Source organism: Capnocytophaga ochracea DSM 7271 (assembly GCF_000023285.1).
GTDB classification, from domain to species: Bacteria; Bacteroidota; Bacteroidia; order Flavobacteriales; family Flavobacteriaceae; genus Capnocytophaga; species Capnocytophaga ochracea.
Genome location: NC_013162.1, coordinates 2,163,871 through 2,221,541, shown reverse-complemented (window position 1 = coordinate 2,221,541; position 57,671 = coordinate 2,163,871). Strand labels below are relative to the sequence as shown.

Sequence of the window (57,671 nt, the reverse complement as noted above, 5' to 3'; positions counted from 1 at the left end):
CTACTGCCGCTGCATTGGCTTATGGTTTGGATAAAGACCATAGCGACCATAAGATTGTTGTATTCGACTTTGGTGGTGGTACTCACGATGTGTCTATCTTGGAACTTGGCGACGGCGTGTTTGAAGTACTCGCTACTGATGGTGATACCCACTTAGGAGGTGATGATGTAGATGAAAAAATTATCAACTGGCTTGCTGAAGAGTTTGAAAAAGAAGAACAAATCGACCTTCGTAAAGACCCTATGGCGTTGCAACGTCTTAAAGAAGCTGCTGAAAAGGCTAAGATTGAACTTTCTTCAACTACTGAAACCGAAATCAACTTGCCTTATATCACTGCTACAGCTTCAGGTCCTAAACACTTGGTGCGCAAGCTCAGCCGTGCTAAATTTGAACAACTCATCGACGACCTAGTAAAACGCACAATTGAACCTTGCAAAAAAGCGTTAGAAAATGCAGGTCTCAGCGTAAGTGATATCAACGAAGTAATCTTAGTAGGTGGTTCTACTCGTATTCCTGCCGTACAAGAAGCCGTTGAAAAATTCTTTGGCAAAAAACCTAATAAGAGCGTAAACCCTGATGAGGTAGTAGCCATTGGAGCCGCTATTCAAGGGGGCGTACTTACTGGTGATGTGAAAGATGTATTGCTTCTGGACGTTACTCCTCTTTCTTTGGGTATCGAAACTATGGGAGGTGTGATGACTAAACTGATAGAAGCCAATACCACTATCCCTACTAAGAAATCGCAAGTGTTCTCAACTGCTGCCGACAATCAGCCGAGTGTGGAAATTCACGTATTGCAAGGTGAAAGACCTATGGCAAACGACAACAAGACTATCGGTCGTTTCCACTTAGATGACATTCCACCTGCCCCACGTGGCGTACCACAAATTGAGGTTACCTTCGATATCGATGCTAACGGTATCATTAACGTATCGGCAACTGATAAAGGTACAGGCAAGTCTCACAATATCCGTATAGAAGCGTCTTCTGGACTTTCAAAAGAAGATATCGAGAAGATGAAACGCGAAGCCGAAGCCAATGCCGAAGCTGATAAGAAAGCCAAAGAAAAAGTAGATAAGCTCAACGAAGCTGACGCGATGATATTTCAAACTGAAAAACAACTCAAAGAGTTTGGCGATAAAATCCCATCCGACAAGAAAGGCGCTATTGAGACTGCTCTTAGCGAACTTAAAACAGCTTACGACGGCAAAGACCTCAGCTCTATTGAGACTGCTTTGGGCAAAATCAATACTGCTTGGCAACAAGCCTCTGAGGACATCTACAAAGCCCAACAGGGAGGCGGTAGCTCTACCGCACAAGAGCAACCTAACACTGGTGGGGCACAAGACGTCAATACAGACAACGTTCAAGACGTAGATTTCGAAGAAGTAAAATAGCGGAGAGCCTCCGCAAGCAAATAATAACAGCCCCATCTAATAAATAATTAGGTGGGGCTCTTTATATAGCTTTTGCAGAAAGAATACTATACAATAGTTTTATTCGTGTAATATTCTTGTAATTCTACAATAATCCTATCCACTACTCTGTTTTCTCTTTATCATCAATTGATAATTATCTGTTACACCAGCGGAACTAGTTGTTATCAATTGATAATTACTTATTATCGCTAAGAGTTCATTATCAACGAATATTCATTAAAAAACAAAATTATTTTTTTGTCATTAAAAATTAATTACTACCTTTGTCCTGCAAATTAATCATTTCTTTTTCAATTTTAGAATTTTTCAGATATGAAAACATTAAGAACAAATTAATGTCGTACTTTCGCACCCTATGAATATATATGATATAGAAAACGTTAAGCTACTACTTAAAAAACAGTTGAAAATAAGTATTATTCCTCACAAAAGCCCTGATGGAGATGCCATAGGGAGTTGCTTGGGACTATACTTGTATTTAAAGCAATTGCACCAAGATGTAACGGTGGTGTCGCCCAATGATTTTCCTGATTATTTAAAATGGTTACCCTCAGCCGATGAGATTCTCATCTATGACAATGCTCCTGAAAAGGCAAAAAAACAAATAGAAAACTCTACGCTCATCTTTACGCTTGATTTCAATTCGCTTAAACGCGCTGATGGGCTCACACCTTTATTAGAAAACTCGGCAGCTACATTTGTGATGATTGACCATCATCAAGCACCTGAGGCTTATGCCAAAGTAACTTTCTCTAACCCCAATGCCAGCTCTACCTGCGCAATGGTATATTCGTTTATTGATGCAATGGGCGATAAAAACCAAATAGATAGAGAAATAGCTACTTGTTTGTACACAGGAATAATGACCGATACGGGAAATTTTAAATACCCCACCACTACTAGCAATACGCTAAAAATAGCTGCTTTTCTTATCGAAAAAGGAGCTAAAAACAGTCAGATTAACAGTAATGTGTTTGATAATAATTCATTTAACAAATTGCAATTACTGAGTGTAGTTCTGAAAAATATGACGTATTTAAAAGAGTACGACACGGCTTACACAACGCTTAGTTCCGAAGAACTACAACAATATGACTGCCAAAAAGGAGATACTGACGGTTTCGTAAATTATGGGCTTACCATTAAGAACACCAAGCTGGCAGTAATCTTCATTCAAGAAGGCGATTTTATAAAAATGTCATTGCGTTCCAAAGGTAATAACGATGTAAATCTGTTTGCACGCAAATATTTCAATGGCGGAGGGCACATCAATGCTGCAGGAGGTAGATTTAACGGTACAATGGAAGAAGCAGTAACTTATTTTAAACAAGTTTTGCCAGATTTTATTCACAAGAATATTTAAAATACAATGAATATACTCAAAAAAATAGCAATAATAATGGTTGCTGGCATAGTTTTCATAAGCTGTGCCGACCGACAAGCACGCCACCCTGTAACCAAGAAAACAAGTACCTTTTTAAAGGAATCGGCTAAGAAAAACAAAGCGCTATTAGCTTCAGAAGAAGCTCTTATTGATTCTATTATCAAAAAAGATACGCTCCACACCTTTATAGATTCACAACACGGTTTTAAATTCTATTACCTAAACCAAAATCCTAATGCTGACTACACAGCACAGTTTGGCGATATCGTGACCTATGATTACAGTCTTTCGGATTTGCAAGGTAATGAACTCTACCAAGAGAAACCTGATGGTGATTATAAGTATAATGTAGATAAAGAAGAGGTATTCCAAGGGTTACGTTCAGCACTAAAATTGCTAAAAGAGAAAGAAAGTGGTGTTTTCTTTTTCCCCTCGAGCGTAGCCTATGGTTATCGTGGTGATAAAGATAAAATAACTTTCAACCAGCCTATTATTGCCAAGATAGAGGTTTTTAAAATTGAAAAGAACAAAGAGAAAATAGAACCACGACCTGAATAAGTAGAAATTTTAATTAATTTTATATATGAGACGACTCAATTTTATCGCATTGCTTTCTGCAATGTTTGTATTTTTCAGTTGCAATTCGCAAAAGAAAGCCTATAAAGATTTAGGCGATGGCTTATTTGCGGATATTGAAACTACTCAAGGAAATATTATTGTAAAACTAAACTACAAAGAAACTCCTGTAACAGTAGCCAACTTTGTTACTTTGGCAGAAGGTAAAAACACTTTTGTAAAAGCTGAATACAAAGGTAAACCATTTTACAACGGAACAATTTTCCACCGAGTAATCAAGGATTTTATGATACAAGGAGGTGACCCTACCGGCACCGGAATGGGAGAACCCGGTTATCGATTTGAAGATGAGATAGTGCCTACTTTAAGACACGATAAAAAAGGAACCTTGTCAATGGCAAACGCAGGACCAGCTACCAATGGCAGTCAGTTTTTTATTACCCAAGTGCCTACTCCTCATTTAGATGGTCGCCACACAGTATTCGGCGAAACGGTGAAAGGTTTAGAAGTAATAGATGCTATTGCTAATACTAAAACAGTAATGAACGACAAGCCTGAAAAGGATATCAAAATCAATAAGATTACTATTATTGCTAATGGTAAAGATGCTAAAAGTTTCAATGCTGTAAAAGTTTTTGAAGATTACTTCAAAGAAATTAACAAGAGAGAGCGAGAAAAAGAAGCTAAGACGAAAGCCGCTGCAGCTAAGTTCTTAGAAGAAGTAAAAGTACAGGAACCACAAGCTAAAGCACTTCCTTCAGGAGTAAAAATCTTTAAGTTAGTTGATGGCAAAGGCAAACAACCTAATCACACACATCAAGTAATGGTAAACTACGCAGGTTATTTGAAAAACGGAACCCTTTTCGATTCTAACGTAAAAGAAATTGAAGAGGCTTACGGTAAGTACAACTCATTACGTGAACAACAAGGAGGATACCAAGCCTTCCCTATGCCTTATAACACTTCTGCGCAACTTATACCAGGTTTCAGAGATGCTTTGCTTACAATGAAAGTAGGTGATAAAATACGCGTATTTATTCCTGCTGCTTTAGGATATGGCGAAAGAGGTGCTGGCGATGTGATTCCACCTAATAGCGACCTTATTTTCGATATTGAAATTACAGATATAGCTAAATAAGTATAGAAAATAAGGATATATAAACTTTGTCAAAGTCTCTAACAGCCTGTCGTGCTACGACCTTTGACAAAGTTTTTTACTAACAACTAAAATAACTAAAAACTAAAAATGGTATACAAATTCAGAGTGATACTCGACGTTAAAGAAGACGTTTTTAGAGATATTATCATTCAGGGAGAAGCTACTTTGGAAGATTTACACAATGTAATCAACCAATCATTTGGCTTTGCTGGTGACGAAATGGCTTCTTTCTATCTTACCGATGAGGATTGGAATCAAGGAGAAGAAATCACCCTTTTTGATGTATCAGAAAGTGGAGAAATGCGCTTGATGGAAGAGACAACCATCGAATCGGTAGTAAGTGAAGAAGAGCCTAAACTATTGTACGTATACGACTTTATGTCGATGTGGACATTCTTCGTAGAATTAGTAGAGATTGATGAAGAAGAAACAGGCGTTTCTTATCCTGCTTTGATATACGCTCACGGTTCTATTCCTGCTGAAGCTCCCGAGAAATCATTTGTAGCTGATGATTTTGATGAGTTTGAAGATGAATTTAACGATTTTGACCTCGACGAAGACGATTATGGAAGTTTCAGTGGAGAAGAATACTACTAATTACGTAATAGTAACAGATAACAAGTAACTATGCTAAATTTATATACAACAAACATTGAAACACTTTCTATTCACAGGGTAGGTAATCTAAGCAAAGGAGAACCTCTATTCCTTTCAGAAAAACCATATGCACTAAACGATGAGATTATAGGGCTACTGAAAGAATACTTCTTTAAACCTTTCCGTGAAAAAGAAGAAAACTACTTTCACTTAGTACACGATACCGATGTTGAGTTCAATGAGCTTTACCAGCTGGTAACTCCTATTTTTGAGGACGAGAGCTCTATTCACGAGCAATCTAAGAAGATTGCGCAACACTTGTACAATCAGTCTAATCACCCACATATCAAAAGCGGAGAGGTGTATGTAGCGCTTCTTCACGATAGTTATTTAGATAATGAAAAGGTAAAAGCAGTAGGTATCTTCAAATCGGAGATGAGGAACAGCTTTTTGCAGTTTGAAGAACAGGCTAACCAGTTGGAGATGATTATCCAAGAGGGAGTGAACATTCACCGATTGGATAAAGGTTGTATTATCTTTAATGTGAATAAAGAGGACGGATACAAAATACTTTCCATCGATAGTAATCGTTACGACACTAAGTATTGGTTGGAGAACTTTCTAAATGTCGATGCGTTAATAGACGATAATTTCTATACTAAAAAGTACTTAAAATTCAGCCAAGACTTTGCCAAAGATGTAATCTTGCCTGCTGAAGATAAAAAAGAAGAGGTTTTGTTTATGAACCGTGCTATTAATTACTTCGCTAAGAATGATGATTTTGAAGAAACCTCGTTTATGAATGAAGTGTTTGAAAATCCTGAATTGATACCAGAGTTTAAGCACTACAAAGTAGAGAAAGGACCTAAGTACCAAATAGAAGATGTATCAACCTTTCCGATTGTTAATAAGGCTGTATCGGATGTGCGCAAAAAAATTAAAAATGTGATTGATTTAGACACTAATATCCAAATACGTATGGACTTTATCAATCCAGAATCAGTTGATAAGTTTATTGAGAAAGGTTGGGACGAAGAAAAACAAATGTATTACTATTTGGTGTACTTCAATAAAGAACAAAAAAGCTAATTTTTAAATGGTAATAGCATAAAAAAGAGTCTGTATATCAGACTCTTTTTTTATGCTTCTATGTATCTTATACCTTCTACGAAAGGTGCATAAACTTAAATTCAGTAAAGAAATTGTATTCTTCTTTAGGTCTTAACACTACATTATCGAACTGTGGATGTTTAGTAGCATCGGCATAACCTTGTGCTTCAAAACAAATCCCTCTGCTTTGCCCTATAGTTTTGCGATGAGGTGGTTGCAACTCAGGTAAATAATATCCTGCATAGATATGCAACACAGGGTGATTAGTACGCACTTCCATTGCCAATGAACCTTCTCCGTTAGTAAGTGTAGCCATTACTTCCTCAGGGGTAATCTCACGTACAAAAGAGTTATCAGTATGAGCATATACCTTTTGCCCTTTTCGGTAATCCAAACGTGTGCCAGCCACAGGAGGGCGTTCACCTGTAGGGGTAAAGAACCCTTCTTCTAACGGTACGTACTTATCGGCTTTTATTTGTAAGGTATTGTTAAGCACATCGGTATTGCTTTCATTGAGGTTAAAATACGTATGCTGAGTGAGATTTAAAATAGTAGGTGCATCGGTGGTGCCGTGATAATCAATGCGCAAACAGTTATCGGAAGTAAGCGTATAGGTTACACGCACCGTTACCTCACCTGGGTAACCCTCTTCGCCATCTTTAGAAACATATTGTAAGGTTACTGAAGAATTATCATCTCCCCTATTTACTGCCACTACGTCCCAAAAGACACTATCAAAGCCTACTGAGCCTCCGTGTATTTGATTTTCTCCTAAATTGCAGTTCAATTGTACTTCCTTGCCATCGATAATAACTTTTCCGTACTTTATACGACCTGCGTTACGCCCTATAATCGCACCAAGATACGGATACTCTTTGCGGTAAGCCTCACTTACGTACTCTTCAAACGTGTCGAATCCCAATACACACTCTACTTTTTTCCCCTTTATAGGCACTTTAATAGAGCTAATCACACCACCAAAATTAAGTACAGTTACTTCCATACCTCCCTTATTAGAAAGTACAATAGTTTGTAATTTTTCTTTATGATATTCTTTTTTCATCAATAATTATTTTTTAGATAAAGATATTGAAATAATGCGAATCAAGAGTTGGATTGAGTTGTATGTAAATGAAGTACGTTCATTAAAATATATTCACTTCAAACTCTAAGGCAATACCAAACTTTTCTCGCACTTGAGTTTTTACGTAATTAGCCACCGCTAAAATTTCCTCACCCGTAGCTTCACCATAATTCACCAATACCAATGCTTGATGCTTGTGCACTCCTGCATCTCCTTTCCGATAACCTTTGAGTCCTGAGCGATCTATAAGCCAACCTGCTGGCACTTTCACTTCGGTTTCATTCACTGGATAACAAGGAATTTCAGGATATTGCTGTTGTAGCTTTTCGTAATCAGTTTTTAGAACAATTGGGTTTTTAAAGAAACTGCCACAATTACCCAAAACATTAGGGTTAGGCAATTTACTTTCGCGAATGGTTATAATCGCATCGGACAACTCTTCGGGGGTAGGTTTAGTAATTCCTCGCTCTGAAAGGACTTGCTGAATAGCTCCGTATTGCGTATGCAATTGGTGGTTCTTTTTAGTAAGTTTAAAAGTAACCGAAGTAATGATGTAATTGCCCTTCTCTTTCCCCTTAAAAATAGATTCTCGATAAGCAAAAGCACATTCTGCATTTGTAAATATGCGTTTTTGCAGTGTATGAATCTCAATAGTCTCACAACTCTCCATCACATCTTTTATTTCCACCCCATAAGCCCCTATGTTCTGTACAGGAGTAGTACCTACATTGCCGTAGATCAGCGAAAGATTTTCAAGTCCACCATAGCCCTGTTGTAAAGTATAACGCACAAATTGGTGCCAATTCTCTCCTGCTTGTGCTTTAAGCCATATGTATTCATCAGTTTCTTTTACAGTGCTAATGCCTTTAAGCAAAATGTGAAACACAGGTTGCGTAATATTTTTAGTGAGAAGCATATTGCTTCCACCCCCTAAAACAAATGGATTGTGATACTCTTGTAACGCACTGATGAGTTCCTTTTCACTATGGATAGGAATATATTTTTCAGCTTGAACTTTAAGGTTAAAAGTGTTAGGTATTTGCATAACTTACGGTCTACTTACAAGTGCAAAGGTATGCAAAAAAAATGAATTAGCAAATGTGAAAAATTAGTAAATTAGCAAATGGAGATTGATGGCTTAGTGATAGGGTCACGAAGAAACGGAAGATAACGGAGAGGTTCGGAAGATGGTTGAAGGGGATTTTGGTGAAAAAAGGTTATTAGGAGGGTATGTTTAGCTTATAGGAAGCTTATAGGAAGCTTATACGAATCTTGGAAGATTGGTATACAATAGCTATGTAAATGATTAAAAATGAGGAGTTAAGAGTTAATGAAAAACCGTAGTTTTGAGGGAAATAAAGCGACGTAAAACGAAAGGAAAGACCGTTGTTTGCTCTTAGTCTGTAAGTTTCATAAGGTTATTAACAAACCCTTTTATTGCACTAAAAATAAATTTGTTACCTAATAAATTTTGGGTTTTCAACTTTTTTTTCTACCTTTGTGCCTTGAAAATGCCAACTACCTATCGAATAAGTAAAACACTACTAACAGCTTAAAACTAATAACAAATGGCTAAAATAGATTCTTTTAAAGAAACAATGCTCGCTGGATACTCGTTTAAAGGTGATTACATTACCTTAGGAGGGGCTATCTACGAAGGGCAACCTATTGAAAACGTATTGGTAAATTTACCTTTAAAAACACTTAACCGCCACGGGCTTATCGCAGGAGCTACGGGTACAGGTAAAACTAAAACTCTGCAAGTTATCGCCGAAAACCTTTCTAAAAAAGGTGTTCCTGTATTGCTAATGGACTTAAAAGGCGACCTCAGTGGTATTGCTGAATCTGGTGAAGTAAAGCCTTTTATCTTAGAACGTTTAGGTAAGATAGGCTTAGACTTTCAACCACAGGCATTCCCCACCGAACTACTGACCATTTCGGAGCAAAAAGGTGTGCGTATGCGTGCTACTGTATCAGAATTTGGCTCTGTGCTACTTTCACGCATTTTAGACCTAAGCGATGTGCAAGAAGGTGTTTTGGCAGTGGTTTTCAAATACTGCGATGACCACGCACTACCCTTGTTAGACCTAAAAGATTTAAAGAAAATACTTCAATATGCCACTGATGAAGGAAAGACCGACTTCGAGAAAGAGTACGGAGCGGTTTCTAAGTCCTCAACAAGTGCTATCTTGCGTAAAATTGTGGAATTAGAGCATCAAGGTGCTGAACTTTTTTTCGGCGAGCGCAGTTTTGAACCAGCTGACTTAATGAGAACCAATGCACAGGGCGAAGGTTATGTAAACATCATTCGCCTTACAGACATTCAAGACCGTCCTAAGATGTTCTCGACCTTTATGTTGAGTCTTTTGGCTGAAATTTACACTACTTTCCCCGAAGAAGGCGATATGTCGAAACCTAAGTTGGTTATCTTTATCGACGAAGCGCACCTTATTTTCAATGAGGCTTCCAAAACGCTTCTCAACCAATTAGAGAACATTGTAAAGCTCATACGTTCAAAAGGTGTGGGACTTATTTTCTGTACTCAAAACCCTACCGATATCCCCGATGCGATACTTTCTCAGTTGGGTATGAAGGTACAACACGCTCTGCGTGCTTTTACTGCTAAAGACCGTAAAGCCATTAAGCTGATTGCAGAGAACTATCCTTCATCAGAATTTTACGACACTACCGATACGCTTACTTCCTTAGGAACAGGAGAAGCACTGGTAACAGTACTGAACGAAAAAGGAATACCTACTCCATTGGTAGACACAATGATGCGCGCACCGATGAGTAGAATGGATATCCTTAGTGATAGTGAAATTGAAGCGTTGGTAGGGCGTTCGGAGTTAGTGCGCAAATACAACGAAGTTATCGACCGTGAAAGCGCTTATGAAATCTTGAATAAGAAAATAGAGGACGTGCGAAAAGAGGAAGAGAAGCAAAAAGAAGCTAAGGAAGCCGAAAAAGCTTCTGCTCCTAAGCCCAGTACACAAAAAACCACTACTAAGCGTTCGGGTACTAATCCTTTGATAAAAATGGTTACAAGTGCGTCGTTCGTGAGAGGTGTTTTAGGAATATTAAATAAAATCATCAAGAAATAATGAAAAAATACTTTATTATCATTACTGTTCTTTTAACTATTGTGGCGTGTAACAATAAAAAGAATGAGTTCCTCATCACTAGTAACAGTGTAGGAGTCCTCCAAAAAGACACTCCCATACAAAAGTTGGATTCTATCTTTGCTAAGGACTCCATAGTAAACTCGACTATGGAAGGAGAGTTGCGTTATGCAAGTGCAGAGCGCATTACTATTTTAGACAAAGAAGGTAAAGAGCTTCTTGAAATCACTCCCACCACCAATGATAAGGGGGATAAAATAGTGGAAAGCGTATTGATATTGTGCGATAAATACGCTACCGAAAAAGGGATTTCGTTACAGAGTACTTTTAAAGACGTAAAGAGCAAATACCCCGATTTAGAAATTGAGCCCTCTATCAGTAGCGTAATGGTTACTCCAAAAGGAAAGAATTACTACTTTACTTTTGACAAATCGGCTCTTAAAACAGCTTTTGACCTTACCGATAATATCTCAGAAGGAGATATTGAGGAAAGTGCCAAAATTGCTCGTATTACAGTTAATTTTTAAGTTGAACGAAGATTAATAACTATTTATAATTTTAACACGAGTGTATCACTCGTGTTCATTTTGTATAAATCAATTGATAAAGATGAATAATATTAAACTAAACAGCATTGAAGAAGCTGTTGAAGATATAAAAAAAGGAAAGGTCGTTATTGTAGTAGATGATGAAAATCGCGAAAATGAAGGCGATTTTATTGCTGCTGCTGAAAAGGTAACTCCTGAGATGATTAATTTTATGATTACCAACGGTCGAGGGTTAGTCTGTACTCCTCTTACTGAAAAACGCTGTGCTGAGCTTGATCTTCCGATGATGGTGCAAAACAACACCGTACTACACGAGACTCAGTTTACTGTTTCAGTAGATTTAAAAGGTCAGGGTTGTACTACCGGTATTTCAGCTTTCGACCGAGCTAAAACTATTCAAGCATTAGTAGACCCAAAGACCACTCCTTTCGACTTAGGGCGTCCTGGACATATATTCCCTTTACGCGCTAAAGAAGGCGGAGTACTTCGCCGTACAGGACACACAGAAGCAACTATTGACCTCACTCGTATTGCGGGACTAAAACCTGCCGGTATTTTAGTAGAAATCTTAAATGAAGATGGTACGATGGCACGATTACCTCAGTTGGTGGAAGTAGCTAAGAAATTCGACCTTAAAATCATTTCTATTGAAGACCTTATTGCTTATCGTATGCGCAAAGACACACTTGTGATAAAGAAAGAAGATTTCTTGTTGCAAACCCCTTATGGAGAATTCCGCTTGCGCGCCTATGAACAAACTACTAACAAGCAAATACACTTAGCCTTTACACAAGGCACTTGGAAAGCAGATGAACCTGTGCTTACGCGCGTTCATTCATCATTTATCAGTAATGATATTCTGGAAGTTATAGCAGGAGATAAGGACAACCCTCTTGAACGCATTTTCAGAAAAATTAATGAGGAAGGCAAAGGAGCTGTGATAGTAATTAATAAAGAAGGTTATTCGAAAACGTTATTACAGCACATTACCGAAATCAAAGAACACCAAACAGGGCACCCTCTTCCTCAAGTAGGTAAAGATACCAAAGATATTGGGATGGGAGCTCAAATACTCAACGATTTAGGTATTAGGAAACTTCGATTACTTACCAACTCTAAAAATGCGTCTAATTACGTAGGAATGTCAGGCTACGGTCTTGAAATTACGGAAGAGATACCGTATTAATTAGAATGGGAAGATAGGAAATAATTATATGACACATATTATTATGAGAAAAATAACACTCTTTTTAGCCCTAATTGCCAGCTCATTTTCTTTCTCACAAGAGTTGAATGCCGTGGTAACGGTCAATACACAACAGGTAAATTTAAGTAATCGCTCAGTCTTTAAGACCTTAGAAAAATCTTTGCAAGAATTTATCAATCAAACCCGTTGGACAGATTTAAAAGTGCGCGAAAACGAACGTATCCGTTGTAGTTTTACTCTGGTGATTAATAAGTTTGAAAATTCGCATTATGAAGCAAGTCTTTTGGTGCAATCTTCTCGTCCTGTATACAATTCAGCTTATCAATCTCCTGTATTTAACTTGCAAGATAAAGAAGTAGCTTTTGACTATCAAGAGTTTGCTCCTCTTACCTTCAATGAAAATGCCTTTGAGTCGAACCTCACTTCGGTAATAGCTTACTATGCCTATTTGCTATTAGGGTTCGATGCTGATACGTTTGCTGAAAATGCAGGGAGACCTTATTTCTTAAAGGCACAACAAATTGCTAATATAGCACAAAACAGTAGTTATACAGGTTGGGCAGATAATGGTAAAAACAACCGATTCTTGTTAATAAATGAGCTCATTTCAGAAAATTACACTGATTATCACAAAGCTTTATACCAATACCATCGTTTGGGCTTAGATATAATGAGCACCGATGAGAAAGGCGGAAAAGAAGCTATCCAGAATGCTATTATTTTACTTGAAAAAATACCGAGCCTACGGTTGAGCTCCTATGCAATGATATTGTTTTTTAATGCAAAAACTGATGAAATTGCCTCTATTTACTCAGGTGGAATGATTTTTAATACCAAAATGCTAAAAGAAGCCTTAATGAAATTAGCTCCCACCCAAGTAACTAAGTGGAATGAAATAAAATAAGGAATATGCTCAACACTCTATCTATAAAAAATTATGCATTAATTGATGACCTAAAAGTTGACTTCCCTAAAGGCTTTATTATTATCACAGGCGAAACAGGTTCAGGAAAATCTATAATGCTTGACGCTCTTTCCTTAGTATTGGGGAAACGTGCCGATATGTCTGCTTTGAGGAATAAAGATGAAAAATGTGTAATTGAAGCCGAATTTTCTTTACAAAATTATGAATTTCAATCTCTCTTCAATGAGCTGGAAATAGATTATGACCCTCAAACTATTATACGTCGTGAAATTCTTCCTTCGGGAAAATCTCGAGCTTTCGTGAATGATTCTCCTGTAACATTAGACGTGCTTTCACGTTTAGGTGAAGTACTCGTAGATATTCATTCTCAGCATCAAACTCTTTCTCTAAGCGAATCAGCTTTTCAGTTTGAGATTATAGATGCAATGGCTGAAAATAAATCTTTGTTAGAGGAATACCAACGCCTTTTAGTACTACTTAAAAACGAACAAAAGAAACTACAAGAGCTCATAGATTTCCAACAGACAGCTAATAAAGAATACGATTACAATCTGCACCAACTCAAAGAACTGAAATCGGTTACTTTAGGAGAAGGCATTTTGGAGGAATTAGAAGAAAGCTATGAAGAAGCCTCCAACATCGAAGAGATAAAAGAAAATGTAGCTGAAAGTTTATATTTGCTCAACGATGAGAACATAGGTATTTTAAATAATTTGCGTGAACTGCGTCGCGCTTTTTCAAATCTTACAGAATACAAACAGCAATACCGTGAATTGTACGAACGCATTGACTCGGCTTTCTTAGATTTAGAAGATTTGAGTAGAGATGTAGCAGACATTGATGAAAACATAGAAACAGACCCAGAAAATTTAGAGGAAATATCTAAGCAACTCAATAAAATCTACTCACTTCAGCAAAAGCACAAAGTAACAACTGTTGAAGAGTTGATGAGTATTCAAGAGCGTTTAGAGAAGGCTGTTTCTAAAACTGAAAGCGCAGATTTCGACCTTAAAGAACAACAAGAGTTAGTTGCAAAACAACAAGCAGAAACCTCTAAAAAAGCAACTGAGTTACACAAAACTCGTGAAAAAGTAATTCCTACTCTCACTAAACAATTAGAGAGCTTTATGCACGAATTAGGAATGCCCAATGGGCGTTTTGATATCAAGCTAACACCTACCTCACATTTCTTTAACAACGGAAATGATGAGCTCTCATTTTTATTTTCTGCCAATAAAGGAGGAGATTTTGGACCATTAAAGAAAGTAGCTTCAGGAGGAGAATTATCACGTATAATGTTAGCTGTAAAAGCAATAATGGCAGCACATACAGCACTCCCTACTATTATGTTCGACGAAATTGATACAGGAGTATCAGGTGAAATCTCTCAAAAAATGGGTGATATAATGAAACAAATGAGCAAAAACAGACAGGTATTTGCTATTACCCATTTACCACAGATAGCTGCTAAAGGTGCTTATCATTTTAAAGTATTTAAAGAAGATATAACAGGTAAGACAACTACCCATCTTAAAATGCTCACCGAACAGGAACGCATTTCAGAACTTTCAGAAATGCTTGAAGGAAAAAATAGTGGCGAATCAGCTCGTAATCACGCAATAGAACTTTTAAGAAAAGGATAAAAAACAGACAAATATTAACTTTCTAAACTTATAATAATTTATTATGCTTTCGATTGAAGAGTATAAAACAGCTTTTTTACAGCATATAGAAAAAATTTTTACTCCCAAAGAGCCTATTCACCTCTATGAACCTATTCAGTACATTCTTAACTTAGGAGGAAAGCGTATTCGTCCTTTACTTACTCTTATTGCAACCGATATTTTTGGTAAAGACTATTGCAAAGCACTTAATGCAGCTACTGCCATAGAGGTTTTTCACAACTTTTCACTTATTCACGACGATATTATGGATAATGCTTCTCTAAGACGTGGCAAACCTACTGTTCATCAAAAATGGGATACAAATGTAGGTATACTTTCGGGAGATGCTATGCTTATCATTGCCTATAAATTATTAGAGGATTATCCTTCAGAAATATTTCAAGAATTAGTAAAAACATTAAGTGAAACAGCTCTTAAAGTATGTGAAGGACAGCAAATGGATATGGATTTTGAAAAACTACAAGAGGTAAGTATTGAGGCATATATGCAAATGATTTCATACAAAACTTCAGTTCTTATAGGAGCTGCCTTACAAATGGGTAGTATTATCTCTGAAACTACTAAGGAAAACCAAATGAATATGTACAATTTTGGTTTAAATTTAGGAATAGCTTTTCAGTTACAAGATGATTATTTGGATACTTTTGGAGATGCTTCATTTGGTAAAAAAATAGGAGGTGATATTATAGAGAATAAGAAAACTATACTCTATTTAAAATCTTTAGCACTAAGCAATGAAAAACAACGTGAAGAACTATTGAGAGCATATGCTTTAAATGAAGTTGATAATAAAATAGCAAGAGTAAGAGAGATTTTTCAGATAACAAATGCGGACAAAGCAGTTCGCCAACTGATAGAAAATTATACTCAAAAAGCTCTTATGATATTAGAGAAAATAACTATAGGAGATGATAAACGAGAATACCTCAGAACTTTTGCCCTACAATTAATGGATAGAAAAATATAAAACGGTATAGATTTTGTATTTATAAAACAAGATTTCAAAACCTTTTAAATAACTTATGATATGAAAAAAACAACTGTTTTTATACTCCTAATTATGGCTGTTGTTCTTAGTTCTTGTGCTAGTGTATATGTAGCTACAGATTATGACCAACAGGCCGATTTTTCTGCATACAAATCATTTGCTTTCTTTAAAGAAGGTATTGATAAAGTTCCTATCTCAGATTTAGATAAGAAACGTATTCTACGAGCTATTGAGCGTAATTTAACGTCTAAAGGGATGACACTTTCTGAAAAACCAGACGTTTTAGTAAATATCTTTACACGTGAACAAGAAAATGTAGATGTATATAACAATTCTCCATACTATTGGGGCTGGGGAATGGGTTGGGGACCTTTTTGGGGAGGAGCAACCTATAATGTAGCTCGAAGTACAGAAGGTTCTCTTTATATTGAAATTATAGACGCTCATAAACGTGAACTCATTTGGCAAGGTAAAGGTGTAGGTAACCTACCTCAAACAACGGAGCGCAAAGAAGACGCTATTAATAACTTCGTAAATAAAATATTAGAAAAATATCCCCCAAAACAGTAAGTCTCACAAATTATTCAATTACTTACTCATAATAAAAGTTTCCTAAAATATGGAAACTTTTTTTGTTTATTAAGTTTTTTATCGTACCTTTGCCCCGGATTTAGAACAAACAAAAGATGGATTTAATTAAACTTTCTATTAAGCGTCCCAGTGTACTTATTGTGATGCTCTTGTTGTTGCTACTTGGTGGCTTCTATTCGTATAAGTTATTGAACTACGAGCTCATTCCTAAGTTTGAAGTGAATGTAGTTACGATCTCTACTGTGTATGCGGGAGCCTCTCCTTCGGAGATTGAGAGCACCGTGACAAAGAAAATTGAGGATGCCGTTTCGGCTTTGGAAAATATCAAAAAGATATATTCATACTCGTACGAAAGTCTTTCGGTGGTAGTAGTACAACTTACTAACGATGCGAATGTAGATAACACCCTTAATGAGGCACAGCGCAAAATTAATGCAATAAGAGCTGATTTGCCCGATGATGCTAAAGAGCCATCATTGAGTAAATTCTCTCTTTCCGATTTGCCTATTGTGTCTATTGGGGTAACTTCTAAGTTATCGGCACAAGAATTGTACGACTTGGTAGATAAAAAAATACAGCCAGAGTTATCACGTGTTCCAGGAGTAGCACAAGTGAATATAATAGGTGGTCGCAAACGCGAAATACGCGTGAGCATTGATGCTAAGAAGTTAGAAGGTTATGGTCTTTCTATTGCTCAAGTACAACAGCTAATCGCGGCTTCGAATATGGAAATTCCTGCGGGTAAAATTAAAACTCGTGAGAATAGTACCTCTATACGTTTGCTTGGTAAATTACAAGATGTAGAACAATTGCGCAACCTTATACTTGCTTCACAGAATGGAGTAGAGATACGACTTTCGGATGTAGCTGATGTGCAAGACACCGAAGAAGAAGCTACCAAAATAGCGCGTATAGACCAAGAAAATACTCTCTTGCTACAAGTATTGAAACAAACCGATGCTAATGCTGTATCGGTGAGTGAGTTGGTACGCAAGAAGATGGAACAAGTGGAGCAGACTTATAAAAATGAAGGTGTAAAGATGCTATTGGCTGAAGATACCAGTGAGTTTACCTTGGAAGCAGCCAACTCTGTAATGTCCGATTTGATATTGGCAATTGTATTAGTAGCAGTAGTGATGTTCTTCTTCCTTCACAGCCTGCGTAATGCTCTTATCGTAATGGTATCTATACCTACTTCTCTCATTGCTACTTTTATAGGTATGTATTTCTTTGGTTTTACACTGAACTTGATGAGCCTTGTTGCCCTCTCGATGGTGGTAGGTATCTTGGTGGACGATGCTATTGTAGTATTAGAAAACATTCACCGTCATATGGAGATGGGTAAGAATAAAGTGCGTGCTGCTTTTGATGGCTCTAAGGAAATTGTGCTTACTGTAATGGCAATTACCTTAGTAATTGTGGTAGTGTTCGTTCCTATTTCATTAGGTAATGCTATTGTAGTAAAAGTATTGCGTGAGTTTTGTTTGACTGTAGCTATTGCTACAATGCTTTCATTATTGATGTCTTTTACAGTAGTCCCTTGGTTGTACTCTAGGTTTGGAAAATTAGAGCACGCAAATCCCAATTCATTTTTAGGAAAGATGACCATAGGATTTGAAGGATACCTCAAACGCTTTACACAGTTCTTCTCTGACTTATTGGTATGGGTATTTGCCAATAAATGGAAAACTATTATTTTGGTATTTTTCCTTTTTGTAGGTTCTTGTTCATTCATTCCTACTGGATTTATCGGATCTGAGTTTATGCCTAATATGGATAGAGGAAAGTTTTTAGTACAGTTTGAATTGAATAAAGATGCTTCCTTAGAGCAGACTAACTTTATGACCCAAAAAGCTGAAAATTATCTTCGTAGCTTAAAAGTAGAGGGTACCAATAAACCTTTGGTAGAGAGTATGATTACTACTGTAGGACAGTCTACCAGTGGTATGGGAGCTTCACAAGCAACCCCTTACAAATCGGAAATACAGCTTACTATTATCGATAAAAAAGAACGTAATGAATCGACTAACGTAATTGCGGCAAAGCTGAAACGTGAACTGAGTCAGTATTTAGTAGAAGCTAAAGTGAAGACTGTACCGGTAGGAATGATGGGAGCCGAACAAGCACCAATTGCTTTGGTTGTTACTTCTGACAATGTGGAAGTAGCCCAACAGTACGCTGAGAAAACGGCTGAGCTTCTTAAAACTGTTGAAGGTGCTACTGAAATTAAGCTTTCCTCAGAATCTGGTAATCCTGAAATAAATGTGCAGATAGACCGCGATAAGATGGCAATGTTAGGACTTAATATTGCTACTGTAGGGGGAACGATGCGAACCGCTTTTAATGGTAATGACGACAGTAAATTCCGTACAGGAGATTCAGAATACAATATTAATATAGTGTTTGAAGAAGGTAGCCGTCAGTCTATAGACGATATAGAAAATATGATGTTTATCAACTCGGTGGGACAACAGGTAAAACTATCACAATTTGCGACTATAGCTTACGCTTCAGGACCTACACAGCTGGAACGTTATGACAAATCTCCTTCGGTAACAGTACAAGCACAATCGGTAGGTCGTCCTACAGGTACTATAGTTTCAGAATGGAAAACTAAGATAGACCAATTAGAAAAACCTGCTAACGTACACTTTGTGTTTACGGGTGACCAAGAGATGCAAGATGAAGGTTTCGGTACCTTGTTTATATCGCTCTTTGCAGCTATTCTCTTAGTTTATATGGTAATGGTAGTATTATACGACAGTTTTTCACGACCTTTTGTGGTATTGTTCTCTATACCGCTTTCGTTCATTGGAGCTTTAGTAGCTTTGGCATTAGCCAATATGTCACTCAATATCTTTACTCTTTTAGGTATCATTATGCTTATCGGGTTGGTTGCTAAGAACGCGATTATGTTAGTAGACTTTGCCAACCACCGCAAGCAAGAAGGAGAAGATACTGTAACTGCATTAATACAAGCAAACCACGCGCGTTTACGCCCTATCTTGATGACGACTATCGCAATGGTAGCAGGTATGATTCCGCTTGCTATTGCCAATGGAGCAGGTGCCGAAGTGAACAATGGTTTGGCGATTGTAATTATAGGTGGACTTATTTCCTCATTGTTCTTAACACTTATTGTAGTGCCTTTGGTATACCTTATTTTTGACAATATTGGCAGACGTTTCGGTAAAGGTACTAAGACTGATTACGAAAAACTGATGATTGCTGATTACGAGCACAGAGACATCAAAGGCGAACACGAAGTATAACTATAATTCATCTTATTTTTTACTTATCTCTTAGACGGTGCGAGGTCGTAGCACGACAGGCAGATAGGAAAAAGACGAACGAACGAATGACGAACGAATGACGAACGAATGACGAACGAATGACGAACAAAAGACGAACAAAAGACGAACAAAAGACGAACAAAAGACGAACAAAAGACGAAGGAATGACGAACAAAAGACGAAGGAATGACAGACCTAAGATGATATTAAGTTGAACTAATGTTAGTCCGTTCATTTATTACCGCAACGGTATGACAGGCTACTATGGCTGCTGTTTCGGTGCGTAAGCGAGTATCTCCTAATGAGATAGGCACAAATGCTTGTTGCAAAGCGGTGTTTATCTCATTAGTAGAGAAATCGCCTTCAGGACCTATAAGCACGATAATACGCTCAGGAAAGGACTTGAGTGCGCGAGAGAGCAAGCGTTTTTCATTTTCTTGACAGTGAGCTATATATTTAGCTGAACTATCTGTCAGCATCGTTTTGAAAAACTGAGCTGATGCAATAGGTGCATTCAGTTTAGGCAAATAGCATTGCAACGATTGTTTCATTGCTGAAAGGAGTATCTTTTCAAAACGTTCTACTTTGATAGTGGTACGCTCAGAATGTTCACAGATAATAGGAGTAATTTCATCAACGCCTATTTCGGTGGCTTTCTCCAAAAACCACTCATAACGTTCATTCATCTTGGTAGGTGCTACCACCAAATGTAAGTAGTAAGGACGGGGAAGCTGGAGAGTACATTTCAGTATAGACACCTCACATTGTTTAGGTGTAGCGAAGTCTAATTTTGCTTCAAAAAGAAGTCCTTTACCATTGGTAATATGGAGTATATCGCCTGCTTTTTTGCGCAGTACCTTTACTATATGTTGGCTTTCTTCCTTATCAAAAAAGCAATTTGTGCTACTTGAATGAAGGCTGGAGTGGAAAAATAATTGCATACTCATAATTTTATTTTCTTAGAAAAAATGGGCTTTATTGCGGGACAAAGATACAACAAAATAAAAAAAAGTAGATTTTTTATTTTGTAATTATAAAAATTGACTTACTTTCGCCCCGTGAAAAGTAATATTAATATGAAACGTGTAATAGTAGACTACAACAAACTAACTAATGAGATTCTCTCAATGTTGGTAGAGAAATACCCCGAAGGGTATACAGATGCAGATGTGATTCGTTTTAAGAATGCTAAAAATGAAACAGTTGATGCCTTGGAAGTCCGTACTGATGACACTATATATTTAGTGAAAGTAAGTACCCGCTTAGCTGACACTATGGAAAACTTCGACGAAGATGATGACTTTATGAATAACGAAGAAGATGATATGAGTGTAAGCAATTTAGATATACCTGATGACTCTTCATTAGACGACGAATAATAAAACACTAAAAAGCGTATGATTACCGCTTATATTCCTTATCAAAATATTCGTTTTTTCTCTAAACTCATCACTGATTATGTAGGTGAGAATAAAAAATTACGTCCTTTTTATCATAATTTTCCTTCATTGTTAGAATTTAAAAAGCAAATAGAAGAAAAAGCTCTTGATTTTACTGAAGAGAAACGCCATATTTTGGTCAGTAGTTTAAAAGAACAATACGCTGAGGTAAAAACTACTCCGAAAGTACTTAAAAACATCGAACTTTTATCCAAAAGTAATACTTTTACCATCACTACGGGACATCAATTAAGTCTTTTTACAGGACATCTTTACTTCATTTTCAAGATTATTTCGGTAATTAATACTGCTAAACAGCTCGCCGAAAAGTACCCTGATAAGCACTTTGTACCTGTATATTGGATGGCTACAGAAGACCACGATTTTGAGGAGATTAACCACTTTCACTTCAACAATCGCACAATTTGCTGGAATAGCGACCAAACAGGAGCCACAGGCAACTTTGCTACTGACACACTTGAAGCAGTGTTTCAGACTTTTGACAAAGCCATAGGTCTAGGCAAAAATGCTAATACTTTGCGCACACTCTTCCACGATAGTTATCTGAAAAATAAAGATTTAGCCTCTGCCACTCGTTACTTAGTAAATGCTCTCTTTGAAGCATACGGAGTTGTAGTAATAGATGGCAACGATAAAGCCCTAAAAAGACAATTTATCCCTTACATAAGCGATGATTTACTGCACAGTGTGGCACATACTGAGGTTACTAAAAGTATTAAGGCTTTACAGACTGTAAATAGCTCTTATCCCGTGCAAGTGAACCCTCGTGAGGTGAATATGTTTTATCTTACAGAAGGAGGACGACATCGCCTTGTGCGCACTGCGGACGGCTTTGAGGTACACGGTACGGATATTCGTTTTTCTGAGGAGGGGATTTTAGAGGAACTACGCACCTATCCAGAACGATTTTCGCCCAATGTAATCTTACGACCTTTATATCAAGAAGTAATATTACCCAATTTGGCATATATTGGTGGAGGCGGTGAAATAGCCTATTGGCTGGAATTAAAAAGCTTTTTCAATAAGGAGAAAGTACCCTTCCCAATACTAATGTTGCGCAATTCAGCAATGCTTATTTCGCAAAGACAAGCTGAAAAACTACAAAAACTACAACTTTCAGTAGAAGACTTATTTCTAAAAACAGAAGATTTAAAAAACAAGAAAGTAAGACAGTTAAGCGAATTTCCTATAGATTTTACTCCTGAAAAAGAGTTACTACACAGACAGTTCGAGCATTTATATGAGTTAGCTAAACACACTGATGTTACTTTTGAGAACGCTGTAAAAGCACAAGAAGTAAGACAGCTGAAAGGGTTAGACAAACTGGAAAAACGCCTTTTAAAGGCCCAGAAAAGGAAGTTTGCAGAGGAATTGGAACAGACTATTTTTTTACAAAATGAACTCTTTCCTAACGGAGCCTTACAGGAGCGTTTTGCTAACTTCACAGATTTCTATTTGATGAAAGGAGAAGAACTCATTCCTGAGTTAATAAAAGACTTTAATCCGTTTGATTTTAGGTTTGTGGTAATACAATAAAAATGTTGTATCTTTGCACCCAAAATAACGAACAATGAAAAGTATTCTTGAAATAAGAACAGACTTCCCTATACTCTCACGCACTATTCATAACAAACCTCTTATCTATTTTGATAATGGAGCAACTTCGCAAACACCTACACAAGTGATAGAGGCAATAGTGCATTATTACAGTTACCAAAATGCTAATATACACCGTGGAGTACACACTCTCAGCCAAGAAGCTACTGATGCTTATGAAGAAGCGAGGAAGAAACTACAGCGCCACTTCAATGCCCGTAAAAGCTCTGAAATTCTTTTTACTGCGGGAACTACACACGGTATTAATTTAGTGGCTAACGGTTATAGCGCACTGATGCAAGAGAGAGACGAAGTAATTATTTCGGCTTCAGAACACCACAGCAATATAGTGCCTTGGCAATTAGCTTGCCAACGGAGTGGAGCTACCTTAAAAGTAATCCCGATGAATGAGAAAGGAATTTTGGACTTAGAGGTGTATAACCAACTGCTAAATAAACGTACGAAGATAGTGTGTGTACAGCACGTATCGAACGCCTTAGGAAATATTCACCCTATAGAAGAAATTATAGAAAAAGCACACCGTGTAGGAGCTGTTGTATTAGTAGATGGAGCACAAGCAGCCCCACATTTGCAACCCGATATGCAAACTCTCGATGTTGATTTCTATGCTGTTTCAGCTCATAAAATGTACGGACCTACGGGGATAGGAGCGTTGTATGGTAAAGAAGAATTACTATTACAATTACCTCCTTATCAAGGAGGGGGAGAAATGATAAAAGAAGTGCATTTTGAAGAGAGTACTTATGCCGACCTCCCTTATAAGTTTGAAGCAGGTACTCCTAATATTTGTGGAGGTATTGCGTTTGGAACTACAATTGACTATATACAGCAATTGGGAATGGAAGCTATTGCTACACACGAACACAAACTATTAGAATATGCTATCGCTAAATTACAAAATATAGAAGGCATTACTCTTTACGGTAATGATGATTTGAGTAAGCGTACCGCTGTTATATCATTTAACTTACAAAACATTCACCCTTACGATGTAGGTGTAATTCTCGACCAATTTGGAATTGCTGTACGTACGGGGCATCATTGTGCCCAACCTATTATGGACTTCTACTGCATACCAGGTACAGTTCGTGCCAGCTTTGCTGTTTACAATACCTTTGAAGAAATAGATACCTTTGTAGAAGCTGTAAAAAAAGCTCAGAAAATGTTAAGCTGATAAACACACAAAAGGAATATAAGATATAAATACTATAGTTTCTCGTAAAAAGGTCTCTCTATATCAAAGATTTCTTGCAATAGTTGCTCGGTATACTGACTGTACAAAGCGAGAGTTTGAGCGGTTACATCACAGTCTTTTACCTTGTCGATATAGGTGTGGAAACGCAAGAATCCTTTTTGCAAACGCTTGAATGATAGGTTGGCAACTATCATCGGTTCATCAATCTTGAAATGCTGGGTAATCATATAAGCATAAGTGAGGAGTTGGAAGGCTTTGCCATACTTAATATCGGTAATGAGGTTATTCCAATCTTTGATGCGCACATCGGTTTCTTCTACAATACCTGTTTTGTAGTCGATAATGTGCAACACTCCGTTACGTCTATCCACCCGGTCGATAATCCCTTTGAAATTAACAAGAAAAGGCAAGTGAGAAGCTTGGAAAGGTATTTTTATTTTCTGTTCTAAATACAGAGGAATGATTTCGATACCACTCTTTATTTCGTTGAGTTCTAAAGTTAAAAAACTACGCACATACTTCTCTATTACATTGAAAATAAGCCAGTTTTTACCCGTCCTAAAATCAGTACTTCTGTACTCTTCTTCAAAGCGTTTTTCGATAGTGGGAAGTACCAAAAGTTGCATTTTTTTAATGTGCTCTTCAGTGAGTATTTCGTTTAAGAAAGGTGTGTACAAATCTTCTAAAATGCCGTGTACGATATTTCCAAAAGTACGGGCTTCAACAGTTTCTTCTACTTCTTTTTCTTCGTATACCTGTAGTACTTGTTGCTCATAGAACGTGAGTGGATTGCGGATATAAGTAGTTAGTGCTGAAGGTGAAATGCCTTTCTCGGCAAGTGCCTTTAGTGCATCGATTACAGAGGTCGTTTTTTTGATGTTAATCGGTCGTAACACAGCAGGGTATACCTCAGGTGCCTTAATTTGGTGCACTACCTTGTGAGTGGGAATTTTCTCTGCCAACAATTGGAGAATAAACCTACTTTTCTCCTTGCTTTTCAGACTATTCATCTCGGTATCGTAGAATAGGTGTACTTGTTTGGCGCGCTGTAAAATACGGTAGAAGTTGTAACTGTACACCGCATCACGCTCTTTGTAGGTAGGCAATTCCAGTTCGTACTTCACATCGTAAGGAATCAGAGAGTTGTCGCTTTTGCCTAAAGGTAATACGCCTTCATTTACCGAAGTGATAATCACGCGCTCAAAATCCAAACTACGGCTTTCCAACACACCCATAACTTGCAAGCCTTCCAAAGGCTCACCGCGGAAATTGAGCGAACTCTTCTGTAATACATCTAAATAAAAATGATAAAGCGTTTTCACCGAATCGATATAGCCGTACTGCTCTTGTAACTGTTTCAACTGATTGAATAACTGGAAGAAGCGATAAGCATACTCTTGAGTGAGTAGATGAGTATTGCTCTCAGGGTCGATTTGTGCTTTTAGGCGATAGATAAGCGTAATAGCATTGTCGATAAGGGTAATGATGAGTGCTTTGCCTTTGGCATCAGGGAATAGCAAGGAGAGCATCTCGTGTTCGGTTTCATCTACCGACTCGAATAGCTTTTTACGGGTGATATAAGTGAGGTTGTGCGTTTTGATATACTGCGAAATATGGCGCACCACTTCTTCTTTTAGCAAGGTGTGCAAGAAAGGTTGAGAGAGCAGGTTCAGTATATCTTTATGGTAAAAACTCTTGGAGAGATGCAAGCGGAAATAGGCGACAAAAAGGTCGTTGAGAGGCGTTTGTTGCAAAGGGTACCCCATCGTGATGTTCACACTTGTTTTGGGTTGCACGGCTTGTAATACAGGTATGAGCAAATTCTCATCAGCGATGATGAGGGCGGTTTTTTCCAATGCTTTGGCAGGGGTATTTTTGAGTAGTTCGGCTACACTATGTGCCTGATTGATGCTTTTGGGCACTCCCGTAAGATAAAGTTCTTTCTCTTTTTCGTAATTGCTTTGTATGAACTTAGGTTTATGGGTTTGGTAATAACGCCAACTGTTTATATATTTTCGCAAGAAGAACCCTGCATCGTGAGTAGGGTTGTTTAAAAAATAAGTATCGCCGTCCCAATAAATTTCACCGCCTAAATCCATTAGTATTGATTGTATAACGTGTTGTTCGGCTTTGGAAAGGGCGTTGAAACCGACGAATATATGAATGCTATTGCTGTGTGTTTGCAGGTATTTGGGGAGTTCTTCTACAGCTTTTTTGGCGATGAAACCACCATAACCTTTACCCATTTTGGTGAGTTTACTGTTGAGGGCAAAATAGTAATCGCCGAGGCTGTTCCAAAATGCTAAGTGCTTTTTCTGCATCTCGCTAAGTTCGTCCATACCCGACCAATGTTCTACTTCTTTGAGGGCGTGAATATAAGGAAATATCTTATCGGGATTTACTAAATATTGGTCGATTTCACTAAAATCTTTGAGAGCCGTTTGTCCCCAGCTGAGGAACTCTTCAAAGCTATCGGGGGTATCTTTGCAAGTTTTTACATAACAATCGTAAAACTCAAAGAGCAAAGGCAAATTGCTGATAGGTTGCACGTCCGAAATACGCGTAAATAGGTCGGCTATGCCGATGAACTCAGGGGCAATGGTAGCGTGCTTTATCTGCTCGGCAAAGTGTTTTTTGAGGAAGAGTGCAGGGCGTTTACCCGTAGTAACAAACACAAGACGCTCTATCTTATCAGAATAGTTTTCCAAAACATCAGTAATAACTTCTTGTAGATAACTCATAATGATTTGCTAATTTTCTAATTTCCTCATTTCTTCAGCAACCGCACTCCCATATAGCCCAAAGGCAATGCCATTACTCCCAAATAGAAAGCGTGGCGTATCACTACCTCAGGAGCGTAGATTATTACTACTGCCAAGCCAAAGAGTGCCCCACCTAAATGAGCTGCGTGCCCTAAATTGTCTCCTTGTTGTGGGTTGAACATCATAAATACCGAATACCCAAAGTATAATGCTCCAAAGAGCCAACCCGGTAAGAAGTTTACACTTAACGCTGTAGGATATAGAGCAATAGCTGCAAAGATAATCCCCGATACAGCTCCCGAAGCCCCTATGGCGGAGTAATAGGGCTGTTTTTTGTAAATGTACAAACTGAACACACTCCCCAGTAGCATTGAACCAAAATAGATAAGCAAGAACATTAGGTTCCCCATAGAACCGATAATCACATCTTGAAAGAAGTAGAGTGAAATCATATTAAAAATGAGGTGTTCCCAGTTGGCGTGCAAGAAGCCTGAGGATACCAATCGCACATAATCGCCCTTTTGCACTGCTCCTACATTGAACTTATAACGGTTGAAAAAAGTAGGATTCTTAAATCCATAATAACTCATTGCTATAGTCGCAAGAAGAATGATAATAAAAGTGATATTCATAAGTTTTATATTTTAAATCCACAATAAGATAGTAAGTACTACTGCAAAGATAATCACCAATGGCATACAAAACTGCAACCATTGTTTGTAGTTAATATTCACCATTGCTAGTGAAGGTAAGATAAGTCCCGTAGGGGTGATAAGCCCCATAATACCCATTCCAAAAAGATAAGCATTCACCACACTGTGCCCTTCTACTCCCACAACCGAAGCCAGTGACCCTATGATAGGCATCGTGAGTACCGCCATTCCTGAGGAAGAAGCTATAAATAAACTCAGTACACCAAATACTAACATCAGCATTGGCAAAAAGACCATTGGCGACATTCCTTGTACAAGGTCGGTGGCGTAATGCAAAATCGTACCCGATATTTGTCCGTCGTTCAGTATAAACGATACCCCTCTGGCTATCCCTATGATAAAGGCTACGCTCAGCAAATCGCGTGCTCCTGCCATAAACTGACTGATAAACTGTTGTTCACTACTGCGTTGTAAGATAGCAATCACAACAGCAGCTACCAAGAAGAGAGCTGTCATCTCTTGAAACCACCATTCCCATTGCGATACACCTACAATCATCACTATAAACGAGAGCGCAAATACTAAGAGCTCTATTTTAGTAGAAAGCTCTAAGGAAGTAGTCTTTTCAGGGGCATTGGCATTGTAAATTTCAGGGAGGACTACTCCATACACAATTGACTTCTCGGGGTGTTTGCGTACTTTCTCGGCATAACGAATAATATAAATAATGCTTATCAGTACACATACCGCTAAAGCTATCACACGTATGCTAAGCCCCGACGTCCAATCTACTCCGGCGGCATCTGAGGCAATAATTACCGCAAACGGATTGGTAGTCGATGCCATAGAGCCTACATTTGAACCTATGTAAATCACTGCTAAGGGTACCATTAAGTCGTAGCCCGCTGCTAAAAAAATAGGCACTAACATAGGGTAGAAAGCAAGCGTCTCTTCGGCTAATCCAAAGGAAGTGCCTCCCAGCGCCAACAGAGTAGTGAGCAGAACGATAAGGATACCCTCGCGCCCTTTGAGTCGGTGTGCCAAATAGCCTACGCCCATATTTAGTGCTCCCGAACTGTTGAACACCCCTATAAAGCCCCCTAATATGAGTACGAAGAGAATCACCTCTATACTGTCGTAGATTCCTCGTATAGGTGCAAAAAGCACAGATTTAGCTCCTTGCGGGTGAGGTACACTCTGCACATAAGTATTAGGTATCGAAATAGGTTTCTTAATTTTTTCATCTTTAAATTTGCTCAACTGAATATGAATACCCAAGCCGTCGAGTTGTTCTTGAGTAGCAGGTACAGTATAAGAATTATTTGCAGTGTGTATCACAAAAGAGTCTTGTTGCTTATCATATTGCAAAGTGCTATATGACCCCGATGGCAACAAAAAAGTAAGGCTCGCAGCCAACACTATCACCAGCATCAGTACGGTGTAAGGGGTAGGAAATTTGAGTTTTTTCATCAGTTCTGTTCAAGATTATTAAAAATCGACTTGCCTCCAAATATTCATTAGGCAAAGATATGGTTTATTTTTTTATTTGAGCAAATTTTTAATACTTTTCTGAACCAAGTACATTAAATTTGCTCCAACTTATCTTTGCGTTAGATTCACTTTATTCCCATCCTTTCTTCGTTCATTGTTCGTCTTTTGTTCGTCTTTTGTTCGTTCTTTGTTCGTCTTTTGTTCGTCATTCCTTCGTCTTTTGTTCGTTTTTTATTCGTCTTTTCTCCATCTGCCCGTGCGGCTCGCACCGTCTTTTGTTCGGGCTTTATTCGTCTTTTCTCTATCTGCCCGTGCGGCTCGCACCGTCTTTTGTTCGTTCTTTATTCGTCTTTTCTCCATCTGCCCGTGTGGCTCGCACCGTCTTTTGTTCGTTCTTTATTCGTCTTTTCCCCATCTGCCCGCGTCGCTCGCACTCGTAGAATATACTTTTTCACTTTTCACTTTTCACTTTTCACTTTTATTCGTACCTTTGCCACCCAAAAATATATAATTCAAAACTCAAAAAATGTCTAAACGTTATACCATTACGGCAGCCCTACCCTATACCAATGGACCTATTCACATCGGTCATTTGGCGGGAGTATATGTGCCAGCTGATATTTTTGCACGTTATCAACGCTTAAAAAACAACGATGTAGCCTTTATTTGCGGAAGCGATGAACACGGAGTAGCCATCTCTATCAAAGCCAAAAAAGAAGGTACTACCCCACAGGCTATTATCGATAAATACCACGCGATTATCAAGCAATCGTTTGCTGATTTTGGCATTTCATTCGACAACTATTCGCGTACTTCTGCCCCTATCCATCACCAAACAGCTTCCGATTTCTTCAAAAAACTATATGAACAAGGTGATTTTATAGAAGAAATATCCGAACAACTCTATGATGAAGAGGCACACCAATTCCTTGCCGACCGCTTTGTGATTGGTACTTGTCCGAAATGTGGTAACCCCGAGGCTTACGGCGATCAATGCGAGCGTTGTGGTAGTTCACTCAACGCTACCGACCTCATCGACCCTAAATCGTCAATCACAGGTAGCAAACCTACGCTAAAAGCTACCAAACACTGGTTTTTACCCCTCAATCGTTACCAAGAGTTTTTGGAAAAATGGATATTAGAAGGTCACAAATCCGATTGGAAACCTAATGTATATGGGCAGGTAAAAAGTTGGTTAGACGACGAACTCAAACCGCGTGCTGTAACCCGCGACCTCGATTGGGGAATTCCCGTACCCGTAGAAGGCGCTGAAGGCAAAGTACTCTACGTGTGGTTCGATGCGCCTATCGGTTATATTTCTTCTACTAAAGAGTGGGCTGAACGCGAAGGCAAAGACTGGCGTCCTTATTGGCAAGACAGTGATACCCAATTGGTGCATTTCATTGGGAAAGACAATATCGTATTCCATTGCATTATCTTCCCAGCAATGCTCAAGGCTGAAGGTAGCTTTATACTGCCTGCAAATGTGCCTGCTAATGAGTTCCTAAACTTAGAAGGCAACAAGCTCTCTACCTCCAAAAACTGGGCTGTGTGGTTACACGAGTACTTGCAAGATTTTCCTAATCAGCAAGATGTATTGCGTTATGTTCTTACCGCCAATGCTCCCGAAACCAAAGACAACGACTTTACTTGGAAAGACTTCCAAGCGCGTAACAACAACGAACTTGTGGCTATCTTTGGGAATTTCATCAATCGCGTGGCAGTGCTAACGCAGAAATATTATGAAGGAGTAGTACCACAAGCAGATACTTATAATAACGTAGATAATGAAACACTTCGTCAAATCACAGAACTTACCGATAAGATAGAACAATCATTAGAACGTTACCGTTTTCGCGAAGCCCAACAAGAACTGATGAATATGGCGCGCTTAGGCAATAAATATTTAGCTGATGAAGAACCCTGGAAACTCATCAAAACCGACCCTGAGCGCGTAAAGACTGTAATGTACATAGCTTTACAAATTGCAACAGCTTTGGCAGTTGCTAGCGAACCTTTCTTGCCTTTCACCTCCGAGAAACTCAAACGTATGTTGCAATTGGGGACAATTACTTGGGAGAGTCTAAAAACAAACGCCACCGAATTGCTAAAAGCAGGACATCGCATAGGTGTTGTAGAACTTCTTTTCGAAAAGATTGAAGATGCCGCTATCGAAAAGCAATTACAGCGTTTAGAGAACACTAAATTAGCTAATAAGCAAGAAGCCCAAGCCAATGCTGAAACTGAAGTAGCTCCACAAAAAGAACTCATCAGTTACGATGATTTTGCAAAGATGGATATTCGCATTGGTACTATCTTGGAAGCTGAAAAGATGCCTAAGGCAGATAAACTCCTCGTTTTAAAAGTAGATACAGGTATTGATAAACGTACTATCGTTTCGGGTATAGCCCAAAGTTTCGCTCCTGAGGAGATTATAGGTAAAAAGGTAACTGTATTGGTAAACCTTGCTCCGCGCAAACTACGCGGTGTAGAAAGCCAAGGAATGATACTAATGGTAGAAAATTCCGAAGGCAAATACACCTTCATCAATCCTGATGCCGATGGAATTACTAATGGTACTGAAGTAAAATAAGAATATTATAAAAGTAGAGATACAATGTAACTCTACTTTTTTCTTTTTAAGATATCTATCATTACTGCAATGATAATGAGTAGCACTCCTATAATAAGATTTGTTGTAAGACTTTCTTGTTGAAATATCCAAATACTAATAGCTACTGCTACAATGGGCTCCATTACCCCAATAATAGCCGTAGGAGTAGAACCTATCATTCTGATAGCATAAATAAGGGTGATGATAGAAAACAAAGTAGTTACTATACCGAAACTTGTGAGCAGTAAACTCATTTTTACTTCTGGAATGGGGAGAGGGGTGCCTATAACCCATAGTTTTACAAGAAAATAAACTGAAGAAAATAAGGTAGAATAAAACGATACTTTTATTCCTGAAGCCGATATTTTAGACTTATTGACAATGAGCATATAGAGTGCATACGAAACTGCCCCAAGTAATGATACTCCTGCCCCTACATAGTTGATTGAAAAGTTTGTTACATCTTTTACACTGAGTAAGAAAACACCTATTAATACAATAAAAAGTGCTAAAATCGTAGGAAAAGTAATATGTTCTTTGAAGAAAACACCCAAAGCAAGTGCTACTATTAGTGGATACATAAAAAATATAGTAGAAGCAATGCCTGGAGAGAGCAAATCGTAGGCAAGAAAGAGAAATTCAGCTGAAAGGGCGTACAGCAATCCTAAAATAAGGAAGATAAACACTTCACGAGGGGTAATGCGCAGTGTCTCTTTTCGGTAGAAAAGATAAAACATAATAAAAAGACTCGCTGTAATAAAGCGATAGAAAAGTGCCGCATCTACCGAAAAACCTTGCTGCTTAATAGGAATCATAAACAGCGGAATCATACCATAAGTAACCGCTGAAATAAAAGCTGCTAAATACCCTTTTACTATATCTTTCATAGTAAAAATTAAAAGAGTTCCATTACATAAGGATAATAGATGATACAGAGTACAATGCTTACAGGTATCACAGCAAAGCCTACACTTCCGGCAGCAACATCTTTGATAATCCCAATAGTTTTATGATGATCGGGGTGGATGAAGTCGCAGAGTTTCTCAACGGCTGTATTGAGTCCTTCAACTGATAACACTATAGCGATACACAACAGTTGTACAATCCACTCATTGGTAGTAATGCCGAAACAAAAGCCTAAAATCACCCATACTAAAGAGATAACGATGTGTACCATCACTGGGGGTTCATTCTTTATTAAATAAAACAAACCTTGAAATACATATTGTAAGCTTTTGAGTCTTTTTCTTATAAATTCCATAATTCTTTATGCTGATTTATTTTTTAAATCGCATTCCGATAACGCCAAAGATAGCTTCACGGATAATGCTTTTATTCATTTTTGATTTTCCTTTAGTTCTATCGGTAAAGATGATAGGTACTTCAGTGATTTTAAACTTCTTGAGGTAAGCACGATACTTCATCTCTATTTGAAAGGCATAGCCTACAAATCGGATAGTATTCAGGTCGATGCTCTCTAATACCCTTCGGTGGTAACACACAAAGCCAGCAGTAGGGTCTTTGATTTTCATTCCTGTAATCACCCTCACATAGATAGAAGCCCCATAGGATAACAAGATGCGTTGCAAAGGCCAATTCACTACATTCACACCTTTCACATAACGCGACCCAATTGCTACATCAGCACCTTGCTGACAAGCCTCATAAAGTCGTAAGAGGTCAGTAGGGCTGTGAGAGAAATCGGCATCCATCTCAAAAATATATTCATAGTCGCGTGCTAATGCCCACTGAAAGCCGTAAATATAAGCTGTTCCTAAGCCTTTTTTCTCTGTGCGTACCTCTAAAAAAAGTCGGTTAGGGTAAATATTTTGTAATTCGCGTACCTTATCGGCAGTACCATCAGGAGAATTGTCGTCTACAATAAGAATGTGAAACTTATCACTTTGGGCAAATACAGCCTTTATGATAGCTTCTATATTTTCAATTTCGTTATATGTAGGAATGACAATTAACAATGAACAATTAATAATTTAACAAGGTGGGCATACACAAAAACTTTGCCAAAGTTGGTCGTAGCACAGTAAGCTATCTCACTTTGGCAAAGTATTCTTTTTCAATTAATAATTAATTACATATCTCCCATTTCTTTAGTAAGTTCAGCATTTATAGCGCGGTATACGCCTGTTTCGAGTTTCTCACGAATCGCTGAGAATGCTTCCAAAGTGCGGTCGATATCTTCTTTACTGTGTGAAGCGGTAGGAATAATGCGCAAAAGTATCATTCCTTTTGGAATCACAGGATAAACTACTATCGACAAGAAGATACCATAGTGCTCACGTAGGTCGTTTACCATAGCCATTGCCTCAGGAATACTACCATGCAAGAATACAGGCGTTACGCAAGTATTGGTATTACCGATATTGAAACCACGTTCTTTAAGTCCGTTTTGCAAACGATTTACATTGTCCCATAACTTTTGTTGTAGTTCGGGCATTGTTTCCATCATTTCCAAACGTTTCAAAGCTCCTTTTACATAAATCATTGGAAGTGATTTAGCAAACATTTGAGAGCGGAGATTGTATTTGAGGTAGTCCACTACTTTAGCATTTCCAGCAACGAAAGCTCCAATACCTGCCATTGATTTAGCAAAAGTAGAAAAATAAACATCAATTTCATCTTGTACGCCTTGGTGAACACCAGTTCCTTCTCCACGAGGACCTAAGGTACCAAAACCGTGCGCATCGTCTACCAAAAGGCGGAAAGGATATTTCTTTTTAAGAGCTACGATTTCTTTAAGTTTGCCTTGTTCACCACGCATCCCGAAAACACCTTCTGAAATCACCAAGATACCGCCTCCTGTAGTTTCAGCTAATTTAGCCGCACGCTCTAAGTTTTTCTCAAAGCTCTCCATATCGTTGTGTTGATAGGTATAGCGTTTACCAAAGTGCAAGCGTACCCCATCGATAATACAAGCGTGTGCATCAACATCGTATACAATCACATCGTTTTTAGTAACCAAAGCATCGATAATAGACACCATTCCTTGGTAACCAAAGTTGAGCAAATAAGATGCTTCTTTGTGTACAAATTTGGCTAAACGTTTTTCGAGTTCTTCGTGCATAGTAGTATGCCCGCTCATCATACGAGCCCCCATAGGGTAAGCAGCACCATACTCGGCAGCTGCTTCGGCATCTACTTTGCGGACTTCAGGATGATTGGCAAGCCCTAAATAGTCGTTGATACTCCAGTTGAGGATTTCTTTTCCTTGAAATTTCATATGAGGGCCTAATTCGCCTTCCAATTTAGGGAATACATAATACCCCTCGGCGTGGTCAGACCAGCGCCCTATACTTCCTTTATTTGCATAAATATGCTCAAATAAATCTTTCATTCGTTCTTTATCTTATTTTGTTAATTGATAATTTTTAGTCAATAAATCCTTGTTTTTTCATCCAATCGTCGCTATAGATTTTGTTCATATAGCGCGAACCGTGGTCGGCGAAGAGGACTACTACGATGCTATTTTCGTCGAATTTACCTGCCTCAGCATATTGTTTTACCGCTTGTATTGCAGCCCCACTAGTGTAGCCCATAAAGAGCCCCTCGGTACGTGCTAATTTGCGAGCCATAAGTGCTGCATCTTTATCGGTTACTTTGATGAACTCATCAATGACATCGAAATCAGTAGCAGTAGGAATCAAGTTTTTACCTATTCCTTCTATTTTGTATGGATATACTTCGGCAGGGTCAAACTCTCGGGTTTCGTGATATTTTTTGATAGCCGAACCATAGGCATCTACCCCCAGTACTTGCACTCTTGGGTTTTGCTCTTTTAGGTAGTGAGCAATACCTGAAATGGTACCGCCTGTTCCACTACATACCACCACGTGAGTAATCTCGCCTTGTGTTTGTTCCCATATCTCACGCCCTGTCTGGTAATGAGATTCTGGATTTAGTGGATTGAAATACTGATTGACATAGATAGAATTAGGAGTTTCGTTATGGATACGTTTTGCTACTTCGTAGTAAGAGCGAGGGTCATCGGGAGCAACATTTGCAGGGCACAAATGCACCTCTGCTCCTAAGGCTTGGAGCATTTCTACTTTGTCGTGAGACGATTTATCGCTAATAGCAATGATACAGCGGTAGCCTCTTAGGGCACTTATCATTGCTAAACTGTAGCCCGTGTTGCCAGAGCTAGTTTCTACGATGGTACTACCTGGTTTAAGTAATCCCTTACGTTCGGCATCTTCTACAATGTACTTAGCCACCCTATCCTTAGCAGAATGACCCACATTGAAAGCCTCAAGCTTTGCAAAATAACGCCCTTTGAGACCTTTGGTAATTTTGTGCAATTCCAAAAGGGGCGTATTACCAATGAGTTGTAGTAAGCTGCTATGTACGTTCAATGATTCATCTATTTTCATTAGTTACTTAGTTTATTTTAAGTGGCAAAAATACGAATAATTTATCAATTAGCAAATTTCGATAAGTCCTTGAAAGTTGAGTTTATAAGGCTCATCTTTATATAAAGGGAGGGTTTCATCTGTTACATTGCTAAGCCCTACACCAGCGTAGAAAGTACGAGCGTTGTGCCTTTCGGCGTGTTTGCGCACCACTTCCATAAATACTATATCATAGTCGGTAGGGTCGTCGCCATAAGGGACTGCACGGACAATGATGAAGTATTTTTGGTTGTTTTTATCTACACATACAAATTGAGGGTCGCGTTTGAGTTCACTATTCACTAATAGAAATTCCCATTGTAGTTCCTTTTGTAAGGCTTCACCTACAATGTTCATCGCTAAATTGTGGAGTTCTTGACCTGTGAGGGGCGTCATATTCACTTTTATATAGCGACTATTTTGCCAATTGTTCTAAGCCATACACTATCAAGTCTTCTACTACTTTTTTAGTATCCTTGGTGAAAGTGCCTGTAGGGCGATTGGCAATGATAGCATTGAGTGAAACTGCTTGGTGTCCTAAGAGTTTAGAGAGCCCATAGATGGCTGAGGTTTCCATTTCGAGGTTCGTCATACGATGTCCATTGTAATTGAAGCTGTGGAGTTTATCATTAAGTCCAGGGTCTTGCACTGGCAAGCGCAATACGCGCCCTTGAGGACCATAGAAGCCTGGAGCAGTACCGGTAATTCCTTCAAATACCTTATCGGTGAGGAGGCGTTTTTTGAGTTCTTGTCCGCAAGCTATAATATAAGGGCGACCTTTGAGGGGATTCCAACCTGTATGAGCGATAAAAGCCTCTTCCATAGCGAGTTCACGTACCTTAGGGCTATCTTTATATGAATGGAACATATTGTCCATACCCAATCCGTGAGAAGAGAGTACAAAACTATCTACGGGTATATCGGCTTGTAGAGAGCCAGAGGTACCGAAACGCACTATATTGAGCGATGTGAGCTGTTCTTTGGGCTGGCGCGTATGCAAATCGATGTTGGCAAGGGCATCGAGCTCGTTGATAACAATGTCGATATTGTCAGGACCTATACCCGTAGAAATTACAGTAAGGCGTTTACCTTTATAAGTACCTGTATGGGTGCAGAATTCGCGTTTTTGGGTGCTAAATTCTATATTGTCAAAATAAGCGCTCACACGAGGTACACGATTAGGGTCGCCTACCAAAATAACAGTATCGGCGACTTGTTCAGGTCGCAAATTGATGTGGTAAATACTACCATCGGGATTCAAGATAAGTTCAGATTCTTTAATCATAGTATGGTGGGTTTTTAATTCTAAAATATTATTACTTATTATATTTAACTTATTGCATTATTTTCTTTAAATAACTTTCAATAGCTGGTTTGCATTCATTGTTAAACAGCTGTTCTAACTTATGAATTTGAGAATGTAAATCTGAAATGCTTTCATTAGTTACCTTATTTAAGTAGATGAGTATTTCGGATTCACGCTTGGCATTTATCTGTGCAAACATACTGGTCATTTTATGAGCTATTGCCTTAATACCTTTGTAATCCTTATTATCAACATAGATTTTTAAGTTTTCCAAGTTAGTATCTGTTTCGGCTAAGAAATGTTGATAAATATTAACAATACCTTCTATATCATCTCCCATAAAGTTCTCCAATACCTCAGGAGTATATCCTCCTGTGGTAACATTATCGGTTAAGATAATTGTCTTTTGTTCTACTTTGGTGTCGAGCTTAGGGAAAAAGACTTTTAGTTTCTCATAAAACTGCTCAGGAGTAAACGGTTTAGGAAGGATACCGGAGAAGCCACTCTTCATATAAAAACTTTCGGGCACGTCGCGTCTACCTGTAATGGCTAATACAGGAAGCGGGTTGTTCTTATACTGTTCATTAAAGAGCGTTACAAAGTGGAAGCCATTCATTTCGGGCAATTGTATATCGGTAATTACCAAGTCGAAATTATGGTTAGTCATTTGAGTAAACGCATCTTTACCATTGTTAAACGTAATAGCGTTAATGTCCTTCTGCTTCAAGAGTTCTTCAATGAGACTAAGGATAGAGAAATCGTCATCAATTACTATAATTGTAATCTTATTGGCGGGCTTGTTTGAGGTTATAATTTGAGGTGCTTTGGTTCGCTCTACTACTTTTTCGGCTAAGAAGCGTAAGGTAAAGGTACTGCCCTTGCCTTCGTTACTCTCTAAATATATCTTACCTCTGAGCAAATGCGCTAATTTTTGAGAGATATGCAAACCTAAACCAGAACCTCCATAACGCTTAGAAATCTCATCGTTGGCTTGAGTAAACTCATCAAAGATGTGTTGTTGCTGTTCTTTCTTTATACCAATACCTGTATCGGTAACAGCAATACCTATTTCATACACATCGTTGCCTAACGGACGTGCATCGGCTTGTATGTGTACGTTGCCACGTTCGGTAAACTTAAAGGCATTAGAAATGAGGTTATACAATATCTGCTTCACACGATAAGCATCGCTTGAAAAGTTTAGATTATTTACCGTTTCGGAGAAAGTGAAGGTAAGGTTTATCTCCTTAGTTTTATAAGCTGACTTCACATTATTGGCTACCTCATCAATAATTTCGGCGGTATTGAAAGGAACTTTTTCAACAGATATTTTTCCTGCCTCGATACGAGTATAATCTAATAGTTCATCTACTAATTTAGATATATATTCTGATGAATACTTGATATGTGAAAGATAATTCTTACCCTTATCGGAGATTTTCTGTTTGCTAAGCAATTCGGAATATCCCACAATAGAACTCAATGGAGTACGCAAATCGTGGCTTACCATAGAAATGAGTTGCTCACGGTTTTTCAGTAGGTTATACGATTTCCGGTTAGCGGTTTCGAGTTTACGACGATAACGTTGAGAGGTAACAAAATCATTGATAATCACAATAGAAGAAATGGCAATAATGCCCAAAGCTACCAAAAAGGCTAACATCAATAGGTTTTTACTATTCTCAAAAATAGCTCGACGCTCTTGACTTAGTTTTTGTGAATTAGCCAATACCTCTTCTTCAAAATTATGTAGTAGGTCGTCAAGTTTTTGAGATAAACGCACATCGTTTTGCCAAAGGCTTTGCATTCGTTCATTAATTTGGCTTTTAGACTCTTGCGTATCTTCATTTACCTTATTGAGCAAGGTAAGCGTTTCCATTACTACCTTATCGAATTTGGTATTTTTGAACGTTTTTGGAATCTTGATATTCTTATATTTCTTTAAGATAGAAGCAATATCAGTAGCGGGAACAGGGGTATATTCTCTATTTTTACGTCGGGAATAGGTTTTGTTATATACTTCATAACCTAAATAAGGTTCCAAACTTGAGAGCTTACTGATGGCACTGCGAATAATGATAGAAGTACTGTCGCTTTCTTGAAAAGCTTTTAACTCCTGCAAGTTTTCACTTTTAAGATTTAGCAAAGAAGTAATAGTATCGAGGGTTAAGAGCTGTCTTTCGGAAGTAATATCACGACGAAATTTTAGTACCTCATTCTGTAAAGTAACATTTTTTTCTAAGAAAACTTGAAGCGCTTCTCTATCATCGGTACGTATAGCGACCCTTCCTGCGCTTTCGGTGTCGTTCATCAGGGTGAGTATCTTGCTAATTTGGATAATTTTATTTCTGTCTTGCTGGTTAATTTCTTCTTGGTGTGAGAGTTTTTGTATTTCTTTATAGACTACATATCCTGCTACAATAGACACGCAGATGAGCAATACATAGCTCACAATAACTTTAAGAGTTACTTTGTTTGACTTCATTTTGAGTATTTTAGTGCGTAAAAAAGACATTTATTAACCGACAAAAGTACGACTTTTTTTTTAATGTACAACTATAATAAGAAAAATCTATATTTTTAAGAAGTAAAAGATAAAAAAATGGTTAATGATTAATGATTAATGATTAATGGTTAATGGTTAATGGTGAAATTATACAAAGCTTATAAGATAGTTGAACAATAAGAGGCTTTTCAGTGGGTCTACAGTGGCTCTACAGTGGCTCTACAGTGGCTCTACAGTGGGTCTACAATAAATAAAAGACGGTACGAGCTGCACGGGCAGATAGAGAAAAGACGAACAAAATATCCTCTCCCCAATCACATACTCTCCTATTCGGAGACTACTCCCAAGGAGAGGGAGTGTAGTAACGGAAAAGTGAGACGAACAAAAGACGGTGCGAGCCGCACGGGCAGATAAAAAATGAACGAACAAAAGACGAACAAAGAACGAACAAAGAACGAACAAAAGACGAACAAATGACGAACAAATGACGAACAATGAACGAACAAAAGGCGAAGGTAAGTTAACGTTAAAACAGAGATAAAAAGAAGGTTATTGAGAGGACTTCTACTCTGCCAAAGTTAAATCTTGGCAAAGTCCATAACACTAAAGCGAAAATAAGATTGAGAGCAGAAGATAATTTGTTGTAGAACTGGTGTTTATAAGAAATGATTTATACAAGGGGATTTCCGAGGTGAGAAAAAAAGAAGAAAAAATTATTTTTTTTATTGTATGTATTAATATTTTTTCTACTTTTGTGGCATTAACTTAAATATTCAATGTTTATGGAAACAAAAAATGTAAATTTCCTAAGTATTGCACTTAGAAACGGTATTTTATTGGGGGTTGCTTGTGTAGTTTTAAGCGTATTGCTGTACGTAACCAACCTTTTGTACACTGGAAGTTTTTTGATAGGTGCTATCACTTGGCTATTGAATTTAGCTATCTGTGTAGTTTTTATCGTGATGGCTGTTCAGCAGTACAAAACGGCTAACGACGGTTTCTTAACTGTAGGTGAAGCTATTAAAGTGGGGATAGTAACCGCTCTCGTAGGAGGGGTAATCGCTGCTATTTACAGTGTAATCTACACTACTGTTATTGACCCTAACTATTATGAAAAAGTAGTAGAGGTTACAATGGAAAAAATGAGTGCTTTTACCTCTAATTTCAGTGAAGAACAAATGGAAGAGCTTCGTGAAAAAACACTTGAGAGCAAGCCTTCTGTGGTATGGACATTCTTTTCATCGATATTGGGCTCTGCTATTGGAGGTGTTATTATCTCGGCTATAGTAGGAGCTGTGAAGAAGAAAGAACGCCCAATGCCTCTTTAATGGTTGCTCCCTCTCAATAGATAAAAACAACTGATTATCAGTAATAAAACTTTGCCAAAGGTTGTAGCGCAACAAGCTATTGAAACTTTGGCAAAGTTCTTTTATTATAAAAGAGCTAACATTGCTCGTTACTTGTTGATACTATTAAGTCAATCACATAAAATTTCCTTCTAAAAAGAAGAAACAGAAATTGAAACACATTAGTTTCAAAATTTTAAAAAAATCGGTAGCAAGCTACCTAAAATACTTTGCTAAAACCTTTCACACAAGGAAAAACCTCAATTTTTGTTTAATTCATAATGACGTAAGCCTCACTTCTTTACTCATTGGATTTCGTACGTTTTCCTTAGTTAGTTCTTAACTATTACTTGCTAATTGTTATTTATTTTGTACCTTTGCACTCTCTTTATGATATTAAGATTATGGAAAAAATAAAGAAATTCAGACTTGACTTCATAGATGTGATTCGCGCCTTTGCTATCTGTATGATGCTACAAGGGCATTTTATAAATGGACTACTTGCTGACCGCTACCGCGACGAAAATAACTTTATATACTGGCTATGGCACTACTGCACTGGTATTACCGCTCCTGTGTTCTTCACTGTTTCGGGGTTTATCTTCACTTTTTTATTGGTAAAAGAAAGTGATGCTACAAAAGTAGGCTGGAATAACCCTCGCGTGAAGAAAGGTATTAGGCGTGGACTGATGCTCATCGGTATTGCTTACTTCTTGCGTATGAGTTTCCAAAGTGTAGATGTACTGCACTGTATTGGGCTTTCACTCTTGTTGCTCATCACTACTTACTTACTTTCATATAACCGCAAGTCGTGGGTAATGCCTACGATATTGCTCACCACTACCCTACTGGCGTTCACTTTTGAGCCTTTTTACAAGGATTTGCGCTTTGATTCACTACCCTTGCCGATTGCTAATTACCTAACTCGTGCACACGGTAGTTTCTTCCCTATTTTTCCTTGGTTTGGCTATGTGTCGTTTGGAGGGTTTATGGGATATCTATTTCAGCGATATAAAAATCACCCTCACCTATACCGCAATGCTATTCTGCTATTTCTAAGCGTAGGAGCATTCTTGTTGTGGGGTTTTCACTTTATGATAGAACAATTGTTCTATATCAACCATTCGCCATTTTTTGAGCAACTAATGCAGGATTTTGCTTATTTGCGTTTGGGGAATGTGTTACTCGTGTTTGGTTTCTTTGCCCTAATGCGCAATGTGATTACTTCAGAACTGATTAAAACTATTGGGCAAAACACCCTATCGATTTACGTTATACACTGCTTTATCATATACGGTAGTATTACCTCACACGGGCTTATACAGCACTTCGGAGGGCAGTTGAAACCTTATCAAGTGGTATTAGGAGCGCCTGCCTTTATAGCCGTGTGCGTATGGTTATCGTTTATTTACAACCGCATAAAACCTGTTATCAAATCGGGTATTGGCTTTGTATTAAAAGAAATCAGAGCGTTTTTGGTAGAGAGTTACCAATTTATTGTAAAACTATTAGGAAGGCTTGTTGCCTTATTTGTTAAGGAATGAAAAAACATCTTATTATTTTAGCTTCGGTTATGGCATTCAATAGCATACAAGCACAACAACCTCTCACCCCCGAAAAACTATGGGAACTACATCGCGTGAATGGTATAGGTATTACTCCCGACCAGCAATATGTATTGGTGAGTGTGAGTACTCCAAATATAAAGGAAAATACTTTTAACAAAGAATACTATAAACTTGCCGTAAAAGGAGGTGTACCCATTCCTATAAGCAAAGAAGAGGTAGAAAAGCTCACGGCTAAATACAATACCGATAAAAGCCTAAAACTCACTCATAAGGAAGTAAAATTAAAGTCGGTTTTAGGGAAAGACTTCTATACTGACTTAGAAAAATCATCGGGGAAGCTGTACAGTAGCTTAGACCACCGCCATTGGGACACGTGGAATGAAGGCAGTTACAATCACGTGATGATAGAAGATAGTAATGGTAAGCAAACCGATATAATGGAAGGACTGCCCTATTACTGTCCGCAGTTGCCTTTTGGAGGTGATGAGGATTATATATGGAGTCTAGACGGTAAAAAGGTACTTTATGTTACAAAAGCCAAAGTAGGCACTGATTATGTACTGAGCACTAATACTGATATCTATGAGTACGACCTCACCTCGAAAAAAACAACAAACCTCACCGAAGGAATGATGGGGTATGACACTAACCCTCAGTATAACAAAGAAGGCGTACTTGCGTGGCTCAGTATGGCACACGACGGTAATGAAGCTGATAAAAACGATCTTTATATATTGAAGGACGGCAAGCGCATTAACCTTACAGCTAACTGGGATAATACTATTTTCAGTTACCGATGGAGCAATGATGGGAAGCAAATATACCTAATTGCGGCTACCCAAGGAACAGAGCAAGTATTTGTAGTAGCTCCTTTTAGTAAAGATACCACTCCAAGACAACTCACACAAGGCGTATTTGATGTGAATAGTATAGTAGGACAAGCAGGCGACCAATTGGTTGTGATGCGCACGGATATGAACCACGCAGCTGAACTGTATACTATCAACTTAAAAGAGAAAAAAGGACGCATAACACTATCACAGCTTTCACATTTTAATGATGAGCTATACAAAGGGATTGCTGAATGTCCTATTAAGGAGCGTATCATCAAAACTACTGACGGCAAGAGAATGCACGCTTGGGTAATTTACCCACCGAACTTTGACCCTAACAAGAAGTACCCTACCCTACTCTACTGCCAAGGAGGACCACAATCTGTTGTGAGCCAATTTTACAGTTTCCGTTGGAACTTCCAAGTAATGGCTTCACAAGGTTATATAGTGATAGCTCCCAACCGCAGAGGATTACCAGGCTTTGGGGTAGAATGGAATGCAGAAATCAGTGGAGATTGGGGTGGACAGCCTATGCGCGATTATCTATCGGCTATTGATGATATTGCTAAGGAACCTTATGTAGACAAAGACCGATTAGGAGCCATTGGTGCCAGCTACGGAGGATATTCAATCTACTACTTAGCAGGTATTCACCAAAAACGTTTCAAGACGTTTATTGCCCATTGCGGAGTATTTAACTTACAAAGTATGTATGGCACTACCGAAGAGCTTTTCTTCAACAATAACGAAATAGGAGGTGCTTATTGGGATAAAAAGAACGCTGTAGCGCAAAAATCGTATAAAGAGTTTAATCCTATAGAGAAGATTACAGAATGGGACACCCCTATTCTCATCATTCACGGAGGGAAAGACTACCGAGTACCCGAAGAACAGGGATTCCAAGCTTTTACAGCAGCTCAACTGAGAGGCATCAAAAGTGAGTTACTTTATTTTCCTGATGAGAACCACTGGGTATTACAACCTCAGAATGGACTCTTATGGCAGAGAACATTCTTCAAATGGCTAAAAGAAACATTATAAAGCTAAAAGAGGCTATCCTAATTGGATAGCCTCTTTTTTCTATATATTAGAAGAGTCCTTCTACTGACCAATAACGTTCGCCTGTATCATAGTTTACAGTAAGAACACGTGCCTTAGGGTCTTTTTTGAGTACTTTGGCGACGGCTGCCAAAGAAGCTCCCGTAGAAATACCAGCTAAAATACCTTCTTCTTTCGCTAACTTGCGGGCATATTCAAAAGCCTCATCTTTACTTATTAATAGAATATCATCTACAAGCTTAGCATCATAATTCTTTGGCACAAAACCAGCGCCTATCCCTTGTAGAGGGTGAGGACCAGCTGCCCCTCCACTGAGTACGGGTGATAGTTCGGGTTCTACGGCTATGGTTTTAAGATGAGGGAAGTGTTGTTTAAGCACTTTGGATACCCCAGAAATATGTCCACCAGTACCAACTCCTGTTACAAAATAATCAAAGCCATTGGGGAAGGATTGCAAGATTTCTTGAGCAGTAGTGCGCTCGTGTACCTCAGGGTTAGCAGGGTTCTCGAACTGTTGAGGCACCCAATAGTTAGGTTTACCTTCGGCTATTTCGAGGGCTTTAGCAATGGCACCTCCTGTTCCTTTTTCCTTTGGAGTTAATACAACCTCAGCCCCATAAGCCGATACCAGTTTACGGCGCTCTATACTCATAGATTCGGGCATTACCACAATGAGCTTATAACCTTTTACAGCAGCTACTAAGGCAAGCCCAACCCCTGTATTACCTGAGGTAGGCTCTACAATCACAGTATTTTTATTGAGGATACCTTTGTTTTCAGCATCTTCAATCATTGCAAGTGCGATACGGTCTTTAATACTACCGCCTGGGTTCAAGCGTTCTAACTTGATAAATACGTTGGCATCTTTACCAAACAATCGATTAATTTTCACTTCGGGAGTACGCCCGATAAGTTCTAAAACATTTTTGTACAACATTATATAATTATTTATTAGTTACGTGTTTGTTAATAGTTAGTGGTTAATGATTAGTGAATTGGTTTTAGGGACTAATGTTTAAAGACTAAATTACAAAATTAATAGGTTCTTCATACACTTCGTTGTCTTTTACTATGATTTGACTCTTGTGGAAAACTTTGGTAAAAGGTTCTATACTATGGGTAAGCCATACATTTCCGCCAATAACGCTATCGTGACCTATTACGGTTTCACCTCCTAAGATTGTGGCACCTGAGTAAATTACCACATTGTCTTGAATAGTAGGATGACGTTTGGTATGAGCCTTATCTACCGATACTGAAAGTGCCCCTAAGGTAACCCCTTGGTACACTTTTACGTGGTTACCTATAACCGTAGTTTCACCAATAACGATAGCCGTACCGTGATCTATCATAAAAGGGACGCCAATGGTTGCTCCTGGGTGAATGTCGATACCTGTTTTGCTATGGGCGTATTCGGTGAGTATACGGGGCAAGAGTGGTACTTCGCGCGTCCATAGTTCGTGAGCGATACGATATACCATAATAGCAAAGAAACCAGGATAGGTAACTTGTACTTCTCTGAGAGAGGTAGCTGCTGGGTCGCTATCAATAAAATACTGAGCATCTTGCTTTAATTGAGCATAAATAGTGGGCAAAATACAATGGTAATAATCAGTCAGTTGCTCTTTCTGAGGTTCGTTTTGCAAAAAATCATCTACAATACTGATAAAATCATAACGCAATTCCTCATAGCGTGCTTCTATATTCGATTTAGAGAGACAAGTACGCTCATCTATGAGAAATAAGAACTGAAAGAGTTCTTCTACAAAGGCGTTAATACGCTGTTTGCTTACGTGATGTTTGATATTTTTACTTTCTTGATAGAGTTCGATAATGAAACTCTCGGTGCAATTTACTTTTGTCATTATTATAAAAAAATAGCCCCACTACCTATTATGAGCAGTGGGGTGTTGTTATTTCGTTTACTAAAATATATATACTGATACTTTCAAGAAATAACGAGCCTTGCACCGCTCACAGGGAAGGTACAACACATCATCATTATTTGAAAAGCATACAGTTTCATACAGTACTATTCTATTAATCGGGGCAAAGGTAAGAATATTTTTCTAACTACCAAAGAAAAAGTGAAATATTTTTATTTTTTTGTTATACAAAAAGATATAATCGGAGTTCTAGGATTGTCTTAGAAAAGAGATGAGGAAGCAGAAAGATAACGAAGAGGAACGGAAGAGGTGATTCAGGTAAAAGATAAGAGGTAAAATGGGTGTGTTTAGTTTATAGGAAGCTTATAGGAAGCTTATACGAATCTTGGAAGATTGGTATAGAAAGGGTATATAAATAGTTGATTCATAATATTATACAACAGCACTAAAAATGCCAAAAACAGGGTTTCGAGACGAAAGAAAAGGAAGGGTAAATTAGAGAATTAGTCAATTTAAAAGTTAGGAAATTTGGAATTTAACAAATGCAAAAATGACTTATTGGAGGTTTCGGGAAGACTTTAAAAGAAATGGAAGGAAGGGGATAGTAGGAGGTGCAAAGGTTAAATGTATTCGACGAGAGGTAATATAGTGATGCAAAAGCGATTGAAAAAATAGTATTCTGTTATATTTAACAGATGTTAAATTAAGCATTTTTATAAGTTTGATATTAATATTATTTAGATTTGTTTTATATAATTCAAAAAAAGTACTACCTTTGCAGTCCTATTTAGTGAAGAATGAAAAGTGAAAAGAAATATACACAACCATTAGGATACCAAAGGTTCATCTCTTTGGTACTCATTGCTTTTCCTTTTTTTTGCTCAGCTCTTTACGCTCAAACTGCAACTCTCACCACTGTTTCTCCTACTACTATTTCTGACACTACACAGCCTATTCAGTTAGAAGAAGTGGTAGTAACTGCCAAAGAACTTCCTGCTCCTACCTCTACTTCGCTTATCGACCGCAAGGCTATGCAACACCTCCAGCCTTCCAGCTTTGCCGATTTGGTGAGTTTGCTCCCTGGTCGGCAAGTTACGACTCCCTCATTAAATTATGCTAATACGCTCACTATCAGGCAGACAGGAACGCCTATGGACGGCTATAGGATTTCCTCTTTAGGCGTAGGCTTCAATATCGATGGTGTTCCCTTAGATGTGAATAACAATATGCAATCTACGGTAGGTACCGGAATGGTTATCACCCCTCAATCGAATTACGCCGATGAGAAGCGCAACACTACCCGCTCAGGAGTAGATATGCGCACCATTGCTACCGATGATATTGAAACAGTGGAGATTATACGCGGTATTCCATCGGTAAAATTTGGTGACATCAGCAGTGGAATAGTAACAATTCACCGCAAAAAAGGCTATACTCCCCTTAGGGCGCGAGCCAAAGCCGATGGTTTTAGCAAACTTTTCTATGTAGGCAAAGGCTTTGAACTTACTGAAAATCGCCTCAAACTCAACTTCAGTTTGGATTATTTAGATTCCCAACCCGACCCGCGTAACAGCTTTGAAAACTACAAACGTTACACTGCTTCGGCTCGTGCCGAAAAACACTTTAATACCGAAAATCCGCTTACGTGGAATTTCAGCATCGACTATACGGGCACTATCGACAAGGAAAAACGCGACCCCGATGTAGGTTTTGATCGCTATGATGCTTATCAATCCATTTACAACAATATCCGTATCGCCAATGGGCTGAGTTGGGAACTCCACAAAACATTCTTCAAAACATTGGTACTCAAAACTAGTTACTCGCAGAGTTTTGACCGTATTGAACAAGACAAATGGGTGCAAATCACCAATGCGCGCCCTGTCTTCACAAACACAGAAGCAGGTGAATTTTATGGCGCATTTTCCGACCCTAACTATGTGTCGCACTTGCTCGTAGATGGCAAACCGCTACACCTTTATACCGACTTTGCAGCAGGAGGTTATAAACGTTTTGCAGGATTTCTTAACGAGTTTCTTATAGGGCTTACTTACAACTACAACAAAAACAACGGTCTGGGTCAGGTATACGATTTGGCGCACCCACCTTCACCCGAAATAACTACACGTCCGCGTGCTTTCAAGAGTATTCCCGCGATGCAGGATATGTCTTTTTATGTTGAAGAACAGTTAGAAAAAACCTTTTGGCATACCGATTTCTTCTTGCGTGCCGGTTTGCGCGCCAACACCCTTTTAGGACTTGATTCACGCTACGCATTGCATAACAAGGTGTGTTTCGACCCACGTGTGAATATGAAAGTTACTTTTCCTAAAATTGAATTTGCTAACCAAAAAGCTCTCATTATCAGTCTTACAGGTGGTTGGGGCAAGCACAGCAAACTCCCTACTCAAGAGATGCTCTACCCTCAAGAAAAATACGAAGATTTTGTTCAGCTAAATTACTATCACAGCCAAAGGGCTTACCGCCAATTGCACTATAAAACGTATATTTTTCCGCAAGTGAACTACAGCATTATGCCCGCAGTGAACAGCAAAGCCGAAGTGCGCCTTGGCTTGGAATACGACCACCATTCGCTGTTTATCACCTATTTCGACGAGCGTATGCAATCGGGTTTCCGAAAGATGAGCGATTATCACAAGGTATTCTATAAAAAATACGATGCTACAGGGCTCAATCACAATGCGATTACTGCCCCTCCTTTGGTGGAAAACCTGCCCTATACTGTGCAAGACGCCCTGATACTCTCAGATATGGAGAGCAATGGCTCAGCTATCGATAAACAAGGGATGGAATTTCAGTACAGTAGCAAGCGCCTACAATTGCTCAACACTCGCTTTACCCTTAGTGGTGCGTGGTTTCACAGCTTGTATTACAACTCATTGCCTGTATATCGTCCTGCCGATAAAGATATCATTAACAACCGCAAATATTACAATCTGGGAGTATATCCTGAAATGGAGAAGTACGACTGTGAACAGTTACAAACCAGTCTCGTAGCCGATACTTACCTCCCTGAACTGCATCTCATCACCTCTGTGCGTTGCGACCTCACTTGGTATGTTATCAACAGCAGTCCATCTCTTAGTCGTGTGCCCACTCACTACATCAGTGAAGATGGTGTGCGTCACCCATATACAGCGACAGAAGCGAGTGACCCCGTATTGCAATGGCTCATACGCCCTACAACTATAAGTCTCAGTGATAGAACCCCATTATCAATGAACATACATCTAAAAATATCAAAAGAATTTTATAAATATTTTACCCTTTCGATATATGTAAACAATCTGTTCAACTTTTACGAGGACTACCGTGTGAACAGACAATACATCAACCGTCGCGGACTTATCAACCCCTATTTTGGAATGGAGATGAACATTTCTTTAGGGAAGAGTAAATTAGCAAATTAATAAATTAACATATTATGAGACATTTAAAACAATTTTTAGCTTTAGCACTTACTTTAGTGCTCTTAAACGCTTGTAAGAAGGATGATGATAATATCAACACCTTTGTTACTACACGCAATCTTACCCTTCAGCTACAAAATCCTGATAAGGTAACCAATGTTCGGTATGGTACGCTCACCCTTACTCTTACAGAACTCAACAAGAATGAGAAAGTAGAACGTATTTTTACCAATATTTCTCAAAATGAATTAACCCTTCCTCTTTTGATGGGGAGCTATGAACTGCGCATTGCCACCACTGCTACTTATACCCTTGATGGCAAGACCGTAGCAGGTGAACTTAGTGCTTTCGTTAGCAAAATAGATGTGCTTAGCGATAGCTCTTTTAAAGTACCTTTATCTATCAAAGCTAAAGGTAATGACTTTATTATAGAAGAAATCTTTTTTGTTGGCACTTTAACTCCTGAAGGAAAACAATACTTTGGTGACCAGTATATCAAACTTTATAACAATACCGATAAGGTGCTTTACGCCGATGGTTTGGTATTAGCAGATTCTAAGTTTTTAACGGTAACCAAAAGAGATTACACTCCCAATATAATGAAAGAAGCCTTTGCAGTAGAAGGTATGGTGCAAATACCTGGTACAGGCACTCAATATCCCGTGCAACCAGGTGCTTCTATTGTTATTGCTGAACAAGGAATTAACCATAAAGAAAACAATCCTAATTCTTTAGATTTGAGCAAAGCTAACTTTGAGAATTATTATCCTCCAAGAGTAAAAGATATAGATAGCCCTACTGTTACCAATAATATCAATTTGTATGGTATTCTCATATTCAATAATCGAGGTAATAGAAGCTATGTGATAGCGCGTTTCCCAGAAGGTACTGCTACTTCTACTCTTAGATATGACTATGAATATGAAGTTAATGTTAAAGGCAAAATAGTTAAAAAGACAGGAAGTACGTTGAAAATTCCTAATGAGTGGATAGTAGATGCCGTAAATCTAAGTACTGAAAAAGGTTTCGAATGGTTGGTGACCGATACTTCTTTGGATTCAGGCTATACTTATGTGACTAAAGATGAGGAAGACAAAACTCGTTATGGCAAATCTGTACGCCGTAAGGTTCTTTCTGAAAACAATGGTAAGCCTATCTTTAAAGATACTAACAACTCTACTGAAGATTTCGAAATCCTCACTACACCTACACTTAAAAAGTGAAAAGTGAAGAGTGAAATATTGCTTTTGCAGATTTAACTTTGCCAAAGTTAAACTTTGGCAAAGTTTGTAGCGTTTTTTATTGACAAATCAATGAATTAGAATTGACACATCGTCCACTCAACATATTATTTTTATTTTTTCTCTGCGAGATGATTGCTTGGGGGCAAGATACTATTGATACTCTCCTGCTGAAACTGAAAGAGCAACAAAGTGTTCAACGCATTTATAAAGCTTACTTTCAGAATCCAGCAGCAATGACAGAGTGGGGGAAATATCGCTTTTCGTCGGTGCAAACGACTTACGAGGGAAGCGATAAGCAGGCGTATGCCCAGCAGTATCCCGAAGGTCATACTGCTTTCTCAGTAAAAGCGAGCTCTTATTTTCCTTATGACAGCACGCGTACGCTTTGGGGTGATGCCTCGTATATAAATCGAACCCTAAAGCACATTCGCTGGAACGAGTCGTTAGATGGTGAGTTGCTATATCCTTACTTCACTGCTGATGCCATAGGGGGAGATTTGCACAGCGAACAATACGCCTTTACGGGTGGTTTTGCCAAACAATGGCAACGCCTGCATTGGGGTATCTCTTTGAATTACCAAGCTGAATTAGCAAGTAGGGATAAAGACCCGCGTCCTAAGGATATTACTTCGCAATTGCAATTGCAATCGGGTTTTATGTGGAAGGTAATGCAGTGGAAGATGGGTGTTTATGGCACTTTTGTGAAATATACCCAATCAAACGAACTGAGGTTCTTTAACGAATTAGGGGGGCCTACGGTGTATCACCTCAATGGCTTGGGGTATTACAACCATTTGCTGAAAGGCAATAAACTGAGGGCTTTTTACGAAGGTTATGGTTATGGTGGAGGAATGGCTATCAGCAGAGCGGACGACTTTTTTCTCACAGGAGATTATCATCAACTGACGATTGAGAAGTATATGACTGATGACAATGGAATTGTTGCAGTAACCCTGACCAATAGGGTACTCAATACAGAACTTACCAAATTGTTCCGTCGTGCTCACTATCACTACGGATTCAAATTAGGATATTATCAGCAAAGTAAAAAGGGCGTAGAGCCTATCCTCTCGGGGCGCAATAACAATTGGACGGAGGTTATTGCGAAGAACAAAAACTATACCCTTAAATGTGAGCAATATCAGTTAGGTGCGCTTTTTGGGTTCGACAATGCTGTGCAGTATCGTATAATGCCTTATGTGAGTTATGAAACTTATCGTGAGGATTATACTTTGGTGAGGAGTTTTCAGCATTTTGATTATATGAATGTTGGAATGACGATAAGTGTTGTAGCACCCTTAGGGGAGAAGAGTATAGGGGTAACAGGCGTGCAGTATCGGTATCGGAAAGTATTACACGAGAATTATCTATTGCGCAATGACCGCAATGAAACTGAGCTCAGCGCAATGCTTTTGCACAATGCCCGCTTTCTTGCTTCAGATAGACAGCGTTTTGAGGTGAGTTTGCAATACCATCACAAACTTTCGCCTTCATTAAGCTATTTTGTAGGATTTAACAGTGAAATAGGAGTATTTACGAGTCAAAAAGTGAATATTTTTCATCAATTTAGTTTAGGGCTTACTTTCTGAGTTTGATATAAGGGGGAGTACTATGCGAGCAGTGGGTTATTAATTAGGAAATTAGGAAATGTAGAAATTAGGAAATGTGGAAATTAGTTGGAGAATTTCGGAGAGACTCAGAGAAGGGGTTTAGACTTCGGAGAAAAACGAAAAATATCAGAAGTAGGCTGAGAGGGATTTTGAAGGAAAAAGGGTATTAGGAAGGTGGGGTTAGCTTATAGAGAGCTTATAGGAAGCTTATACGAATCTTGGAAGATTGGTATAGAAAGGGTATGTAAATAGTTGATTCATACTGTAATACAACAACGCTAAAAATGTTAAAAACGGGGTTTCGAGGCGAAAGAAAGAGAAATAGGTGATAGACCTTAGGCCGTAGGCACTAGGAGGGAGTATGACGGAAAAAGGAAGAAATGACGAGTGACAAATGAAAAATGACAAGGATAATGGGAGAGTGTAATTGGTGCAACAAAGAGATAAACAAGATGGTAAGGCGCAGTATATTTTGGTACATAAAATAAAAAAATCAGATCAAGATACTTGCAATTACGATTAATATTCGTACCTTTGCACCCTGAAAAGTTAGAAGTTTTTATACCTTAATACACTTACTGATAAAAATGTTTAGTGAAACCACCCCTAATTCAAAAATCTTTGCTTGCTCTAAAAGCATAGAGCTGGCTGAGAAAATTGCGCAAAAATACGGTACTCAGCTCGGTGAAGTTAAACTTTCTTATTATAGTGATGGTGAATTTCAGCCCTCTTATGAAGAATCGATTAGAGGGGCACGCGTTTTCTTAATATGCTCTACTTTCCCTAATTCGGATAACTTGATGGAGCTTTTACTAATGATAGACGCTGCCAAACGCGCTTCGGCAAGGCACATCACAGCAGTAATGCCTTACTTTGGGTGGGCTCGCCAAGATAGGAAAGATAAACCCAGAGTGCCAATAGGGGCAAAATTGGTGGCTAATCTTTTGCAAGCGGCAGGTGCTACTCGTATTATGACGATGGACTTGCACGCTGACCAAATTCAAGGATTCTTTGAGCGCCCTGTAGACCATCTTTTTGCTTCAAGCATTTTCTTACCTTATTTACAGGGGTTGCACTTAGACAATTTGTGTATTGCTTCGCCCGATATGGGAGGCTCTAAAAGGGCTTATGCTTATTCTAAGTTCTTGAAATGTGATGTGGTGATTTGCTATAAACAGCGCAAACAAGCCAATGTGATTGAAACAATGGAGCTTATAGGTGAAGTAGAAGGTAAAAACGTAGTATTGGTAGACGATATGGTAGACACGGCAGGTACTTTGGTGAAAGCTGCCCAACTGATGAAGGACAGAGGAGCTATAAGTGTAAGAGCGGTGGCTACTCACCCTATACTGAGCGGGAACGCATATGAGCGCATAGAGAATTCGGCTTTAGAAGAGCTTATCGTGACTGATTCGATTCCACTAAAGCAGCCTTCGAGCAAAATAAAAGTACTGAGTTGTGCTGATCTTTTTGCTGATGTAATGCATCGCGTACACCACAACGAGCCTATCAGTTCTAAATTTATAATGTAGCAAGGTGAAAGGTAAAAAGTAAAAGGTAAGAATTGATGTTTAATATCTAACAAAACCTAACGCCTAAGAACAAGTAACTTAATAATTATTTATAAATAAATGAAATCAATTACAATCAAAGGATCTCAAAGAGAAAGCGTGGGCAAAGCTGCGAGCAAAGCCTTACGTAATGCTGGACAGGTTCCTTGCGTATTATACGGAGGAGACAATGTTCTGCATTTTTCAGCGCCTGAATTAGCATTCAAAAACATCGTGTACACTCCTAACGTATACACCGCTGCGATTGAATTGAATGGTAAAACCTATAACGCCATTCTGCAAGACATTCAGTTTGACCCTGTATCTGATAAAATTATCCACATCGATTTTTATCAGCTTCACAAAGACAAAGAAATCACTATTGAAGTGCCAATTCAAATTGAGGGGACTTCACCAGGTATTATGGCAGGGGGTACTTTGCGTATTGTGAACCGCAAACTAAAAGTAAAAGCTCTTCCTGACAATTTACCTGATTTTGTTCCTGTAGATATTTCGGGCTTAGAAATGGGTAACAAGCTATACGTTACTAAATTAGCACAAGATAAATACAAGATTATGCACCCAGATAATACTGTGGTTTGCCAGGTGAGAGTATCGCGTGCTGCAATGAAAGCCGCACAAGATGCTGCAAAAGCTGAAAAAGCTGCCACTAAGAAATAACTTTTAACAAATAGACTTTCTACAAAAAAGCCATAACAAACAATTGTTTGTTATGGCTTTTATATTGCAGTTTAGCAAACTCTTTTTTTCTCATAGCATTCATTTAGTTACTTTTTCTAAAAGTAATGCCATAAAATTTATTATCCCAAAACAACTCTGTTTTCTTTTCAGTTACTGAAATAGGAATACATTGTTCTATGGCATTCAAATCGACTGTTTTGTCTTCAAAATAAGATTTGGAGAAGACACTTTTCTTGTATTGGGTCTCCACAAAGTCGGCTGTTTCATCTGCAATAAGCAATTTGCTTCCTGCTTTAGCCACTCTAAGCATTTCACTCATTGCACGAGTTTTGTCGTTAAAAAAGTTAATGCCCCCAATGTGAAAAACAATATCAAAGGTATTATCAGCAAAAGGAAGATCTTCAGCGGGGCATTGTACAAGCGTTAAATTAGTCTTCTTTTGCATTTTTTTCTTGCACTTTTTGAGCATTCCCATCGAAATATCAACTCCTACAAGGTCTATCGTTTTCAAATCAATCCCTTGTGGCAGGTAATGCAAGTCAGCCCCCGTACCTATGGAAACATAAAGCACCGAAATATTGTTCTTCCATTCCAAACGGCTCATCAACTCGGTACGTAGATGGTCAATAGCGTGTCCATACTTGAGTCTTCCTATCCATTTCTCTCCAAAATCATAGAAAAAAGACATCCAATCGTACATTTTCATATACCTTTGGTTATCTCCACTAATGAAATAGTCATTCATACAGCACAAAATACCATTTTCTTGTTTCAAATCTTCTACTTTTATATCAGATTTTAGCTTTTGAGATATATCTGTCATCATACTTATTTATTTAAATTGAGTTTTATAATCCGTATTTTTTCCAGCCTCCGTCACGCCATTGGCACTCATCAATCTTCCAAATACCGTCTTTTCGGATAATCAGGAAGCGATACTGAAAGTTTAACTCGTCTTGGGTGTAAATATATATCTTATTCTTGGTAAGAGTCTCACTATCTATAATTTGATGATTGCCATAGGTCCCACCTTTTGTCATAGAAAAGCTAATCCACTCAGGACGATAGCCTATGCGGCGTTTGTCGGTGCAATATTTTTTAAAAATCGTTTTACATTTTTCTTCTATCAAAAGGTCATCCTCTTCTGTTTCATCATTTTTTGTAGCGAATTCTTCCCACTGGGTCATCGCCGAGAAAAAGTTTAAGAGCAATTGTTTAACTACTTGAAAATCATCAGTATTGGTAGCAGTAGGTTTCTTCTTTCCCGCCGTGCGTTGGGCTTGCTCAAAGGTTTTTATTTGTTCCTCGGTGAAAAACTTATCGAGATAGAACTTTATTCTGCTATAATGCGCCACAGCCATTAACCCCTCGAAAGTGATGCGGGTATGGCGCAATGAAATAGACTTCAAGCGAGGCACTTGCAAAACAATTTTCAAGGTTTCATCGGTTACGGGGCAACCGTCCAACGAAATGTGGGCAACAGGTTTCGAGGTAAAGTATTTGAAACCTTCGCCTGTGAGTTGCTTATTGTTTTCTAAAAAAAGAAGTTTTAGTTTGGGCAAAGTAGCCAAGTATTTGAGGGCTTCATCGGTAATATCAGTATTGATAAAACCCATATTTACTAAGGATTTTACTTGTACTATCTGCTCTACCATCGCATCGGTGAGGGCAACATCTTTATAATGATGTCCTTTGCAAAAGCGTTCTTCGGTTACTTCTTTTAAAGCGGCTTCTAAGGTAATAGCGTGTTTGTAAGCTGCCATAGTAATGTGATTGTTATGAGTGCAAAAGTAGACAAAATAGCATTTAAAAACAAAAAAAATATGAATAGTTTCTTGTTAATACTTAATTATTTGCTATCTTTGCGGGCGTGATGAATATGAAGATATTAGAAACACCTTATGGAATATGCCATTTGAGCGTTGTTCCCGTACGTTTAGAGCCCTTTGAGGGGGCTGAGATGATTACGCAATTACTCTTCGGAGAGTTGTTGCAAGTAATTGATAAAGAAGAGCATTGGAGCTATGTGCGCTTGCTGTTCGACAATATTGAAGGCTGGGTAGCTAACAGTCAGTTTACGGAAATTTCGGATAAGGACTACAAAAAATCTCTAAAAAAGAAAGAAAAATACGCTCACCGATGGCTTACAAAACTCCGTTTGAAAACTGGAGACAACCTCTTTCTGCACATACCCAAAGGTGCTACCTTTTCTCACAATCATCTATTACAAACTTCACAATCTACCCAAAAAATACCTCATCAAGGCATTATCCCCACTGCTTTGGAATATTTAAACGTACCTTTCTTAACAGGAGGCAAAACTCCCTTTGGGATAGATGCCGCCGGACTGGTACAAATGGTTTTCAAACTCAACGGCATACACCTACCTCGTACGGCTAAAAAACAGGCTACTTGTGGTGTTTCTCTTAGTTTTATAGAAGAATGCCAAGCAGGTGATTTAGCTTTTTTTGACGACGAAGAAGGCAATATCATTCACGTGGGCATTCTCTTAGGCGACAACAGGATTATTCACTCTTTTGGCAAAGTGCGCATCGACCGGTTAGATCATATTGGTATTTTTAATAGTGAACTGCGCAATTACACTCACCAACTACGACTCTTGCGAAGAATCTCAACGACTGAAAAGTAGTATAAATTCAAGATTCCTACATCTTAGGTTCGTTTATCGTTCATCTGCTCGTGCAGCTCGAACCATTTTTCGTT

The 57,671-nt window shown here is 38.4% G+C and carries 46 protein-coding genes (1 of these 46 running past the window's edge); 27 read left to right on the top strand and 19 right to left on the bottom strand.

Translation table 11 applies throughout. From position 1 onward, the window contains the following. The 6 genes from dnaK to COCH_RS09315 all read left to right on the top strand — a co-directional run. Positions 1 to 1,397, top strand: partial view of a molecular chaperone DnaK gene (dnaK, locus tag COCH_RS09340; protein ID WP_009418367.1) — the 3' portion only. It extends 508 nt beyond the left edge of the window; the window shows 1,397 of its 1,905 coding nt (coding positions 509–1,905); its start codon lies off the left edge, out of view; the stop codon is at positions 1,395 to 1,397. A gap of 397 nt (positions 1,398 to 1,794) precedes the next feature. Continuing rightward, positions 1,795 to 2,802 carry a DHH family phosphoesterase gene (locus tag COCH_RS09335; protein ID WP_015782886.1) on the top strand — a complete coding sequence of 336 codons (1,008 nt, stop codon included), beginning with the start codon at positions 1,795 to 1,797 and terminating at the stop codon, positions 2,800 to 2,802. A gap of 6 nt (positions 2,803 to 2,808) precedes the next feature. Then, positions 2,809 to 3,381, top strand: coding sequence for a gliding motility-associated peptidyl-prolyl isomerase GldI (gene gldI / locus COCH_RS09330; protein WP_009411813.1), 573 nt, complete (start codon positions 2,809 to 2,811; stop codon positions 3,379 to 3,381). 25 nt (positions 3,382 to 3,406) lie between these two features. Next, complete coding sequence (locus COCH_RS09325) at positions 3,407 to 4,537, top strand: peptidylprolyl isomerase (protein WP_015782885.1); 1,131 nt, start codon at positions 3,407 to 3,409, stop codon at positions 4,535 to 4,537. 108 nt (positions 4,538 to 4,645) lie between these two features. Continuing rightward, positions 4,646 to 5,155, top strand: coding sequence for an IS1096 element passenger TnpR family protein (locus tag COCH_RS09320; RefSeq protein WP_015782884.1), 510 nt, complete (start codon positions 4,646 to 4,648; stop codon positions 5,153 to 5,155). Between the two features lie 30 nt (positions 5,156 to 5,185). After that, a complete protein-coding gene (locus COCH_RS09315; protein ID WP_015782883.1) occupies positions 5,186 to 6,244 on the top strand; it encodes a nucleoid-associated protein in 1,059 nt (352 codons plus the stop codon). 76 nt (positions 6,245 to 6,320) lie between these two features. Here the strand turns inward: COCH_RS09315 and COCH_RS09310 are convergent, their stop codons facing one another. Both COCH_RS09310 and murB read right to left on the bottom strand, forming a co-directional pair. Continuing rightward, the gene (locus tag COCH_RS09310; RefSeq protein ID WP_015782882.1) at positions 6,321 to 7,328 is read right to left on the bottom strand and encodes an aldose epimerase family protein; all 1,008 of its coding nucleotides are present in this window, start codon (positions 7,326 to 7,328) and stop codon (positions 6,321 to 6,323) included. Positions 7,329 to 7,410: 82 nt separating this feature from the next. After that, positions 7,411 to 8,394: a UDP-N-acetylmuramate dehydrogenase gene (murB, locus tag COCH_RS09305; RefSeq protein ID WP_015782881.1), complete on the bottom strand. Its 984-nt coding sequence runs from the start codon at positions 8,392 to 8,394 to the stop codon at positions 7,411 to 7,413. A 523-nt stretch (positions 8,395 to 8,917) separates the two neighbouring features. Here murB and COCH_RS09300 point away from each other — a divergent pair. The 8 genes from COCH_RS09300 to COCH_RS09265 all read left to right on the top strand — a co-directional run bounded on the left by COCH_RS09300 (position 8,918) and on the right by COCH_RS09265 (position 19,687). Then, a complete protein-coding gene (locus COCH_RS09300; protein WP_009418300.1) occupies positions 8,918 to 10,453 on the top strand; it encodes a helicase HerA-like domain-containing protein in 1,536 nt (511 codons plus the stop codon). Next, a complete protein-coding gene (locus COCH_RS09295; protein WP_015782880.1) occupies positions 10,453 to 10,998 on the top strand; it encodes a hypothetical protein in 546 nt (181 codons plus the stop codon). Before COCH_RS09300 ends, COCH_RS09295 begins: the two co-directional genes overlap by 1 nt. Before the next feature lie 82 nt (positions 10,999 to 11,080). Then, positions 11,081 to 12,205: a 3,4-dihydroxy-2-butanone-4-phosphate synthase gene (ribB, locus tag COCH_RS09290; RefSeq protein ID WP_015782879.1), complete on the top strand. Its 1,125-nt coding sequence runs from the start codon at positions 11,081 to 11,083 to the stop codon at positions 12,203 to 12,205. Between the two features lie 43 nt (positions 12,206 to 12,248). Next, positions 12,249 to 13,130: a type IX secretion system protein PorD gene (porD, locus tag COCH_RS09285; protein ID WP_445222976.1), complete on the top strand. Its 882-nt coding sequence runs from the start codon at positions 12,249 to 12,251 to the stop codon at positions 13,128 to 13,130. Between the two features lie 5 nt (positions 13,131 to 13,135). Next, complete coding sequence (recN, locus tag COCH_RS09280) at positions 13,136 to 14,794, top strand: DNA repair protein RecN (protein ID WP_015782877.1); 1,659 nt, start codon at positions 13,136 to 13,138, stop codon at positions 14,792 to 14,794. A 43-nt stretch (positions 14,795 to 14,837) separates the two neighbouring features. Further along, positions 14,838 to 15,803, top strand: coding sequence for a polyprenyl synthetase family protein (locus COCH_RS09275; RefSeq protein ID WP_015782876.1), 966 nt, complete (start codon positions 14,838 to 14,840; stop codon positions 15,801 to 15,803). A 60-nt stretch (positions 15,804 to 15,863) separates the two neighbouring features. Beyond that, positions 15,864 to 16,394, top strand: coding sequence for a DUF4136 domain-containing protein (locus tag COCH_RS09270; RefSeq protein ID WP_002671773.1), 531 nt, complete (start codon positions 15,864 to 15,866; stop codon positions 16,392 to 16,394). A 116-nt stretch (positions 16,395 to 16,510) separates the two neighbouring features. After that, entirely contained in the window at positions 16,511 to 19,687 is a 3,177-nt protein-coding gene (locus COCH_RS09265) for an efflux RND transporter permease subunit (protein WP_015782875.1), read from the top strand. A 227-nt stretch (positions 19,688 to 19,914) separates the two neighbouring features. Here the strand turns inward: COCH_RS09265 and COCH_RS09260 are convergent, their stop codons facing one another. After that, positions 19,915 to 20,655 carry a 16S rRNA (uracil(1498)-N(3))-methyltransferase gene (locus COCH_RS09260; RefSeq protein ID WP_015782874.1) on the bottom strand — a complete coding sequence of 247 codons (741 nt, stop codon included), beginning with the start codon at positions 20,653 to 20,655 and terminating at the stop codon, positions 19,915 to 19,917. A gap of 129 nt (positions 20,656 to 20,784) precedes the next feature. Here COCH_RS09260 and COCH_RS09255 point away from each other — a divergent pair, with 129 nt between their 5' ends. Genes COCH_RS09255 through COCH_RS09245 form a run of 3 tightly spaced genes read left to right on the top strand, consistent with a single transcriptional unit; the run spans position 20,785 to position 23,959 of the window. Continuing rightward, positions 20,785 to 21,087 carry a hypothetical protein gene (locus COCH_RS09255; protein WP_002671767.1) on the top strand — a complete coding sequence of 101 codons (303 nt, stop codon included), beginning with the start codon at positions 20,785 to 20,787 and terminating at the stop codon, positions 21,085 to 21,087. Between the two features lie 18 nt (positions 21,088 to 21,105). Further along, a complete protein-coding gene (gene bshC, locus COCH_RS09250) occupies positions 21,106 to 22,704 on the top strand; it encodes a bacillithiol biosynthesis cysteine-adding enzyme BshC (RefSeq protein WP_015782873.1) in 1,599 nt (532 codons plus the stop codon). Between the two features lie 34 nt (positions 22,705 to 22,738). Then, the gene (locus tag COCH_RS09245) at positions 22,739 to 23,959 is read left to right on the top strand and encodes an aminotransferase class V-fold PLP-dependent enzyme (RefSeq protein ID WP_015782872.1); all 1,221 of its coding nucleotides are present in this window, start codon (positions 22,739 to 22,741) and stop codon (positions 23,957 to 23,959) included. Positions 23,960 to 23,991: 32 nt separating this feature from the next. On the opposite strand, the gene COCH_RS09240 is transcribed toward COCH_RS09245, so the two are convergent. The 4 genes from COCH_RS09240 to COCH_RS12215 all read right to left on the bottom strand — a co-directional run bounded on the left by COCH_RS09240 (position 23,992) and on the right by COCH_RS12215 (position 29,155). After that, positions 23,992 to 26,721 carry a PD-(D/E)XK nuclease family protein gene (locus tag COCH_RS09240; RefSeq protein WP_015782871.1) on the bottom strand — a complete coding sequence of 910 codons (2,730 nt, stop codon included), beginning with the start codon at positions 26,719 to 26,721 and terminating at the stop codon, positions 23,992 to 23,994. Between the two features lie 26 nt (positions 26,722 to 26,747). Then, positions 26,748 to 27,374: a rhomboid family intramembrane serine protease gene (locus COCH_RS09235; protein WP_015782870.1), complete on the bottom strand. Its 627-nt coding sequence runs from the start codon at positions 27,372 to 27,374 to the stop codon at positions 26,748 to 26,750. Between the two features lie 12 nt (positions 27,375 to 27,386). Continuing rightward, positions 27,387 to 28,865 carry a YfcC family protein gene (locus COCH_RS09230; protein ID WP_009418406.1) on the bottom strand — a complete coding sequence of 493 codons (1,479 nt, stop codon included), beginning with the start codon at positions 28,863 to 28,865 and terminating at the stop codon, positions 27,387 to 27,389. Positions 28,866 to 29,011: 146 nt separating this feature from the next. Then, positions 29,012 to 29,155, bottom strand: coding sequence for a hypothetical protein (locus tag COCH_RS12215; RefSeq protein ID WP_167524724.1), 144 nt, complete (start codon positions 29,153 to 29,155; stop codon positions 29,012 to 29,014). Between the two features lie 257 nt (positions 29,156 to 29,412). On the opposite strand from COCH_RS12215, the gene metG reads away from it, so the two are divergent. Next, positions 29,413 to 31,479, top strand: coding sequence for a methionine--tRNA ligase (gene metG / locus COCH_RS09225; protein WP_009418722.1), 2,067 nt, complete (start codon positions 29,413 to 29,415; stop codon positions 31,477 to 31,479). A 32-nt stretch (positions 31,480 to 31,511) separates the two neighbouring features. Here metG and COCH_RS09220 read toward each other — a convergent pair whose 3' ends face one another. The 8 genes from COCH_RS09220 to COCH_RS09185 form a co-directional block, all read right to left on the bottom strand. Continuing rightward, positions 31,512 to 32,387 carry a DMT family transporter gene (locus COCH_RS09220; protein WP_009418723.1) on the bottom strand — a complete coding sequence of 292 codons (876 nt, stop codon included), beginning with the start codon at positions 32,385 to 32,387 and terminating at the stop codon, positions 31,512 to 31,514. 8 nt (positions 32,388 to 32,395) lie between these two features. Continuing rightward, positions 32,396 to 32,761 carry a diacylglycerol kinase family protein gene (locus COCH_RS09215; RefSeq protein ID WP_009418724.1) on the bottom strand — a complete coding sequence of 122 codons (366 nt, stop codon included), beginning with the start codon at positions 32,759 to 32,761 and terminating at the stop codon, positions 32,396 to 32,398. 16 nt (positions 32,762 to 32,777) lie between these two features. Next, positions 32,778 to 33,476 (bottom strand): polyprenol monophosphomannose synthase, encoded by a 699-nt coding sequence (locus tag COCH_RS09210; protein ID WP_015782869.1) that lies wholly within the window; start codon positions 33,474 to 33,476, stop codon positions 32,778 to 32,780. Between the two features lie 113 nt (positions 33,477 to 33,589). Next, positions 33,590 to 34,852 carry an aminotransferase class I/II-fold pyridoxal phosphate-dependent enzyme gene (locus COCH_RS09205; protein WP_015782868.1) on the bottom strand — a complete coding sequence of 421 codons (1,263 nt, stop codon included), beginning with the start codon at positions 34,850 to 34,852 and terminating at the stop codon, positions 33,590 to 33,592. 34 nt (positions 34,853 to 34,886) lie between these two features. Beyond that, positions 34,887 to 35,888: a PLP-dependent cysteine synthase family protein gene (locus COCH_RS09200; protein WP_015782867.1), complete on the bottom strand. Its 1,002-nt coding sequence runs from the start codon at positions 35,886 to 35,888 to the stop codon at positions 34,887 to 34,889. 48 nt (positions 35,889 to 35,936) lie between these two features. Then, positions 35,937 to 36,302: a hypothetical protein gene (locus COCH_RS09195; RefSeq protein ID WP_015782866.1), complete on the bottom strand. Its 366-nt coding sequence runs from the start codon at positions 36,300 to 36,302 to the stop codon at positions 35,937 to 35,939. 19 nt (positions 36,303 to 36,321) lie between these two features. Next, the gene (locus COCH_RS09190) at positions 36,322 to 37,191 is read right to left on the bottom strand and encodes a nucleoside phosphorylase (protein ID WP_015782865.1); all 870 of its coding nucleotides are present in this window, start codon (positions 37,189 to 37,191) and stop codon (positions 36,322 to 36,324) included. Positions 37,192 to 37,240: 49 nt separating this feature from the next. Then, positions 37,241 to 39,697, bottom strand: a complete 2,457-nt coding sequence (locus COCH_RS09185) for an ATP-binding response regulator (RefSeq protein WP_223375720.1) — start codon at positions 39,695 to 39,697, stop codon at positions 37,241 to 37,243. A gap of 797 nt (positions 39,698 to 40,494) precedes the next feature. On the opposite strand from COCH_RS09185, the gene COCH_RS09180 reads away from it, so the two are divergent. The 3 genes from COCH_RS09180 to COCH_RS09170 all read left to right on the top strand — a co-directional run bounded on the left by COCH_RS09180 (position 40,495) and on the right by COCH_RS09170 (position 44,506). Further along, the gene (locus COCH_RS09180) at positions 40,495 to 41,046 is read left to right on the top strand and encodes a DUF4199 domain-containing protein (RefSeq protein ID WP_015782863.1); all 552 of its coding nucleotides are present in this window, start codon (positions 40,495 to 40,497) and stop codon (positions 41,044 to 41,046) included. 422 nt (positions 41,047 to 41,468) lie between these two features. Beyond that, complete coding sequence (locus tag COCH_RS09175; protein ID WP_015782862.1) at positions 41,469 to 42,608, top strand: heparan-alpha-glucosaminide N-acetyltransferase domain-containing protein; 1,140 nt, start codon at positions 41,469 to 41,471, stop codon at positions 42,606 to 42,608. Further along, on the top strand, positions 42,605 to 44,506 hold the full coding sequence (locus tag COCH_RS09170) for a S9 family peptidase (protein ID WP_015782861.1): 1,902 nt from the start codon (positions 42,605 to 42,607) through the stop codon (positions 44,504 to 44,506). The genes COCH_RS09175 and COCH_RS09170 overlap by 4 nt, the downstream gene beginning before the upstream one ends. Positions 44,507 to 44,552: 46 nt before the next feature. Here COCH_RS09170 and cysK read toward each other — a convergent pair whose 3' ends face one another. Then, the gene (gene cysK, locus COCH_RS09165; RefSeq protein WP_015782860.1) at positions 44,553 to 45,461 is read right to left on the bottom strand and encodes a cysteine synthase A; all 909 of its coding nucleotides are present in this window, start codon (positions 45,459 to 45,461) and stop codon (positions 44,553 to 44,555) included. Positions 45,462 to 45,546: 85 nt separating this feature from the next. Continuing rightward, the gene (locus tag COCH_RS09160; RefSeq protein ID WP_015782859.1) at positions 45,547 to 46,389 is read right to left on the bottom strand and encodes a serine O-acetyltransferase; all 843 of its coding nucleotides are present in this window, start codon (positions 46,387 to 46,389) and stop codon (positions 45,547 to 45,549) included. A gap of 818 nt (positions 46,390 to 47,207) precedes the next feature. Here COCH_RS09160 and COCH_RS09155 point away from each other — a divergent pair. The 5 genes from COCH_RS09155 to COCH_RS09135 all read left to right on the top strand — a co-directional run bounded on the left by COCH_RS09155 (position 47,208) and on the right by COCH_RS09135 (position 54,926). Continuing rightward, on the top strand, positions 47,208 to 49,841 hold the full coding sequence (locus COCH_RS09155) for a TonB-dependent receptor plug domain-containing protein (protein WP_015782858.1): 2,634 nt from the start codon (positions 47,208 to 47,210) through the stop codon (positions 49,839 to 49,841). Between the two features lie 14 nt (positions 49,842 to 49,855). Beyond that, complete coding sequence (locus COCH_RS09150; RefSeq protein ID WP_015782857.1) at positions 49,856 to 51,064, top strand: DUF4876 domain-containing protein; 1,209 nt, start codon at positions 49,856 to 49,858, stop codon at positions 51,062 to 51,064. Positions 51,065 to 51,165: 101 nt separating this feature from the next. After that, positions 51,166 to 52,674, top strand: a complete 1,509-nt coding sequence (locus COCH_RS09145) for a DUF6850 family outer membrane beta-barrel protein (RefSeq protein ID WP_223375718.1) — start codon at positions 51,166 to 51,168, stop codon at positions 52,672 to 52,674. A 608-nt stretch (positions 52,675 to 53,282) separates the two neighbouring features. After that, positions 53,283 to 54,227, top strand: a complete 945-nt coding sequence (locus COCH_RS09140) for a ribose-phosphate pyrophosphokinase (protein ID WP_015782855.1) — start codon at positions 53,283 to 53,285, stop codon at positions 54,225 to 54,227. Positions 54,228 to 54,326: 99 nt separating this feature from the next. Further along, on the top strand, positions 54,327 to 54,926 hold the full coding sequence (locus COCH_RS09135) for a 50S ribosomal protein L25/general stress protein Ctc (RefSeq protein WP_009418740.1): 600 nt from the start codon (positions 54,327 to 54,329) through the stop codon (positions 54,924 to 54,926). Positions 54,927 to 55,029: 103 nt separating this feature from the next. On the opposite strand, the gene COCH_RS09130 is transcribed toward COCH_RS09135, so the two are convergent. Further along, entirely contained in the window at positions 55,030 to 55,773 is a 744-nt protein-coding gene (locus COCH_RS09130; protein ID WP_015782854.1) for a class I SAM-dependent methyltransferase, read from the bottom strand. Positions 55,774 to 55,795: 22 nt separating this feature from the next. Further along, a complete protein-coding gene (locus COCH_RS09125) occupies positions 55,796 to 56,710 on the bottom strand; it encodes a RhsIA family immunity protein (RefSeq protein ID WP_015782853.1) in 915 nt (304 codons plus the stop codon). Between the two features lie 110 nt (positions 56,711 to 56,820). On the opposite strand from COCH_RS09125, the gene COCH_RS09120 reads away from it, so the two are divergent. After that, on the top strand, positions 56,821 to 57,597 hold the full coding sequence (locus tag COCH_RS09120; RefSeq protein WP_015782852.1) for a C40 family peptidase: 777 nt from the start codon (positions 56,821 to 56,823) through the stop codon (positions 57,595 to 57,597). Positions 57,598 to 57,671 lie beyond the last annotated feature (74 nt).

Excerpts from the sequence above, each read along its gene's own strand:
- COCH_RS09275 (WP_015782876.1), top strand. The coding sequence starts at position 14,838 with ATGCTTTCGATTGAAGAGTATAAAACAGCTTTTTTACAGCATATAGAA.
- COCH_RS09260 (WP_015782874.1), bottom strand. The coding sequence starts at position 20,655 with ATGAGTATGCAATTATTTTTCCACTCCAGCCTTCATTCAAGTAGCACA.
- COCH_RS09245 (WP_015782872.1), top strand. The coding sequence starts at position 22,739 with ATGAAAAGTATTCTTGAAATAAGAACAGACTTCCCTATACTCTCACGC.
- COCH_RS09335 (WP_015782886.1), top strand. The coding sequence starts at position 1,795 with ATGAATATATATGATATAGAAAACGTTAAGCTACTACTTAAAAAACAG.
- COCH_RS09120 (WP_015782852.1), top strand. The coding sequence starts at position 56,821 with ATGAATATGAAGATATTAGAAACACCTTATGGAATATGCCATTTGAGC.
- COCH_RS09315 (WP_015782883.1), top strand. The coding sequence starts at position 5,186 with ATGCTAAATTTATATACAACAAACATTGAAACACTTTCTATTCACAGG.
- COCH_RS09140 (WP_015782855.1), top strand. The coding sequence starts at position 53,283 with ATGTTTAGTGAAACCACCCCTAATTCAAAAATCTTTGCTTGCTCTAAA.
- COCH_RS09125 (WP_015782853.1), bottom strand. The coding sequence starts at position 56,710 with ATGGCAGCTTACAAACACGCTATTACCTTAGAAGCCGCTTTAAAAGAA.
- COCH_RS09235 (WP_015782870.1), bottom strand. The coding sequence starts at position 27,374 with ATGAATATCACTTTTATTATCATTCTTCTTGCGACTATAGCAATGAGT.
- COCH_RS09325 (WP_015782885.1), top strand. The coding sequence starts at position 3,407 with ATGAGACGACTCAATTTTATCGCATTGCTTTCTGCAATGTTTGTATTT.
- COCH_RS09255 (WP_002671767.1), top strand. The coding sequence starts at position 20,785 with ATGAAACGTGTAATAGTAGACTACAACAAACTAACTAATGAGATTCTC.
- COCH_RS09195 (WP_015782866.1), bottom strand. The coding sequence starts at position 36,302 with ATGACGCCCCTCACAGGTCAAGAACTCCACAATTTAGCGATGAACATT.
- COCH_RS09270 (WP_002671773.1), top strand. The coding sequence starts at position 15,864 with ATGAAAAAAACAACTGTTTTTATACTCCTAATTATGGCTGTTGTTCTT.
- bshC (WP_015782873.1), top strand. The coding sequence starts at position 21,106 with ATGATTACCGCTTATATTCCTTATCAAAATATTCGTTTTTTCTCTAAA.
- metG (WP_009418722.1), top strand. The coding sequence starts at position 29,413 with ATGTCTAAACGTTATACCATTACGGCAGCCCTACCCTATACCAATGGA.
- COCH_RS09320 (WP_015782884.1), top strand. The coding sequence starts at position 4,646 with ATGGTATACAAATTCAGAGTGATACTCGACGTTAAAGAAGACGTTTTT.
- gldI (WP_009411813.1), top strand. The coding sequence starts at position 2,809 with ATGAATATACTCAAAAAAATAGCAATAATAATGGTTGCTGGCATAGTT.
- COCH_RS09185 (WP_223375720.1), bottom strand. The coding sequence starts at position 39,697 with ATGAAGTCAAACAAAGTAACTCTTAAAGTTATTGTGAGCTATGTATTG.
- COCH_RS09200 (WP_015782867.1), bottom strand. The coding sequence starts at position 35,888 with ATGAAAATAGATGAATCATTGAACGTACATAGCAGCTTACTACAACTC.
- murB (WP_015782881.1), bottom strand. The coding sequence starts at position 8,394 with ATGCAAATACCTAACACTTTTAACCTTAAAGTTCAAGCTGAAAAATAT.
- COCH_RS09155 (WP_015782858.1), top strand. The coding sequence starts at position 47,208 with ATGAAAAGTGAAAAGAAATATACACAACCATTAGGATACCAAAGGTTC.
- recN (WP_015782877.1), top strand. The coding sequence starts at position 13,136 with ATGCTCAACACTCTATCTATAAAAAATTATGCATTAATTGATGACCTA.
- COCH_RS09180 (WP_015782863.1), top strand. The coding sequence starts at position 40,495 with ATGTTTATGGAAACAAAAAATGTAAATTTCCTAAGTATTGCACTTAGA.
- ribB (WP_015782879.1), top strand. The coding sequence starts at position 11,081 with ATGAATAATATTAAACTAAACAGCATTGAAGAAGCTGTTGAAGATATA.
- cysK (WP_015782860.1), bottom strand. The coding sequence starts at position 45,461 with ATGTTGTACAAAAATGTTTTAGAACTTATCGGGCGTACTCCCGAAGTG.
- COCH_RS09130 (WP_015782854.1), bottom strand. The coding sequence starts at position 55,773 with ATGATGACAGATATATCTCAAAAGCTAAAATCTGATATAAAAGTAGAA.
- COCH_RS09220 (WP_009418723.1), bottom strand. The coding sequence starts at position 32,387 with ATGAAAGATATAGTAAAAGGGTATTTAGCAGCTTTTATTTCAGCGGTT.
- COCH_RS09160 (WP_015782859.1), bottom strand. The coding sequence starts at position 46,389 with ATGACAAAAGTAAATTGCACCGAGAGTTTCATTATCGAACTCTATCAA.
- COCH_RS09135 (WP_009418740.1), top strand. The coding sequence starts at position 54,327 with ATGAAATCAATTACAATCAAAGGATCTCAAAGAGAAAGCGTGGGCAAA.
- COCH_RS09190 (WP_015782865.1), bottom strand. The coding sequence starts at position 37,191 with ATGATTAAAGAATCTGAACTTATCTTGAATCCCGATGGTAGTATTTAC.
- COCH_RS09310 (WP_015782882.1), bottom strand. The coding sequence starts at position 7,328 with ATGAAAAAAGAATATCATAAAGAAAAATTACAAACTATTGTACTTTCT.
- COCH_RS09150 (WP_015782857.1), top strand. The coding sequence starts at position 49,856 with ATGAGACATTTAAAACAATTTTTAGCTTTAGCACTTACTTTAGTGCTC.
- COCH_RS09170 (WP_015782861.1), top strand. The coding sequence starts at position 42,605 with ATGAAAAAACATCTTATTATTTTAGCTTCGGTTATGGCATTCAATAGC.
- COCH_RS09205 (WP_015782868.1), bottom strand. The coding sequence starts at position 34,852 with ATGAAAGATTTATTTGAGCATATTTATGCAAATAAAGGAAGTATAGGG.
- COCH_RS09295 (WP_015782880.1), top strand. The coding sequence starts at position 10,453 with ATGAAAAAATACTTTATTATCATTACTGTTCTTTTAACTATTGTGGCG.
- COCH_RS09175 (WP_015782862.1), top strand. The coding sequence starts at position 41,469 with ATGGAAAAAATAAAGAAATTCAGACTTGACTTCATAGATGTGATTCGC.
- COCH_RS09300 (WP_009418300.1), top strand. The coding sequence starts at position 8,918 with ATGGCTAAAATAGATTCTTTTAAAGAAACAATGCTCGCTGGATACTCG.
- porD (WP_445222976.1), top strand. The coding sequence starts at position 12,249 with ATGAGAAAAATAACACTCTTTTTAGCCCTAATTGCCAGCTCATTTTCT.
- COCH_RS09215 (WP_009418724.1), bottom strand. The coding sequence starts at position 32,761 with ATGGAATTTATAAGAAAAAGACTCAAAAGCTTACAATATGTATTTCAA.
- COCH_RS09265 (WP_015782875.1), top strand. The coding sequence starts at position 16,511 with ATGGATTTAATTAAACTTTCTATTAAGCGTCCCAGTGTACTTATTGTG.
- COCH_RS09230 (WP_009418406.1), bottom strand. The coding sequence starts at position 28,865 with ATGAAAAAACTCAAATTTCCTACCCCTTACACCGTACTGATGCTGGTG.
- COCH_RS09240 (WP_015782871.1), bottom strand. The coding sequence starts at position 26,721 with ATGAGTTATCTACAAGAAGTTATTACTGATGTTTTGGAAAACTATTCT.